Source organism: Emcibacter sp. SYSU 3D8 (assembly GCF_039655875.1).
Lineage (GTDB): Bacteria > Pseudomonadota > Alphaproteobacteria > SMXS01 > SMXS01 > RI-34.
In genome coordinates this window covers 110,296-164,614 of the sequence record NZ_JBBYXK010000002.1, presented here as the reverse complement: position 1 = coordinate 164,614, position 54,319 = coordinate 110,296, and the positions used below count along the sequence as shown (strand labels likewise).

Here is a 54,319-nt window from a genome sequence, read left to right as displayed (position 1 = left end):
CTGCGCCATGTGGGATGGACACCCTTCTTGCTGTCTGACGTACTACTTCTTCTGTCGTGCCAGCAGGTCTTGGAGCGTGACCTGCGGCGGAAAAATCCGTCTTGCGATGAACACTCCGACAATCGAGACGCTGGGGAAGCGGTTGCTGAGGACGGTGTGCATGGCGCGGTAATGCGTGCCAGCGGTGAGCACGTCATCGACGATTCCGATTGCCTTTGGCTCAGGGTTCACCAGGCTCTCATCGATCGAGTAGACCGCAAGCAGGTCCTGGATAGTATGCCGCTGGAAACCGGCTTCATGGGAGGCAATCATCGACGCATCTTGAACGACCAATTCCCGCACATCGATGTTACCCGGCCGGATGCCCCTGCAAATCCGCGTCACCCTGTCGTCGAAATCGGGATGGGATCGCGCCTTGGAGCTGGGGACCGGCACCAGCGTCGCATTGTCGAGCCACTCGGGGTTCAACGCCGAGGCCAGATCGCGGGTACATTCGGCGACTGCGCGGGCCTTGTAATGGAATCCTGGTCTGTGGCTCTCGCTGGGCTTCTTCTTCAGGTTGGAGATCAGGTTGTTTGTCGCGCCTGCCGCGAAGCCGGCGTGGCTCGTGTATTCGCGGAGGTAGTAACAGGTATCCTGCGCGGTCAGGTGCGAGTGGTCGCCCCGGTTGCCGTCGTCGATCAGGCTGAGGCGAAGCGGATCAGCCAAGGGCAGCCCAGATGTCGTCTGGGGTCCGAACGCGTATAGCACCTTCCTTCTCGAAACGCGCCGGCCAGGTGATATCCGTCCGCTCGAAGCAGGAATCGAGGATGAATAGTTTCCGGCCCTGGTGAAGCGCCGCCCGCGCCTGGGTCAACGTCCCGGAGGTGTTGCCGGCCTCGACGATGATCGTGGCCTCGGTTAGCGCGCTCATCGTGACGTTACGCTCAGGGAAGAACAGCCTGTTCTGGGGCACCGCCTGGGCCTTATACCGCAGAACCGGCACCTGTGAGATCAGGAGGAAGTCATTCGCTATCCGGTCTTGGAGTTCGCGGTTTTGCCGCGGATAGTAGGTGCCCAACGGCGTACCGATTACCGCGATGGTGCGGCCACCCTGCTCAAGCGCGGCCTGGTGGGCGGCGGTATCAATCCCGGTCGCAAGGCCAGAGACCACTGTGAAGTCTTTCCTGACCAATTCCGCTGCCAGGCGCGCTGCCCGGCGCTTACCCTCGTCTGTTGCCTCCCGGCTCCCTACCACCGCGACACAACGGGTCTCCGAGAGTTCCCAGGTGCCTTGAAAGTACAGCATCTCGACAGGATATTTCGCGTCGCGGAGCTTGGCCGGGTAGTCGCCAGCGTGATGTATCCTGACGCCGAACTGATGCACACCAGCCGTCTTCAGGATATCCAGCACCTCGCCAGCGCGGGCATCTGCCTCTTGGTGGCTGACGAAGTCGCCGGGAAGCGCAGAGGGATCGCGCTGGAAGCGCTCAGCAATGGTCTTGAAACTTGCGCCGTCCTCAAGCCACAGCGCCTCGTATGCCCCGAGTTCCCGCCGCGGCGAAATAGGGGCCACAGCTGGCCCGCCGTCTCTCTCTGCAAACAGGCTTCTCGTCATGCCTCACACCCCTTTCAACCGATGATAACGAACCGTCGCGGCCGGTCCATGTGAATCGTTCGCGGGAGCTCTTGGTTCCATCTGGACACACACCACTGGACCGACGCGGGCGCGCGCGCGAAATTTGGCGTCGGGCTCAGTGTACGGTCGACGAGACCCGCTCAGCGGCGTCGTGCTTCCGTTGGGCCAGATAGGCATCAGGGGCGCTTGTGAAGCCGTGCAAAGCCTCGACGTAACCAGCACCGGTTGCCCATTGCCAGGCCGCCATCCTCAAATGTTGGTCCTCGACGAGCCCGTATAGCGCGGCGGCGTCGAAGCAGTCGATTCGCGGCCAACCCAGCGCCTCCAGCACGTCCTCGAGCACGACGCCGAATGGTGGGAAGCCTTCCAGGCCCTCTGTGGTGCCGAAGCATAGTCTGAAGTTTTCGTAGGTGTTTCGGCGCCAGGCGATGAACGCGAGTCGGTCTGCCCAGCCCAATGGACGCATTGTAGCAACCATTCCGAACACGACAGGGGCAAGGTGTGCCGGAAGGCTCATGTCGGCTCCCCTGCTCTCGGCAACCCCACGGCCAGCGTGAGGGCGTCCACGGCGAGCCGCAACGCTTCCTCCCGGGTGAGCGGCAGGACGAGAGTTCGGCCCTCATCGCCGTCGAGGTCGTGATGCACGATCTCGACATGATTGCCGTCGGCGCCGCGGCGGGCGAATATCAGATGCCTCTCCATGGCCGTCAGCTCGCCAGCACGGGCCGGTATTGGCCGGCCTCGAGGTCCACGAGCGCTTGCCGGATACCCGGATCCCCAGCGTCCAGGCGGTCCAGCAGCCAGCCGTAGCCGTGCAATGAGGCCCAGTCCTGCGCCGCAGCACGCCATTCCGGCCGGGCGCTGGCATCACACATGCCGTAGATCAACGCCGCGCTGGGCGTCTCGATCCACGGCGCGTTCCAGACTTCCAGAATGACGGCAACGACTGTTGCTCGCGACGGCCGCGCGGTGGCGTGTCTCGCCTCGGCCTTGACCAAGTAGGCGTCGATGCTGAGCAAGATGATGAACCTGTTCAGCCAAGATGCCGGCCAGATCCGTCGCGCCAGGTAGACGGCTTCCTGTCGCCATTCCAGGGGGAGCGCGCCCAGGACCGGTGGGGCTTCGGCGATGGCGGCGACGTCTGCGGGAACATCATCCAGCAGCATGTCGGCCTCCGTCGCGCGCCTCGATCGCCAGGTCGACCAAGTCGCGCAGTTCCTCGAGCTTGTCGGGATCGAGCGCGATGCCCTTCCGCGTCGGCACCCGCTCGCCGGTGGCATTGCTGGTGGCGAAGGCTCGGATGTCCAGATAGCGCCTGCCGTGGTAGGTGCAGAAGCGCGCCCGGACGTCCTCGACCCGGTTCTTTTCGAAGTGGCCTATCAGGATCTCGTCGTTTGTTTGGTCGTCGCTCATGTGAGGGTGATCCTCAAAAAAGGGGTTTGCGTTGGGGGAAGGCCGGGAGGCCCGCATCCGGCATCCCGCAAGAGATTTGGTGATAGATTTCTCGCACTCTGCCCTCGTCATAGCTTCGATACGCTTGGGCGAGGATCTGACGTTGCAGCAGCGTCGCTCTATCCAGAACCATCTCGGCGAGGTCCACAGTGAGTTGTGCCCAGGCCGTAAGTGCCTCACGCGCGTCTGGTCGACTGGCCAGGTCGAGTTCCCGCTTAATATCGTCCCCGGCGTCTTCGCTGTTTCGGTGCAGCAGAACTACATTGTCCGCTGCTCGGGCAATACCGCTCTCAGCGGAGGGAGGCTTCGGTCTTGGCCTGCGTTCTTCTTCCTGAAAATCCCCTGTAAATGCCGCGTCAGCGGCCTGCTCTTTTAAACAGGTAGCTTCAACAGGTCTTTCTACAGGTTGGGTGACGAATTGGTCACCCCTGCCGGACGAATTGGTCACCCCTGAAATGACGAATTGGTCACCCCTGCCGGACGAATTGGTCACCCCTGCCGCCGGCCCATCAGAGGTGACGAATTGGTCACTGCTGGCTGCGCCTGGGTTCTCTTCCTCCTCCGCCGTCTGCCTAAGGTTCTCTCGGTCCAGGCAAGGCCAGTAATTGTTGGTCGAGTATCGACCATCGTCCGGCCGCTCTACCTCGAACCATCGATGCCTGACGAGCAACTCGATGGCCCTTATTACAGACCGCCGAGCGAGACCGGTTCGCTCTGCGAGGAGTTCCAGGCTGGGCCAAGCGTAGCCGCGCGACCAATTTACAAAAGACGTAAGGGCAATCCCAACCCGCAAGGCGGCGGCGTTCAGTTCGTGGTCTCTCGCCATCCGTTCGACAAATTCCAGCTTGCGCCGGTAATAGCCTTTGCGTTCCTCGGCCTCGTCGAGCATCAACAACTCCCGGCCCAGATGGCGGCAAGCTTCCGGCGCCGCTCGGCATCGACCTTGCGCTTCGGCCGGCAACATCTGCTCGACGTCTTGATCGACTTCCGCGTCCGGCGCTTCGGAGTTGTGGGATACTTCCAGGCTGGCGGTTTGCCCATTTGCTGGTCAGTGTGCTTCGTCATGCCTGGCCTCCGCACTCGATCCGCCAGACCGCATCAATCAGTCGGTCATGGCCGGTTGGGGAGAGCCGCGCGCCGTTCGCGACCTTGTGGAGAAAGCACGCGTCAGGGCCGGATATCGGGCAGAACGCGAGAAGCCGGCGGGCAATTTCGGCGCTGAAGTCCGGGGCCGCCGCGTGTGCGTTCTTGCCCCTTGATGCGCTTCGGGTTAGTTTCATGGTCGCCTCGTCGTGGAGGTATTCGAAGAAATTCAAGCCCCGTCGCGGTTCGCCCCCGCGGCGGGGTTTTCTATTTAGGCGGCCTTGCTGCCGGGGTTCTGTTCGTCAAGTAGCGACTGGATGAACTCGTCGACGGAACCCTCCTCGACCAGCCGACGGTCGCCGATTTTCACGGACCTGATCCGGCCGGCATTGAGGAGCTCGTAGACCTTCGTGCGCCCCAGCCCGGTCCTGCCGCACACGGCGTTTACGTGAATGAGTTTCATGGCGGTGTTCCTCATGTTGTGACTCGCCGAGCAAGGGAGAAACTCGGCGAATGCAAACACTTAAACACGGCCGCGTGGGGACTCTCTTGGTCCTAATCCTCGATGAAATCCGCTTGGATGTTTCCCGACTTTAAATTCTGAATATGCAGCCTTAATCTCTTACTAAGAGTAGCATGACTAAGGTGTCCGAGCCCGATGTGGCTCAATATAGATTTCACGAACCAGTAATATGAACCCTCTCGAGAATCGGCGGTTTCTTCATTTGATAGTGTCGGTATTTTGTCCAGATATACCTTGTAAATGAGCGTCAGGAGGGCGGATGCGAAATCCCGCTCGGCAAGAAATATTTTTTCCAGCCGATAGGAGAGCATCCTTTCCGCTTCTGCTTCCGCCGCACGCTTCGCGATCAGTGATAGGGAATGACCTTGACGCCGCATCACGTCCAGACTGGTGGTGATCGCTTCGATTTCCTGTATGGGGTCATGGTCAGGCGCCGCAGCAATTTCCGCCCCGAGTTCGCGCCAAAGTGCACTCTGTGCGCTGGGGGATTCGATGATGGCGCGAGCAGCATCCGCCGCAGAGGCAGACGCTGCGGCCAAGGTGTCCAGCAGAATTCTGGTTGCCTTTGGACTTTCAATCGGCGCTCGCTCGTCGTCTCGCAGAGCAAGGAGAACGCCGGCGACCACGAAGCGAATTCGGTCTAGCAGCCATTGAAGGGAGCGCGCTGGCTCAACGCCCGCGCGACGCGCGATCGCAGCGGATATGCGTTCGACATAGTCGGTTGTCACCAAGCCTTTCGCGTCTTGACCGCTAACCGTGTCGACCAGTTCCTCCCACTGAAAGGCCCCCCTGAGGTTGACAACGTTGTCCTGGCGTCCGTCTCTCACGCTGACGTTCTCCCGCTGCCTAGGGTCACGACCGCAGGCCGCTTGAGCCCCAACTCGCCAAAGTTGGCGCGCACCGTGTCTGTGACGTAGTTCGGGGCGAGGTGCCCATAATGCTTCTCGACCATCCGCGTGTCGGCGTGGCCTAGCTGCTGCGCGACGACCATCAAGGGCACTCCGCGTGAAACCAGCCTCGAGGCGTAGGTGTGACGAAGAGCATGGACGCCTATTGCCGGGGCGATCTTGGCCCTGGCGCAAAGCTCGGTGATCGGCCGCGCCTGCTGGGACTTGCCCCAGGCATTGCCACTCGCATCACGAAACAGCAATGCATCCCCCGGACGACCCGCAACGAGCGCGGTGAAGAACTCTCGACCTTCGTCGGTCAGCACGACATGCCGCGCCTTGCCGGACTTCGATTCCGGAATGAACACCGTGCCGGCAGCAGGGTCGAAGTCGGCCACCCGGCCCTTGACCAACTCGCCATACCTGGCGCCAAGGAGAAGCGCGCCCGTCGCGAGCTTCGCGAACTCGAATAGGCCCGGATCCTCGTTGTGACCGACCTTCGCCGCCGCCGACAGGAAGCGGGACAACTCGTCGTCGGCGAGCCACCGAACACGGGCGCGCTCAACATCTTTGTACGGCTTCACCTTTCGCCAGGCGTCATCGCTCGAGACGCCGGTTTCTCTGGCATCATCGAAGGCGCGGTTCAGGATGGCTTTCAGGACCGTCAACTGTCGGTTCGCGGTGCTTTTCCGGCGCCGCTCGGCTTCCGGATCGTCCTTGGATTTGAACTGGAGCGGCTCCCCGCGGCGGCTTCGGACCCTGGCCTTATCCTTGGTCCGCTGCCTCTGCCATTCCTCGATCCGCTTCTTGGTGAGCTTGTTGACCTCAATATCGCCCAGCTCCGGTTGGATAAACTGGTCGATGACGCTCTTCGTCTGAATGTGCGACTTCCGGTGGGTTTCAAACCAGTTGAGGTAGTCGTCACAAGCCCGGCCGACGGTGTAGACCTGATCCTTGGCGATGCCGTGAGTCAGCCGCCGCTCCAGGTCCTTGAACCAGTCGCGCGCTCGCTCCTGCGCCTGAGCATATGACAGGATGTCTTCGCCGTTCGCGTCGAGCGCATCGTCGGCGACACCGAGCGACTTGTGATAGCGCTCCCCCTGCTCGGTGCGGTAGCGGCCGACCCAGGTGCCCACCTTGCCCTTCCGGTAGCCGAGCGCCCGGCCACCCGTCAGCACAGTCCAGTAGGGCTCGTGCCGGACCTTGAGCCCGGCGCGTCCGGAGCGGCTGTCGATCTTGGCGTTTCGGACCGTTCTGGCCATGGATTGGCGTCGTCCTGTAATTTTCCTGTAAATCCCTGTGCGAACATCGACGAACGCACGCGACTGTAAATCTAAGGCTTTCTGCGGTGTTCAGGAAGGATGAAATGTTCGCATATGTTCGTGAAAGTGCGCTTTGCCGCCCTCTCACGGCGAAAACAGGGGTTCGAGTCCCCTAGGGAGCGCCAGCCGCGGACCAATCCCAATGAATCCAGTGTGATATGGCCTGCCGCTGATGGCAGCGCCGTGTGCCGGTGAAACCTGCCGGCGTCGCGGGTAGGCCTGCAAAAACTCCTCTTTGCCACAACTTTGAACCACAGCGGCCGCAACTTTGCACCACCGCCGGCGTTATCACCGGTTATGGAGCAGGCGCCGCGCGCGCCAATCCGCCATATAGGAGTTAACGTCATGAAAAAAGCCATTCTGGCCACGGTCCTGGCCTTGTGTGTCGCCGGTCCGGCCGTGGCGGGCGACCGTCATCACCGCGACTATCGCCATGACGGCTACCATGACCGCCATCACGGCCGCGACTATGACCGCCACTGCAAACGCGACAAGGGCACTGGCGGCGCCATAGCTGGTGCGGTCGGCGGCGCCATCGTCGGCAACGCGGTCGCCGGTCATCGGGACAAGGTGCTGGGCACAGTGGTCGGCGCCGGCGCCGGCGCATTGGTCGGCCGCGAGATCGACCGCGGTGACGTGAAGTGCCGCTAGGAAATCGGCCGGCACCGTCGCCGAACCGGTTTACCTGAAAGCCCCGCCAACCCCTATTCACGCAAACAGGGCCGCCGCATTTGCGGCGGCCCTTCGGCGTCCTGGCTGGATAATGGATGACCGGCGTTGCCTGAGCCGTCATTCTGCCCATTCTCCACAGGAGGGATCGGCATGGGGCGGGCGTGAGCAAGAAATATGCGTTTTTCGGGCCGGCGCATCTGAGCGGTGTGACCACATTCTATAATGTGCTGGCCGCCGGGCTGGCGCCCCGCGGCATCGAGTTGAAGCGCATCGGGGTTCGCGACCGCAAACCGGTTCATGATTCCGGCGCCGGCACACTGATCGACCGTGCCGGCCTGACTGACCGCCAGCTTGCCGGGGCGCTCTACCGGGCCGTCATGGACGGCGGCTACGACGGGGTGTTCTTCAACATCCTGGTCGAGCCTCATACGGCAAATCTTGCCCGTTATCTGCCCGAGAGCATGACGAAGGTGCTGATCCTCCATGGCATCGGCAACGGCATGTATACATGGGCGCGGGCGATCCGCGACTGGCTCCACCACACCATCGCCATCGCGCCCCGGATGCACGAGGACCTGCCAGCGGATTGGGGCTTCGATGCGGCAAGGGTGTCGCTGATCCCGCACGGCGTCGGCGCGCCGTTCGCTGCAGAAGGCCGGGAACGTCCCGATGACGGCGTGCTGCGCGTCCTGGTGGCCGGCCGGCTGGCCGATGCGGATAAGGGCTGCCTCTGGATCCCCGACATCCTGGCGCCGTTGGGCGACGTCACTCTGGAGCTGACCGTGGCGGGTGACGGCGCCGATCGCGCTGCGCTGGAGCGCCGCCTCGCCAGAATTCCTCACAAGGTGTCGTTCACCGGCCCCGTGAGCCAGGACGTCCTGGCCGGCCTGTATCGCCGTAGCGACGTGCTGCTGTTTCCCAGCCGCACCGAAGGCTTCGCGCTGGTGCTGCTGGAGGCGATGGCCAGCGGCTGTGTTCCCGTGGCGTCCCAGATCAGGGGCGTGACCGACGCCGCCGTTACCGACGGTCACGACGGGCTGCTGTTTCCCATTGGCCAGACCGCGTCGGCCACGGCGGCGCTGCGCCGGCTGGCGCAGGACCGGCCATTGCTTCACCGCCTGTCGGCGGCCGCGGCGGCGACAGCCGCGACGCGGTTCACCCTCGAGCGTCAGATGGACGCCTACGCCGCGCTGCTGGACCGGCTGGATGCAGCGCGTCCGCCGGTTGCGCCGGCCCTGGACATGGCGCGCTGGAACATGGCGGCGGGCCTTAGGCCCCGGCTGCGGTCCAGGCTGCCCCAACCGGTGAAGGTGTGGCTGCGCACGGCGGCAGAAAAATGGCGCTAGAATTCGATTGAAGCGCCCTGGCGGCGGTCGTCGTTGATGCTCGCCGGGCACGATATCTGGCCCTTAAATTCGCCATGTTGGCGCGCAATCCTCGCGCATGGCTCTCAAGCAGGTCGTCCGCTGGATGCGCTCCATGACCCGGTCCATGCCCGAGGCCGCGGGTGTTGAAGCCGGCTTGACCGGCGTTCCGCCGCGGCCGGTCGCGGCAGCGGAAACCGGCATTTGCGCTTTCGTCGGCGCCTTTTCGCACGGGCCGACCGGCAAGGCGGTCGCTGTTTCCAGCCAGTTCGAGTTCGAGCGGGATTTTGGCGGGGGCCGGGGCCTGGGCGAAGCGCCGATGGCGGTCTCCCAGTTCTTCCTGAATGGCGGCGGCGGGGCGCTGCTGGTGCGCACGCCCAGCAATTCCGGGGCGTCGCTGGAAGAGGGCCTCAATGTGCTGGCCGCGTCCCGCACCGACTTGTTTGACCTGCTGTGCATGCCCGATGCGGTCCATGTGGCGGACCGCGCCGTCGCGCTGTACGAAAAGGCGCTTGCCGTCTGCCGGCTTCACCGCGCCACCCTGCTGGTCGATCCGCCGCCCGGCCTGTCGGGCGACGCCGACATGACGGCCTGGCTGCTCGGGGCCGCGCCGCTTCGTTCGCCCGATACGGCGCTCTATTACCCTCGCCTCAGGCTGTCCAATCACGCCGATGCCGGGCCCAGCGGCAGCGTTGCTGGCATCATCTCGCGCTTTGGACGGGAGCGCGGCGTGTGGAAGGCGCCGGCCGGACCAGGCGCCACCATTTCCGGCGCGGGTCTCGACACCGTCGTTACCGCCCAGCGGCAGGAACTCCTCAATCCCCAGGGCATCAATGTGATTCGCGCCATGGGTTCGGCCGGCCCGCTGGTCTGGGGCTCGCGCACCCTGTCGGCCGAGCCGGAATGGCGCTACCTGGCCGTACGGCGCACGGTGCTGTTCATCGAACGCTCGTTGCGCCGGGGCCTGGACTGGGCGGTGTTCGAGCCGAACGACGAGCCGCTGTGGCAGGGCCTGCGCGCCAGCGCCGACGGGTTCCTGGAAGACTTGTGGCGGGCAGGCGCATTAATCGGTTCCAGGCCCCGCGACGCCTGGTTCGTCCAGTGCGGGCGCCAGACCACGACCGACGCCGACATCAGGCAGGGAAACGTCAACATGGTGGTGGGATTCGCGCCGCTCCGGCCGGCCGAGTTCCTGACCTTCCGGCTCGACCTGAAGGCTGCGTCGGCCGCCGCCTCGCCTTGATGCCCGGTCCATCGGGGCTTTTCCCGGGGGCCGATCCGGTCTAGCGTGCCGGCCGGTCCAGTGCGGAGGCAGCGATGAAGAATCTGTTCGATCTGAAGGGCAAGGTGGCGCTGGTCACCGGCGGCAATGGCGGCATCGGCATCGGCATGGCCGAGGGCCTGGCCATGCATGGTGCGTCCGTGGTGATCTGGGGCACCAACGAGGAAAAGAACGCCCGGGCTGCCGAGCGCCTCAGGCAGCATGGCGGCGACGTGCGTGCCGCGGTGATCGATGTATCCGACGAGGATGCGGTGAAGGCGGGTGTGGCCGATATCCTGAAGGAGTTCGGCCGGCTCGATCAGGCCATCGCCAATGCGGGAATCTCGATCAGGCGCAAGGATCTGTTCGACATCTCCATCGAGGACTTCCGGAAAATGGAAGGGGTAAATCTGCATGGCGTGCTGTTCACCCTGCGCGAGGCGGCTCGCCACATGGTCGAGCGTGCCAAGAACGGCGATGGCGGCGGCTCCCTCGTGGGTATCGCATCGACCGCCGCCATACACGGCGCCGCACGCAACGAGCACTATGCCGCCACCAAGGGGGCGGTCGTCACCATGTGCCGCGCCATGGCGGTCGAGCTGGCGCGATACAAGATCACGGTCAACAGCATCTGCCCCGGCTGGGTGCGTTCGGAAATGACTGCGGGCGCCCAGGGCTGGGACAAGTTCAACGAGAACGTCATCAGCCGCGTGCCCATGGGCGGCTGGGCCGACGGCGAGGATTTCTCTGCCATCGCCGTCTATCTGGCCAGTCCCGCGTCGCGATTCCACACCGGCGATACGCTGGTGATCGACGGCGCGTACACGATCTATTGAGCCGTCCATGAGCAACACCGACTGGGATGCGCTGGCGCGCCGGGCCAGCTACGCCGTATTCACGCCGATCCTGGTGCGCATCCGCGACCTGGATCAGCAGGCGCATGTCAACAACAGCGTGATCGCCGCCTATCTGGAGGAAGGCCGTTACCGGCTGCTGAACCTCACCATCCGCCAGCAATTGCCCGCCGATGCGATCGGCGGGTTCGTCGTGGCCGAACAGACCATCCGCTATCTGCAGGAAATCCGTGAGACCGGCGAATTGACGGTCGGCACCCGCGTCGATCGCATCGGCAACAGCTCGTTCGCGATGGGGCAGGGTATCTTTCTGGGCGAGACCTGCATGGCCACGGCGCTGCTCACCATGGTTCATATCAGCCGCGAAACCCGCAAGGGCGAGCGGCTGTCGGATGCCTTCCGGACCAATCTCGAGACATACCTGACGCGCGCTTGAGCACGCGGTCTGACATTGTGGCGCCGCCGGGGCATTCACATATATGATCGGGAGCCGCCACCAAAGGCCATGTTGGGAGAAGTCATGAAGTCGATGCTCGGCATCGTCGTACTCGCGCTGGCCCTGGTCACAGGGATGCGGACGGCGTCCGCCGATCAGCCGCCGGCGCCGGAAATCCAGCGCTTCGCCGACCTGATCCTTTACCGGCTCGATCTGGGCGAACACGTCGCGGCGTGGAAGTGGCGTCACGGCAGGCCGATCGAGGATCTCGAACAGGAGGCCCGGGTGCTTGATGCCGCGGCCGCCCAGGCCGAGACGTCAGGGCTGGACTTTCCGACGGCGCGTCCGTTCCTGTCGGCCCAGATGGAAGCGTCGAAGGCGGTTCAGCGCCGCTGGTTCGCGGTCTGGAAGACCAATGGTCTTCCCGCCGCCCAGCCCGACCTTGATCTGAACAGCGTGCTGCGGCCCTCGATCGCGCGGGCGGGTGACGCGATCCTCGCCCAGCTGGTGCTGGTGCGGCCGTTGCTCGACGTGCCGGACCAGCGCGACCATCTGCTGTCCATCCTCAATACCGCCGCCCATCAGCGAGGCCTGGCGCCCGGCGCCCTGTCCGGGATTGCCGAAACGGCCCGCAAGGTCGCCTATGCGGCGCAGGGCTCGCTGCTCGACCGTATCATGGCGCGCAAGCAATTGCGTGTCGGCACCACCGGCGATTATGCGCCGTTCACCATCAGGACCGCCGACGGCTGGTCGGGCATCGATGTGGACCTGGCCCGCAACCTTGCCGCCAGCATGGATGTCGAACTGGTATTCGTGCAGACCACATGGCCGACATTGATGCAGGACCTCAAGTCCAGCAAGTTCGACATCGGCATGGGCGGGATCAGCAGGACCCAGGAGCGTCAGCGCGAAGCCTTCCAGAGCCGCAGCTACCTGAATGACGGCAAGACGCCTATCGTCCGCTGCGGCGACGAACAGAAATACGACACGCTGGAGGAGATCAACCGCAAGGGCGTGAAGGTCATCGTCAATCCGGGCGGCACCAACGAGCGCTTTGCCCAGGCCAAGCTGCTCAACGCCGACGTCACCGTTTTCCCCGACAACACCCGCATCTTCGACGAGGTCGCCGCCGGCCGGGCCGACGTCATGGTCACCGACAAGATCGAGGTCCAGTGGCAGGCGGCGCGCAACCCCAAGCTTTGCGCCGCCATGAAAGGGGCCTTCAACCTGACCGAGAAAGCCTATGTCATGCCGCAGGACGAGGCGCTGCTGCGCGCGGTGGATGCGTGGCTGGACAAGATCACGGCCGACGGCACGCTCAAGGCGACGTTCGACAAATATCTCAAGAAGGCGCCGGCGCCTGCCGCCAACAATCACGATCCGTCTTCGAGAACCGGCGCCGCGGCGGCGAAATAACTGTAACCGCCGGCGCCGGGCAGCCCGGCCTAGGGTGCCGCGGGGTCGATCGCCGGATAGGTGTCGGCAACCCGCCTGTTGTCGTCGGCAAGCAGCAGCACATCGCCATCCACGAGACCGAAGCCGTATCCTTCGGGTGCCGCCATCGCACTGGCCAAAGGCTTCGGCAGCGGTGCGGCCTCCATGCCCGATGGCAACGGCTTGCCGACGCTGTAGCGCGGTGCCGTCGACGGATCGCGGCGTGGGATGCAGCCGGCCACAGGCTCGGCCATGCCGCGAGCACATCCCTTGCCCTTGTAATAGGCGCGGATCGTGTCCTTCATGGCCGGAGAGAATCCTACGGTCGCAGTGGGCCTGACTGTGGCGGGGTCTGCCAGCGGCGCCGGCTCCGCGGGGTCGCCTTCAGGCTCGGCGGGCGCGGCGCCCGCCGGCAGGGACAGCCCCAGCGCCAGGATCGCTGGCAAAATCAGACTCGATAGCTTCGCCATTTCCTTCCTCCGATTCGGTTTCACTCCCACAACAGAATATGTGAACGCGGGAGCCGTTTTCCCAATGGGGCCGCCTTTTCGCCTGTGCGTCCGGTGCGGTGTGCTAAACTTCAACGAGCATTAACGGGGAGAGTTGCATGGGAGTTCTGGAGCAGTATCGGCTCGACGGGCAGGTCGCGGTTATCACCGGTGGTGGACGCGGCCTGGGCGAGGGCATTGCACACGCATTGTCCGACGCGGGCGCCGCCGTGGTGGTAGCCGCCCGCCGCGCCGCCGAGGTGGAAAAGGTTGCCGCCGACATCAACGCCAAGGGGGGGCGCGCGATCGCCGTGCCGACCGATGTCACCAATTCCCAGGCGCTCGAGGCACTGGCACAGGCTGCCGTCGACAATTTCGGCAAGCTGACCATCCTGGTGAACAACGCCGGCGGCTCGCGGGCCATGGGACCGCTGACCGAACTGTCTGCCAAGGACTGGCAGGATTGTGTCGACCTCAACATCACCGCCGTCTGGGCGGCGACGGTCGCTGCGGTCAAGCGGATGACCGAGGGCGGCGCCATCGTCAACATCTCGTCGCTGGTGGCGCGCGGTCCGATCCCGGGCAGCGGCCATTACGGCGCGGCCAAGGCCGCCGTCAACAGCCTGACCGAGACCTTTGCCCGCGAACTGGCGCCCAATATCCGGGTCAACGCCATCATGCCGGGCTACATCCCCACCGAGGTGATGATGGCCGCGCTGGGCGTCGCCGACGAAAGCGGACTGCCGGCGCTCGCCAAGCAGCTTGCCATTCCCATGGGCACCTTCGGCAAGCCGCAGGATATCGGCGCCGCCGTGGTCTATCTGTGCTCGCCTGCCTCCGGCTGGGTGACCGGCCAGATGCTGCCCGTGACCGGAGGTCACTGATGGGCATTCTCGACCAGTACAGGCTCGACGGTCAGGTGGCGGTGGTCACCGGCGGCGGCCGCGGCATCGGCGAGGGCATCGCCCATGCGCTGTCCGAGGCGGGTGCGGCGGTGGTGCTTGCGGCGCGGCGCAAGGACGATGTCGAACGGGTCGCCGCCGATATCGTCGCCAGTGGCGGCAAGGCGCTTGCCGTGCCCACCGACGTCACCAATGCCCAGTCGCTGGACGCGCTGGCGCAGGCCGCTGTCGACAATTTCGGCAAGCTCAGCATCTGGGTGAACAATGCCGGCGGCTCGACCTATATGGGGCCGCTGACCGGCGCCTCGCCCGACTCATGGCACCACTGCATGGACACCAATCTCACTTCTGTCTGGGCAGGCACGGTCGCGGCGGTGAAGCAAATGGCGGACGGCGGCGCGGTCATCAACATCTCGTCGCGGGCGGCGCGTGGCCCGGTGCCGGGCAGCGGCCATTACGGCGCGGCCAAGGCGGCGGTGAACAGCCTGACCGAGACCTTCGCCCGCGAGCTGGCGCCGCGCGTGCGGGTCAACGCCATCGAGCCGGCCTGGATTCCGACCGAGGTGGTGATGAACGCGCTCGGTATCGACGAATCCGGCCTGCCGGACCTGCTGAAGAAGGCGAACATACCGGCGGGCCGCTTCGGCACGCCCATGGATATCGGTGCGGCCGTCGTCTATCTCGCCGCGCCCGCATCCGGCTGGATTACCGGTCAGATCTGGCCGGTGACCGGCGGTCTCTAGAGCAGCCCCAGGCTGCTCCGGCAACTCAGGATCGATCATCTCCCTTTCGGGCTGTCCCGATAGGGAGATGATCCAACCGAACAGGAGCGAGTCATGCAGAAGAAGATGATCGTACCCGACCGGCTGAAGAGCCTGCACGACAACTGGCATTACTCGCCCGGGCTGCTGGTTGGCGACACGCTCTACATTTCGGGCGCCATCGGCATCATGCCCGAAGGCTCGATCCCCCGGAACCACGAGGCCCAGTTCGAACTCTGCTTCGAGAACATGAAGGCGATCCTCGACGAGGTCGGCGCGACCTTCGACAATTTGGTCGACATGAAGAGCTACCACATCGAGCTGCAGCACAGCATTGCCCTGTTCGCCGAGGTGAAGGACCGTTACGTCAACGATCCCTATCCCACCTGGACCGCCATCGGCGTCCGCGAACTGGCCCACCGGGACCTGATCGTCGAGATCGACGGCGTGGCCAAGCTTTAGGGCGGGGGCGAGCCGGCGTCGCCGGATTACCGGCCCCACCAGACCGGCTTTGGAATTTTTGGCAGAATGGCCAGCAGCCGCCGCTCGAGCGGCAGCCACAACACGGATCGCATCCAGATCAGCCAGGGGTCGAAGCGCCTGATCGAGCCTTCCATGGGCTCCAGTTCGATGGCGACGCGGGTGACGCGGTCCTTGCGGGTCTCGGCCACGATCAATTCGATGGCGCCCAGCCGCAGGCGCTTGCCCGCACTGGGCCGGGTCAGCAGATGGGTCTCCATGAACTGCCCCAGCGGCACGTCGCGCTGGTTCGCCGGCACCACGGCATCGTAAATCTCGGTCACCGCGCCCACCGGCGTATCGGCGGCGAAGGTGAACTCGCCCAGCAGGTCCACGGCCGTGTCGCGGGCGCCGCCCTTGGTGCCGAACACCCGGTCGAGCAGCGCCACATGCTCGGACGGCGTCAGCAGCAGGACGTCGTCGCCGGGAGCCAGATGTTCCACCTCGCTCGCACCCCTGATCGTCCCGTCACGGATGATCGAGACTACCGAGACCTCGTCGGGCAGTGGCAGGCGCGCCATGCTGCGCCGCATGGCCAGGCTGTCGGGCTGGACCGTATAGGCCATCATGCCCTTGCCGATGTCGTGCGGCAGGTCGATGTCGATCCGTGGCGGCGCGGCGGGGCGCGGCGGCAGCACCACGTTCAGCCAGCGGCCCGACAGCCCGATGGTCCATCCCTGCACCACCAGCGAGGTGATCACCACCATGTAGACCACGCTGAACCATTCCTGCGAGCCGGGGACACCGGCCAGGATCGGGATGGTGCCCAGATAGATCGGCACCGCGCCCCGCAAGCCGACCCACGACACGAAGCCGATCTCGCGCGGGCTGAACTTGTACGGCCACAGGCACACGAAGCCCGCCACCGGGCGGGCGATGAAGATCAGCACGGCGGCAATGCCGATGGACGCCGCCAGCATGGGCAGCAGCTTCGAGGGTGTGATCAGCAGTCCCAGGATCAGGAACATGGCGATCTGGCTGAGCCATGCCATGCCGTCGGTGAACCGCTCGATCAGCTGGGTTGCCTTGTGCCGGCGCCGGCCGAACACATAGCCCGCCAGATAGACGGCGAGGAAGCCGCTGGCGCCGAAGGACTGGGCCGCGGCGAACACGAGCAGGCCGCCTGCGACCGCCAGAACCGGATAGAGACCGGCGGACAGGTTCAGGCGGTTGACCATGGTCAGCAGCAGGCTGCCGCCCAGCACCCCGAACACGACGCCGCCCAGCAACTGGACGATGGCGTGGGTCATCAGCGTCTGCGCCGTGTCCATCGGGCTGGCATTGCTCGCCTGCAGGATGGTCAGAAAGGTAATGGTCAGGAACACGGCCATGGGATCGTTCAGGCCGGCTTCCACCTCCAACGTGGCGCGCAGCCGGTCCCTCAGCCGCACGCCGCGGACATTGAGCAGGAAGAACACCGCCGCGGCGTCGGTTGAGGCCACGATGGAGCCGACCAGCAGCCCCTCGATCCAGCCGACGCCCATGAACCATTTCGCTGCCAGCCCGGCGATGGCGGCGGTGATCACCACGCCCACGCTTGCCAGTGTCGCGGCGGGTGCGAGCACGTCGCGGAAATCCTTGCGCTCGGTACGCAGGCCGCCGTCGAACAGGATGATGGCCAGCGCCAGGCTGCCGACCGCGTAGGCCACATGGAAGTTGTCGAAATAAATGCCGCCGGGTCCATCTTCACCCGCCAGCATGCCCAGGATCAGGAACACCAGCAGCAGCGGCGCCCCGAAACGGGTCGAGACCAACCCGACCAGAATGCTCAGCACAATCAGGCCGGACGAGAGCATTATGATGTGGTCGATCCACTCCATCGAAGGGCGTTCCTCAGCTTACCCGGAATGGTAACATCGGCGGGGAAGGGCGGGCGAAATTATTGCGGGACAAGCGGAAAACCGCATTGCACGGGGGGAGTTATAAAAATGGGCGTGGTAACGCGATATGCAATACCGGCCTGGCGGAAAACAGGCTGAAAAGCGTTATCCCACCTCCATGGGGGCGGCCGGATCAGCCGACCATTCGGACATGGAGCCGTCATAGACAGCGACATCCTCGTAGCCCAGCCGGGCGAGGGCGAAGGCGGTCAGCGTCGCGGCGATGCCGCCGCCGCAATAGGTAATGATCCTGCCGTCACTTCCGGCAACGCCGCCCAGCCGCTCGCGCAGCACGGCGTCGTCCAGCAGGCGCAGGTCCTCCCCCAGCAGATCCATGGCGGGCAGGTTGACGCTGCCGGCGATGCGGCCGGGGCGCGGGCCCGTCGCCACCTTGCCGGCGTGCATCTCGCGCGACAGGCTGTTGAGCACGCAGGTCTGGCCGTCGGCGATGGCGGCGGCCACGTCGTCCTTGCCGACGAACAGCCCGGGGCGCGGCTTTGGCGTGAATATCGCGGGCGGATAGCGGGGCGGATCGACCGACAGCGCGCGGCCTTCGCCCTTCCAGCGGCTCCACCCGCCATTCAGCACGGCGGCGTTGTCGAAGCCGAAGGCGCGCAGCATCCACCACACTCTGGTCGCCCACATGGGTGGCCCGGCGCAATAGAGGACGGCGTGGCTGTCGTCGCCCAGGCCCGCCTTGCCGATCGCGCTGGCAAACTTTTCTGCCGACGGCATCATGAAGCGCAGTGCCTGCCCGGTATCGGACAGATCGGAGATCAGGTCGAGGAAGCCGGCGCCGGGAATGTGACCCTGCTCCCAGTGCGCCCTGCCGCTCTCGATCTTCACCGTGCCGTCGCCGCCCGGCGTCAGGAACACGGTGCAGTCATAGATGCGCAGGGTCGGATCGTCGAGGTGCGCGGCAAGCCACTCGGCTTCCACCAGGCCGCCTTTGGCGAATGTCATGGTCGTTCTCCCGTTTCCCGCCCCAGCATAGCGAAGGTGCCGGCACGAATCCCAGCCTCGGTGCTTGGTGCGGCCGAACCGGCTGTGCTATGAACCGCCCCACCTTACCAAGCAGTGAACAACGGGGGAACTCGTGACCAAGCAGAACGAAATCGTCGGCGTCCTGGGTGCCGGCGCCATGGGCCGCGGCATCGTCCAGATCGCCCTCCAGGCCGGTTGCCCGGTGCGCCTGTTCGACATGAACCGGGCCGCCATGGAAGAAGCCGCCGGTTTCATCGGCAAGATGCTGGACCGGTCCGCCGAGAAGGGCCAGATGGATCAGGCCGCCGCCGACGCCGCCAAGGCCAATCTGACCCTGGCCGACAGTCTCGAGGGCTTCGCCGACTGCACCGTGGTGGTCGAGGCGATCCTGGAAAATCTCGACGTGAAGAAGCAGGTGTTTGCCGACCTGGAGGCCATCGTTTCGGACGACTGCATCCTCACCACCAACACCTCCTCGCTCAGCGTCACCGCCATTGCCGCCGCCTGCAAGAAGCCGGGCCGCGTCGCCGGCTTCCACTTCTTCAACCCGGTGCCGCTGATGAAGGTGGTCGAGGTGGTGAAGGCGCTGATGACCGAGGACTGGGCCATCGACCGCCTGAACGCGCTGGCGAACGCCATGGGCCACCGCCCGGTCGGCGCCAAGGACACGCCCGGCTTCCTGGTCAACCATGCCGGCCGCGCCTATTACACCGAGGGCTTCCGCATCCTGTCGGAAGGCGTCGCCGAATATCCGGTGATCGACGACGTGCTGCGCGATGCCTGCGGCTTCCGCATGGGCTGCTTCGAACTCCTCGACCTGACCGGCCTCGACGTGTCGTTCCCGGTGATGGTCAGCATCTGGCAGCAGTTCTTCAACGAGCCGCGTTACGTGCCGAACCCGCTGGCGCCGCAGCGCGTCGCCGCCGGCCTCTACGGCCGCAAGACCGGCCGCGGCTTCTATGAATATGCGGACGGCAAGCGCAGCACCTTCCCGCGCGCTCCCGCGCCCACCGCGCTGCCGAAAGCCGTCTGGGCCGCGAAAGCCTCCACTGAAGTACAGGACATCGTCACCGCGCTCGCCAAGGCGAACGGCGTCTCCGTCGTGTCCGAGCCGGGCGACGGCGTGGTCAGCATCGTCTCGCCCATCGGCAAGGACGCTACAACCACCGCGCTGGAGCTGGGCATCGACCCGGCCAACACCGTTGCCATCGACCCGCTGTTCGGCCTCGCCACCCACCGCACGCTTATGACCACGCCGGTGACCAGGCCGGAAATCCGCGACGGCGCCCATGCGCTGTTCGCGACGGCCGCCGAGGCGGTGACGGTGATCCATGACAGCCCGGGCTTCATCGCCCAGCGGGTGATCGCCTGCATCGTCAATGTGGGCTGCGAGATCGCCCAGCAGCGCATCGCCACGCCCGACGACATCAACGCAGCCGTGCGGCTCGGTCTCGGCTATCCCAAGGGGCCGCTGGAGTTCGGCGACGCGCTCGGCGCCAGCACGGTTCTGGGCATCCTCGACGCCATGTACGCGTTCTACGGCGACCCGCGCTACCGGGCCAGCGCCTGGCTGAAGCGCCGCGCCCTGCTCGGCGTGTCGCTGACGACGCCGGAAGGTTGAGCTAGCGGGGCTGGACGAGGTTCAGGGTGTCCGGGGCCAGCGCGAGGCGTGCCGGGCCGGGACCGTGGAAGTCGCCGTCGATCTCGATCAGCGCGCCTGGTGCTTTCGGCACCAGCACCTCCTGTGCCTCGATGAACTGCACGTCCTTCTCCCGGTCCAGCCGGTCGCGGCCGATGGCGGCCAGGTAACGGAGCATGTCGCGGCGCCCGGCACCCGGCATCAGGCAGACGGTGAGCGACGGCGCGTCGAGCCGGGCCATGGGCGCGACGATGTAGCGGCCCGCATAGCGCCGGCCGTTGGCGGCGATCATCCAGGCGGTCTCGTATGACCGGCCGTCGACGACCACCTCGAACGGCGCGGCCGGCGGCTCCAGCCATTCAAGCAGGCCGGCGAGGCCATAGGCGGCCTTGCCCCAGCGATACTTGATGACGGGATCGATCCGCGCCGTCACCCGCGCGTCATAGCCGGCGCCGGCCATCATCAGGAAGCGGCGGCCGTCGATGTCGCCCATGTGGATCGGCTTGGCCACACCGTCGATCAGCGTCCGCGACACCGGTCCGGACCACGCGCCGATGCCCAGCTCGCTGGCCAGCACATTCGCCGTGCCCATCGGGATGATGCCCATGATCATGCCGGTGCCGGCGAGGCCGTTCGCCACCTCGTTGATGGTGCCGTCGCCGCCTGCCGCGACGACCGCGTCGGGCCGGTCGTCGCCCGTCGCGGCGCTTCGGGCCATGGCTTCGGCATCGCCCCGCTGCGTCGTCGCCGCGATGGTGACAATGAAACCTGCCCGCTCCAAGGTCTCGATGGTCTTGCGCAAGAATACCTGTCGCCGCCGCCCGGCGATGGGGTTCAAAATCACAAGAAATCGTCGCGGCTGACCGGCTTGTTCTGCGTTGGACATAAAAATGTAACTGACTGGAGGTATTTTGAAGACATGGAATTAAGCGACCATCGGGATCATAGCAAGAAAGATTACGGTTTTATGATCCAGGCAGAAACGTCGAGACGGGACATCTCGTCGGAAGACTGGCAGGGCCGATCCTCGTCAGGCACCGTCCGCGGCAGCGCGCGCCGCACTGTTGCCGCGCTTCCCAAGCCGCCGCTGGAGGAGGGCGACCTCCGCTACCGCAGCATCTGGATCTCCGACATCCATCTCGGCACCAGGGGATCGCAGGCCGATGCCCTGCTCGATTTCCTGAAATACACCGAATCCGACAGGCTCTATCTGGTCGGCGACATCGTCGACGGCTGGCGCCTCAAGAAAAGCTGGTATTGGCCCCAGGCCCACAACGACGTGGTCCAGAAGGTGCTGCGCAAGGCGCGCAAAGGCACCGAGGTGATCTATATCACCGGCAACCACGACGAGGGCCTGCGCGATTTCGCCGGGCACTTTTTCGGCGGCGTGCTGGTCACCAACGAGGCCGTTCACCAGATGGCCGATGGCCGCCGCTTCCTGGTGGTGCACGGCGACGCCTTCGACGCGGTCGTCAAGCATGCCCGCTGGCTCGCCTTCCTGGGCGACCACGCCTACAACGCGGCCCTGGCGGTGAACCGGTTGGTCAACGTCGCCCGCCGCCGCCTGGGCTACTCCTACTGGTCGCTGTCGGCCTATCTGAAGCACAAGGTCAAGAACGCGGTGGAATTCATCAGCCGCTTCGAGGATGCCGTGGCGCACGAATGCGCCGAGCGCGGGCTCGATGGCGTCATCTGCGGCCATATCCACCATGCCGAGATGCGCACGATGAACGGCGTCCTCTACTGCAACGACGGCGACTGGGTGGAAAGCTGCACCGCGCTGGTCGAGCATATCGATGGCCGGCTGGAGATCATCCACTGGCTCGAGATGACCGAACGCTACGAACTGGTCGGCAAGACCGCGCCCGCGCCGGCAGACCCCGTCACCGCCTGATGGCGCGACCTCCCTTTCCCGGACATGTTCCAGACGAGGACCGTTCATGAAGATCTGCATCGTCAGCGATGCCTGGTTCCCCCAGGTCAACGGCGTGGTGCGTACGCTGGACACCACCCGGACCGAATTGCTGAAGCTCGGACACGAGGTGTTGATGATCACGCCCGACCTGTTCCGCACCATGGCCATGCCGACCTATCCGGAGATCCGGCTGGCGGTGCTGCCGCGCCGGCGGCTACGGGCGATGATCGCCGATTTCGCGCCCGACGCGGTCCACATCGCCACCGAGGGCCCGCTGGGCTGGACGGCGCGGCGCATCTGCCTCAAGGCCGATCTCAGCTTCACCACCGCGTTCCATACCAGGTTTGCCGAATACATCGCCGCCCGGTTCCACATCCCGCTGTCGTGGGGATATGCCATGCTGCGCCGGTTCCACAAGCCGTCGGACCGGGTGATGGCCGCCACCGAATCCCTGCGCCGGGAACTGGAGGAGCGGGGCTTTGGCCGCACCGCCCTGTTCTCGCGCGGCGTCGACATGACGGTGTTCCATCCCCGCGAGAAGACCGACCTCGATCTGCTGCGGCCGGTCTATACCTATGTGGGGCGGGTCGCGGTCGAGAAGAACCTGGAGGCCTTCGTCAGTCTTGACCTGCCGGGCACCAAGGTCGTCGTCGGCGACGGTCCCCAGCTCGACGAACTCCGCGCCGAATATCCCGACGTCATCTTTACCGGCGTCAAACAGGGCGCGGAACTGGCCGATTATTACGCCCAGAGCGACGTGTTCGTGTTTCCCAGCAGGACCGACACGTTCGGTCTCGTAATCCTTGAGGCGCTGGCCTGCGGCGTGCCCGTGGCCGCCTATCCGGTGCCGGGGCCGCTCGACGTGCTGGGCGAGAAGGCCTGCCGCGAGGATCATGCGGCACGCGATGCCGTCGGCTGCCTGTCCGACGATCTGGGCACCGCCATCGCCGGCGCCCTCAGGCTCGACCCGCAGGCTTGCCTCGCCTTCGCCCAGACCTTCAGCTGGGAGGCCTGCACCCGTCAATTCGTGGAGAACCTCGCCCCTTTGGAGGTCGCGGCCTGAAGCCATAGCGCGGCAGGCCGCTTTCCCGTTTCCCCGCACCCGAAAGCCCATTACAAATTGGCCCCGGACCTGAACGGGGAAATTGATGAAGATTTACGGGCCGTCGTTTTCGCCCTTCGTATCCCGCGTGCGCGCGGCACTGCATCACAAGGGCGTTGCCTATGAGCAGGAGCTGCCGCCGGGCGGGTCGACCCGGTCCGAGGACTATCTGCGGATCAATCCCATCGGCAAGGTGCCAGCCATGGTCGATGGCGGCGTCACCCTGCCGGAATCCGAAGTGATCTGCGAATATATCGAGGAAAAATTTCCGCAGAAGCCGTTGTTGCCGGCGGATCTGGCCGCCCGCGGCAGGGTCCGGCTGATCAACCGTGTCGGCGATATCTACATCGTCGTTCCCATGTTCAGCCTGTTTCCCCAGCTCAATCCGGTGACGCGGCAAAAGGCGCTTTCAGACACTGGCCTTGCCGGCACCCGCAGCGGCCTGGCGTTGCTGGAAGGATTCATGGAGGGCGAGGAATTCGCCGTCGGCGGCGAGTTGACGCTGGCCGACTGCGCCATCCCGCCGATCCTGTTCTTCGTCCACTACATCATGTCGCATTTTGGCGACAGCGAGCCGCTGGCCGGCTATCCCAAGCTCGATGCCTATTGGTGGAACATGAGCAAGCATCAGATTTGCGGCCGCATCCTCGACGACATGGATACCACCTTCAAGGCCATGCTGGCCGCACGCGCATCCTAGACAAGGGAGAGATCATCATGGCGGATTCCAACGGCAAGGTAGCCATCGTCACCGGCGCGGGCCGCAAGCGCGGCCTGGGACGCGCCATCGCGCTCAGGCTGGCGCAGGACGGTTTCGACGTGGCGGTGTCCGCGTTCCCGCGCGACCCGTCGACCTATCCGGATCACGAAAAGGCGGAAGGCTGGAAAGCCGCCGAAAGTGTCGCCGAGGAAATTCGCGCCATGGGCCGCAAGGCGGCCGCCATCCTGTGCGACGTCACCAAGCGCGACCAGGTCGAGAATCTGATGGCCGAAACCGAGAAGCAGCTCGGCCCGGTCTATGCGGTCGTGAACAATGCCGGCGTGCCCAGCGACGCGGGCGCGGCGTCGATCATCGAGATGTCGGACGAGCTCTGGTACTCGACCGTCGACGTCAATTTGAACGGCGTCTACCTGGTGTCGAAGCTGGGCGCGAAAGCCATGCTGAAGTCCGGCAATGGCGGCGCCATCGTCAACATCTCGTCCATGGCCGGCCGGGTCGGCCTGCCTCTCTACGGCGCCTATTGCGCGTCCAAATTCGCGGTGATCGGCCTGACCCAGCAGATGGCCATCGAACTGGCCAAGCAGGGCATCCGCGTCAACTGCGTCTGCCCCGGCTCCACCGACACCGACATGATGGACAGCACCTTCAAGCGCTCGGCCGAGTTGTACCAGCGCGACTTCACCGAGGTGAAGAAGGGCGTGCGCGTCGCCATTCCCATGGGCCGCCAGGGCCAGCCGTCGGAACAGGCGGCGGCGGTGGCGTTCCTGTGCAGTCCCGATGCCTCCTATGTCACCGGCCAGACCCTGAACGTGGACGGCGGCCTCAGGATGGATTGAGGCTCGGCAAGACCGTAGTTTCCTGCCGCCGCCATCTGCTATCTTACCGCTGAAATGACCAGCGAGGGGTTGAACATGGTCGGTCACGGAATTCGCAATCGGGGCATGGCCATTGCGGCCGGCATCATGCTGGCGCTGATCGCGTCCAGCGCACAGGCGCAGTACATCAACGATCCGTCCATGGTCGAGGCCAGGGGCAAGAAGGAAAGGGCGGCGCAGGAGGCCTGGGTGATGCTGCCGCCGAAGATGAAGATCTGCATGGATCAAGCCCTGGCCATGAGCCAGATGAGCTTCGCGACGGCGATCAAGCAGAAGCTGCCGCCCTACGACCCCAGATTCGCCACCCAGATGAGCCGCTGCCAGCGCCTTGCCGGCCGTGACCTGCAGGTCAACTTCCCCTGCACCATCGAAGAGAACGGCCGCCCGGTCGATACGATGTGCGACGAGGTCTATGCCCAGCTCGGCGGACGCCAGCCGGTGCCGCTCACCTACCAGCAATATGTGGGCGCCGATCTGCACGCCCGGAAGGTCGACATCATCGAGATGGAAAGTCCGCCGGCCCGCGACGCGCGCCTGGGCGGGCAGCGGCCTTACCGGTAAGGCTCAGCCCGCCGCGTCCGCGTCCCTGAGCAACTGGTCGATGGCCGGCGTCACGTCCGGCTCGTCGAGCAGCGGTACGTGGCCGCGGTCCGGGACCAGCACCAGCCGGGCATCGGAGATCCTCCGGCCCATGTCCTCGAACACGTCCTGCTCCAGGATGTCGGAAAGCGCGCCGCGCAGCACCACGGTCGGCACGTCCTTCAGGCGCTCGAACAACGGCCAGGGATCGGCATCCGGCGCGGGCGGCGGCGCTTCTCGGATGGCGTCGCCGATCCTGGGGTCGTAATCCAGGCGGATGATGCCGCCGTCCTCGCGGTACCCGCGCCGGGCGAAGGCAGCCCAATCCGCGTCGGAAAGTCCTGTCAGCGACGGGCCATAGACGAATTTCGCCTGCTCCACGGCGTCGTCCCAGGTCGCCACCGGATCGGCCTTGCCCGTATAGGACTGGATACGGGCGATGCCCGGGCCAAGCACCGGCCCCACATCGTTCAGCACCGCGCCCGCCAAAGTGACCGACTTGACGCCCGCCAGCACCATGGTGATCACGCCGCCCAGCGACGTGCCGATCGCCACGAACCGGTCGATGCCCAGTTCGGCCAGCAGGGTCAGGGCGTCCTTCACATAGACGCCGGGCGCATAGTTCTGGTAGGCCGGATCATAGGCCGAGAAGCCGCGCCCGCGCAGGTCCGGACAGATCACCCGGCGGTCCGCCGAAAGCCGCGTCGCCAGCGTGACGAAATCCCGCGAGTTGCGGGTCAGGCCGGGCAGGCAGAGCACCGGCGTGCCCTTGGCCGCGGCGTCGCCGAAATCCCGGTAGAACAGTTCCAGGCCGTCGGCCGAGCGGTAGGTGGCGGTACGTTCGGGGGCGGCGGTGCCGGACATGCTGGTTCCCTTCCTGGAGTTGTGCGAGTATGCCGGGACCGCCACCCAAGTGCGAGTATTGCTTGATAGACTCTGCCGTCGACCCCGCTCTGGGCCGCTGGGCCACCCTCAAGGACGCTGCCGGCGTGCTGGATACACAGCCGCGGGACCTGCTCAAACAGGTCAAGAAGGGCAAGCTGCGGGCGACGAAAATAGGCAACAACTGGTTCGTTTACCTGGACCCCGAGGTCCAGGCGGCTGCTGCCGCCCGGGCCCATGCGGCACAGGAAAAGCAGGATCTGCGCCGCAAGGCCAGGGAGCGCCTGGAGCGCGAGAATGCGGCGCTGCGCGCCAAGGCCACGAAGGCAAGCCCCCACGAATCCGAGCAGCCCGCGCCTCCCGAAGCGCTGGGGCGCCAGCTCACGCCCCTGCTCGAGGGGATCGAGCGCCATCACCGCAGCATGACCGCCGAAATCGAGTTTCTGCGGTCCGAACTGGTCGCAACCCGCCAGCAGCATGCCGACGAAATGCGCCGCAAGGACATTCTGCTGCAGCAGGCGCACAAGACGTTGCAGGACGTGGTCAAGCTGGGGTTGCCGGGCCCCCAGGCCGCGGCCGCCGAGCCCGCGCCGCCGCGGGAGGTGGACCAGCTCCGCCAGGATCAGGCGCGGATGTCGCGGGTGATGGGCGAAATGTCGGAATTGCTGACGCTGATGTACCGCCGGCTGCGTCGCCCCTGACGCCCGCGCAACAGCCAGCGTTACCGGCGGGGCCGGTCAGGCTCAGGTATGAAAGCCGAAGTGCCAGGCGATGTGGCTCAGACCCATCAGGATCATGTAGCCGGTCAGGCCGAAGGCGGCGGCGATGCCGGCCACCTTCAGGTGACGCTTGATACGCGTCCACAAGGTCATGGAACCTTGGGCGCCAGATCGGGGCGTGACACGCCGTTCAGCACCACCTTGCCGTCGCGGAACAATGCCTCGAGCACATAGGCGTCGCCGTCCTTGCGCACCACGGACTGGCGCTCCAGCTTGGCGAGATCGGTCCGCGCCGTGGTGGCGGCCAGGCTCGTGATCATGTCTTCGGACAGATCCCGGCCCTGCTCGCGCAGCCGGGCGCGCAGCGTCCGGGCGCTGCTGCGGGTCAACGCCCAGACCAGGGCGTCATTGGAGACGCGGGCCTTGAGCGAGCCTTCCAGCCGCCGGACCACGTTTTCAACCGAGGAATAATCCAGCGGCGCATCGCCCTTGAAGCCAAGTTCGCCGCTCGCGGTCGCTGTGCCCACGGGCATGGTGATCGCCACGTTCTCCAGATGGAGCCGGGTATGGGGGCGGATGATGGCAGGGCCCTTCTGGCTCATCATGCGGGCCATTTCCTCTTCCTGCTGCGCCTCGGGAAGGCCCGTCGCGACGATGCGCACGAAGTCGCCATAGAGTTCGCCGAGCATGTTGCCGTCGAGCCGGGCCAGGCGCAGCCGGCCGGTGCCCTCGGTCATCCTGATCTCGTCATAGTCGAGCGCGTCGATCTGCTGATCGATCGCGATGGTCACGTCGCCGTCCTTGCCGTCGACGCTCAGCGCCGTCGTGCCCTTGTAGATGGCGAATGGCCCGTCGATATTGATGGCGACAGCGGTACGCAGTTCCACCGGCGACGACAACAGTCCGGTCAGCGACGTGTTGAGGAACTGGTTCAGGACGTCCCGTTGCACCTGCGGCCGGTCGCCGGAATCCAGGAACTTGTTGTACAGGTCGTAGGCATCGTCGAGCGCACTGACCGACAGGTTGTTGACTTCGAGGGTCCAGGCGCTTGGGCCCAGGGTGCCCCCCTCGAACTCGGCCGCGCCGATGCCGAAAACGGCGCTGGCATCCAGGCGCTCGGCGCCGTCCGCAGCCGCCCTGACCTTGTAGTCCAGGTCGTCGATCCGGACGGATTCGCCGGATTCCGGATTCATCAGCCGTACTTCGTTGACGTGCGCGTCGGTATCGCCGAGCCAGATATGGCGCCCGCGCTTCTTCTGCGCGCTCCGGACCGCCATGCCGCGGAGCAACAACAGCCGTTCGCCGGCCTCCCATTTGAACAACGGCATGTCGAGCCGCACATTGAAGGCCCGCCGCTCGGCGCCGATCCGGCCCGAGGCGCCGTCCCATTGCACCGATGTGTGCGGCCCCATCGCGCCCGTGTAATCCGGGTTGCTGACCATCGTGGTGGAGCGGCCGAACAGGCCGAATGTAGTGCGGAAGGTCAGGAAGGGCTTGCCCTGCAGATACTGCGACAGAAGCTGCTCGATCATCTGGGGCAGGCGTAACTCGGTCTCGGCATAGGCATAGCCGATATAGGGGAACGCCCCGCGCAGCAGGATCGGGCCATGGCTGATGGTGTGAGCGAACCTCACCTCCAGCGCCGTGCCGGGATCCAGGCCCAGTGTCTGTTCCAGGGTGTCGGCGTACTGGCCTTCCAGCACGAGCTTGCTGCGGGCATGGGAGCTGAACCAGCCGCGCCGGAAATCGACCAGCTCGATCCGGTAGGCGCCCTGCTGCGAAATGGTCTTCAGCGTGGCGCGCAGCGATTCCTCGGCCGAATATCCGATGAGTGCAGGCAGCGCGAGCAGGATCGCCGCGGCGATACCGACGGCGGCAATGGCGCCCATGACGCCACGCTTCATCGAATTCCTCCCGAGAACAGGCTTGTTCCCCTTTTTACCCGGGCAGACCGGTTGTTTTCCAGCGGTATGAGCGATGCGGGCACGGCTGGTGCATCAATCGTCGGAGAGTGTGACAAGTTTGCCCGGATTCAGGATGTTGTCCGGGTCCATGGCCCGCTTGATACGCCGCATGAGTTCCATCTCCACCGGGCTCTTGTAGCGGACGATCTCGTCGACCTTGAGCTGGCCCACGCCATGCTCGGCGCTGATGCTGCCCTCCAGCGCCGCGACAATGTCGTGCACCACCACGTTGATTTGCTCCCAGCGATCCAGAAAAACCTGTCTGTCTATCCCGAGCGGCTGCGACAGGTTGAAGTGGATGTTGCCGTCGCCCATATGGCCGAACGGGACGGCGCGAATGCCCGGGATCAGCAACTCGACGGCACGGGTGGCCTTGCGGATGAACTCGGGGATGCGTGCGATGGGCACCGAGACATCGTGCTTGATGCTGCCGCCCTCGTATTTCTGCGATTCCGACAGGCTTTCGCGCAACCGCCACAGGTCGGCGCGCTGCGCCACCGACCGGGCGACGGCGGCATCGGCGACCAGGCCGCGCTCCAGCGCCCGCTCCAGCAGGGATTGCATGGCGCCTTGCAGATCCGTGCCGGGCGCGGCGGTGGTCAGGTCGATCAGCACATACCAGGGCGACGGCGAAGTCAGCGGATCGCGGTTCCCCGGCATGTGGTTCACCACGAATTCCAGGCCCAGGCGCGGGATCAGTTCGAAGCTGCTGACCCGGTCGCCTGACGCTTCCCTCGCCAGTGACAGCAGCCGGATCGCCGCTTCGACGTCCGGCACTGCGACCAGGGCCGTTTCCTGCTGCCGCGGCGCCGGGAAAAGCTTCAGCACGGCCGCCGTGATGATCCCAAGGGTTCCCTCGGCGCCGAGAAACAATTGCTTCAGGTCATAGCCGGTGTTGTCCTTGCGCAGGCCGCGCAGGCCATTCCAGACCCGGCCGTCGGCCAGCACGACTTCAAGCCCCAGCACCAGATCGCGGGCATTGCCATAGCGCAACACCGCATTGCCGCCCGCATTGGTCGACAACACGCCGCCGATCTGGGCCGAACCTTCGGAGGACAGGCTGAGTGGAAACAGCCGGTCGGCTTCCACCGCCGCCTGCTGCGCCGCCGCGAGCACCACGCCGGCCTCGAGCGTCATGGTAAAGCCTTCCGGATCAACGGCGCGGACCCGGTTCATCCGCCCCAGCGACACGACTACCTCGCCGGCGCCGGCATGGGGCATGGCGCCGCCGCACAGACCGGTATGTCCGCCCTGCGGCACCAGCTTGATGCCCGCTGCCGCGCAATGGGCAACGATCGCGGCCACCTGCGGCGTGTCGCGGGGCCGCGCGACCAGCGGCGTGTCGCCATGCCAGCGGTCGCGCCATTCGGTCAGGTAGGGCGCCATGTCGGCGGGATCGTCGATGTAGCCGCCCGGTCCCAGCAGCCGCTTCAGCGCGTCGATGCTCATGGCCGGCCCTCCCGCGGTGCGGCGGCGCGGCGCAACCGGTCATTGACGGCAAGGCCGAGGCCGGTCTCCGGGATCGGCATGACGGCAATGGCTGTAACGCCGGGATGGTCAAGTGCCCGCAGCATGGCGAACAGGTTGGCTGCCGCCTCGGCCGGGTCGCCTGACGGGCTGAGGTTGAGCGTGACCTGTGCACCCGGAAGCGGTGCCCCGAACGCCAGCAGCGCCTCGCCGCTCCGGACATCCCGTGCATCCAGCCGCAGGGCGGCATCGGGCGCGTAATGACTGCTTAATTGTCCCGGCGCCGTGACCCCCTGTTCCGGCGCATGGCGCAGCAACGCCACGCCGGCCAGTTCCTTGATGTCCTCGGCGGCGATTCCGCCGGGGCGTAGCAGCACCGGCCGCTCGCCATCGAAGCCGACGATGGTTGATTCCAGGCCGACCGTGCACGGGCCGCCGTCAACCACCATGGCGACGGGCAATTCCTCGATCACGTGCCGGGCCGTCGTCGGGCTGACATGGCCCGACCGGTTCGCGCTGGGCGCGGCAAGCGGTCCGCCGAAGGCGCGCAGGATATCGCGCGCCGCCGGATGGGCCGGCATCCGGATCGCCAGGGTGTCGAGGCCGGCCGAAGCGAGCAGCGAAACCGGGCATCCGGTCCGGCGCGGCAGCACCAGGGTCAGGGGACCGGGCCAGAACCGCGCGGCGATGCGCCGGGCCAGCGGCGTCAGCTCGACCAGCGCCTCGGCCTGCGCCATGTCCGCCACATGGATGATCAGCGGGTTGAAGGTGGGCCGGCCCTTCATTTCGAAGATACGCGCCACCGCCCGGTCATCGCAGGCGTCGGCGGCAAGGCCATAGACTGTCTCTGTCGGCAGGCCAAGGGGCTGTCCGGCGCGCAGCAGCGCCACGGCGCGGGCGGTGGTCGCCGGGCCGGCCTTGAAGATCGCATGTTCCGATGGCGCTGGTCTGTTCATCTCCACCATATCTAAATCGCTTTCAGCCAAAGCGGAACGGTTTGCCGCCGCCGGGCGATTGGCGGTTGGTTTCACCAGGCTTCCTCTCTACGATGCCCGCTCTTGATTACCGCATGGTAAAGACGTGGATAAGCCCAGCCTCACCTACCCGTTCGACGATCTGCCGGCTCCCGGCACAACGCGCGTCATCGCGCCCGGCATCAAGTGGTTGCAGATGCCGCTGCCTTTCGCGCTGGATCATATCAATCTCTACCTGCTCGAGGACGGCGACGGCTGGGTGCTGGTCGATACCGGTATTCGCGGCGACAAGACCCGCGACTTCTGGCTGCGGATTTTCGACAAGGAACTGGACGGCAAGCCCATCACACGGGTGATCGCCACCCACATGCATCCGGATCATCTGGGGCAGGCAGGCTGGCTGTGCCGCCATTTCAACGCACCGCTGCTGATGAGCCGCACCGAATATTTCTACGCCCGCACCTTCTCCAACGAGAACGCGCGGGTGCTGCCGCCCGAGGCGATCCTGTTCTATGAACGCGGCGGCATTCCCGAGCCCATTCTGGCCGAGATCAAGGCCCGGGGCTGGGGCGGTTTCAGCAACAATGTCGAGCCCATGCCGGTCGGCTATCATCGGCTGATCGACGATCAGGTGCTGACCATTGGCGGCCGCCAGTGGCGCGTTGTCACCGGCAGCGGCCATTCGCCCGAGCATGTCTGCCTCTATTGCGACGAACTCGACGTGCTGATCTCGGGCGACCAGGTACTGCCGCGAATCACCTCGAATGTCAGCGTCAACGCCAACGAGCCCGAGGAGGACCCGCTGTCCTACTGGCTGGACTCGCATCACAAGTTCCTGGCGCTGCTGCCGGACACCGCCTTCGTCCTGCCCTCGCACAACCGGCCGTTCTACGGCCTGCATGCGAGGCTGCTTTACCTGATCGACCACCACGAGGACCGGATGCTGGCGTGCGAGGAGAAGTGCGTCACGCCGCAAACCGCGCACGATTTGCTGCCGGTGATGTTCTCTCGTGCGCTGGATTCATTCCAGATCATGCTGGCGCTGGGCGAATGCATCGCCCACCTGCATTGCCTCATGGGGCGCGGCCGGCTCGAGCGATTCCTCGATGAGGAGGGCCGCTATCGCTACCGCAGCATCGATCCGAGCCTGGCCCAGCGGGCCCATCCGGAACAGCATGAAGGACCGGACGTCGCGCCGCTGATGGTCTGAGCGTCAGCCCGGCTCCACCGCCAATACCTCCAGCTCTCGTGGTGTATCGGCCCAGCTTCTCCATGCGATGCGTTGGCCGACCCGCAGTCCCAGCAACGCGGCGCCCACCGGCGTCAGGATCGAGACCAGACCGCGCGAGATGTCCTCCTCGTGCGGATAGGACAGCGTCACCGTGCGCTGCAGGTCCGCGACCAGATCGCGGTAGGTGACCCGCGAATGCAGACGCACCGCATCGGCCGGCAGGTAGGGATCGGGCACCACGTCGGCGCGCTCCAGTTCCTGCTCCAGAAAGCTCATTACCTCGGACAGCGCGCCGCCGCGCGTCGCCGTGAGGTTGCAGAGAAAATCGAAATCGGTCTCGGTGACGATAATGGGCGGAAGGGTCGGATTCATGGCCATGCTCCATACGCGCGCAGACAGGCCGCGCTGCCGGCGTTGTTGACGCTCTGATTCGGATCGATGCTGGGTTTGGCCCCGGAAGCGGAGAGCGCCTTAGGCGCGGCTAGCCGGGGCAGGCGCGCCGAATCTGGTATGACCGGCGCGGATGCAAAAACGAATATGGAGATCGGACCTCATGGATGGAACATGGGGCGGCGCGCGGACCTTTGCAAGCGATCGGCGCGGCGGGAAAACCTGGCAACGCGGTATTTGCAGCGACATGTCCTGGAATGCGGCAGAATGGCGCAACCAGAACGGCGAGGAGGCCTCGACATGTGGCAGATGGTGAAGCTTGGCCGCGCAGGCAGGGGCTGACGCATGGAACGTCCCTGGCTTGCGCACTATCCGCCCAACGTGGATTGGCACCAGGCCTTCGAGGCCCGGCCAGTCTATGCCGCACTCGATGCTGCGGCGGCGCAATGGCCCGAGAACGTGCATCTCGATTTCTTCGGCCGCGAATTCACCTATACCCAGACCCTCGAAATGGTCGCCCGCGCAGCAAAGGGCTTCCAGGCGCTGGGCGTTCGCAAGGGCGTCAAGGTAGGTCTGTTCCTGCCCAATTGTCCGCAACAGGTGGTCAGCTACTTCGCCGTGCTGAAGGCGGGCGGCACCGTCGTCAACTACAGCCCGCTCTATTCCGAGCATGAACTGCTTGGCCAGATCGAGGATTCGGATACCGACATTATGGTGACGCTCGACCTGGAGCTGCTCTATCCGAAGGCGCGGGACATGATCGACCAGAGCCGGCTGACCAGGCTGGTCGTGTCGCGGCTGTCGGATGCCATGCCGCTGCTGAAGGGAACCGCCTTCCGGTTGTTCAAGCGGGGCGCCATCGCCACCCGGCGGTGGGATGACCGTCACGTGGCGTGGCAGGATCTGCTCGACAATGACGGCGCCTTCGATCCGGTCCGCATCGACCCGGCCGAGGACGTGGCGGTGCTGCAATATACCGGCGGCACGACCGGCGTGCCCAAGGGCGCCATGCTCACCCACGCCAATGTCTACATCAATGGCTGCCAGAACCGGGTGTGGTTCCCCGACTTCGAGTCGGGGCACGAGACCACTCTGGGCGCCCTGCCGTTCTTCCACGCCTTCGCCATGACCACGATCCTGGTGATGGGCACCATGACCGGCTGCCGGATCGTGCTGCACCCCAAATTCGAACTGGACGCGGTGGTCGATGATGTCATCGCCAAGCGGCCCAGTTCGCTGCCTGGCGTGCCCACCATGTTCACCGCACTTGCCAACCATCCCCGGGTAAACCGGGAGTCCTTTGCGTCGGTGCGATGGGCCATGTCCGGCGGCGCGCCGCTGCCGAACGAGGTGCGCCACCATTTCGAGGGCGTCACGGGCGTGAAGATCCTCGAAGGCTATGGCCTCACCGAATGTTCGCCGACCGCCACCTGCGGACCCGAAACGGGCGTCAACAAGGAAGGCTCCATCGGCCTGCCGCTGCCGCAGACCGATATCGTCATCGTCGACCGCGAAAATCCGCACAGGGTGCTGCCGGTCGGCGAGACGGGCGAGATCTGCATCGCCGGTCCACAGGTGATGAAAGGGTACTGGAACAACCACGACGCCACCACCACAGCGATCGTCGACGGCAGGCTGCGCTCGGGCGACGTCGGCTACATGGATGCCGACGGCTACACCTTCATCATCGACCGGATGAAGGACCTGATCCTGGTGGGTGGTTTCAACGTGTTTCCGCGCGTGGTCGAGGAGGCGATCCACCGGCATCCTGCGGTCAAGGAAGTCACCGTGATCGGCATTCCCGACGACTATCTCGGCGAGGCGCCCAAGGCCTTCGTGGTGCTCAAGGACATCAACAATACCCTCGATGCCGAAAAGCTCACCGAGTTCCTGCACGGCGAAATCGGCAAGCATGAAATACCCCGCGAGATCGAGTTCCGCGCGGAACTGCCGAAAACCGCTGTCGGCAAGCTGTCGAAGAAGGAACTGGTGGCGGAAGAGGCGGCGAAGCGCGAAACGGCGGGCAAGGCTACCCAGTAGGGAGACGGACCGCCCGGCAGCCTCGGTCCTTGAAGGGTGGCTCTTCCTCACTCATCATCGGCGCCATGACCACGTTGCTGATCTCCCATCCCGACTGCCTTGGCCACGACACGTCTGCCGGCCATCCCGAATCCGCCGACCGGCTGCGCGCCGTGCTGCGGGCGCTCGAGGATGAGGGATTTCGCGATCTGAAACGCGACGCGGCGCCTGCCGCGACCGACGCCCAGATTCTCCGTGCCCATCCGGCCGAGGTGCTGGCGCTGGTCGCGTCGGCTGCGGCCCAGGCGGGCGAGGGCTATGTGCGGATAGATGCCGACACCATCGTCTCGCGCGGCTCGGAACTGGCCGCGCGCCGGGCCGCGGGGGCGGTCTGCCGCGCTGTCGCAGCGGTAACCCGCGGCGAGGCGGGCAATGCCTTCTGCGCCGTGCGGCCGCCGGGCCATCACGCGGAGTCGACCCGTCCCATGGGATTTTGTCTCTATAACAACGTCGCCATCGGCGCGCTGGAGGCGCGGGCCATGCACGGCATGAAGCGTGTCGCCGTGGTCGATTTCGACGTTCATCACGGCAACGGCACGCAGGAATTGTTCGAATCCGATCCGGACCTGTTCTACGCATCCTGCCACCAATGGCCGTTCTATCCGGGGACCGGCGGAAGCGGGGAGACCGGTCTTGGCAACATCGTCAACGTGCCGCTGGCCGAAGGCAGCGGCGGCGCGGCGTTCCTGGAGGCGCTGGGCGGCAGGATCATTCCCGCGCTCGCGCATTTCCGGCCCGATCTGCTGATGATTTCGGCCGGCTTCGATGCCCATGAAGGCGACCCGCTGGCCGGTCTGAACGTGGCGACGGAGGATTTCGAGGCCGCTACCGATATGCTGTGCGCTGCAGCGGAAAGCTTGTGTGGCGGGCGAGTCGTCTCTACTTTGGAAGGAGGCTATAACCTGAAAGACCTCGCGGCCAGCGCCGCGGGGCATGTCCGTTCTCTCATGCGGCACGGTTGAAGGCTGCAAGTGGCGGATACACAAGGAAACGTGATGGCGGATACGCAGACGACACAACCCGATGACATCGCCAGCATGACATTCGAACAGGCCCTTTCGGAGCTCGAGGCGGTGGTCCAGAAGCTCGAAGGCGGCCGCGTCGGGCTGGAGGAGTCGATCGAGATGTACACACGCGGCGCGCAGCTGAAGCAGCATTGCGCGGCCAAGCTGGCCGACGCCCAGGCGCGGATCGAAAAGGTTGTGGTCGCCGGCGACGGCAGCCTGTCGACGCAACCAGCGGACATCGGGTAAGCCGGTGAGCCAGCATTTGAACGCAACACCCGATATCGCCGTGCTGCAGGCCGAGATGGGCAAGGTGGCCGAGGCCATCGATCAGGCGCTCGAGCGCATCCTGCCGCCGGCAGAGGGCAAGGAAGCCCGGTTGATGGAGGCCATGCGCTACGCCACTCTCGCGGGCGGCAAGCGGCTGCGCCCCTTCCTCGTGCTGGCCAGCGCAACATTGTTCGAGGTGCCGACAGAACGGTCTACCCGCGTGGCTTGCGCGCTGGAGTGCATCCACACCTATTCACTGGTGCACGACGATCTGCCCTGCATGGACGATGACGACCTGCGCCGCGGCATGCCGACGACTCACAAGAAATATGACGAGGCGACCGCGGTTCTGGCAGGCGATGCGCTGCTGACCTATGCCTTCGAGATCGTCTCGGATCCGCGCACCCATCACGATCCGCTGGTCCGCGCCGAACTGGTCCACGCCATGGCGCGCGAGGCGGGCGCCCACGGCATGGTCGGCGGTCAGATGATCGACTTGCTGGCCGAGAGCGAGGAACTGGACATCGGCGCGGTCACCCGGCTGCAGCAGATGAAAACCGGTGCGCTGATCCGTTTCGCCGTCGAGGCGGGCGCCATCATGGGCCGCGCCACCAAGGATCAGCGCCAGGCGCTGCAGAACTACGCCCACGATCTGGGGCTCGCCTTCCAGATCGTCGACGACCTGCTCGACGTGGAAGGCACCGAGGAAGAAGTGGGCAAGAAGGTTGGCAAGGACGGCGACGCCGGCAAGGCCACCTTTGTGTCGCTGCTCGGCGTCGAGCGCGCCCGCACCCAGGCGCAGATGCTGGCCGATCAGGCCGGCCTCCACCTGGAGATGTTCGACGAAAAGGCCGAGCTGCTTCGCCTGCTGCCCCATTTCGTCATCAACCGCCGGCATTGAAGGTTGCCCGCCCGATGAGTCAGACTCCTCTTCTCGATACCATCCAGACGCCGGCGGATCTCCGCAGGCTACCGTCCAAGCAGCTGCGCCAGGTAGCGGACGAGTTGCGCACCGCCACCATCGATACGGTGTCGCGCACCGGCGGCCATCTCGGCGCGGGCCTTGGCGTCGTGGAACTCACCACCGTGCTGCACTACGTGTTCGACACGCCGAGCGACAGACTGATCTGGGACGTGGGCCATCAGTGCTATCCGCACAAGATCCTGACCGGCCGGCGCAACGAGATGCATACGCTGCGCTCGGGCGGCGGCCTGTCCGGCTTCACCAAGCGCGCCGAGAGCGAATACGACCCGTTCGGCGCCGCGCACAGTTCCACGTCGATTTCGGCGGGTCTGGGCATGGCGGTAGCGCGCGACCTGTCCGGCGACAGCAACAACGTCATCGCGGTGATCGGCGACGGCGCCATGAGTGCGGGCATGGCCTATGAAGCCATGAACAACGCCGGCTCCATGGACAAGCGGCTGATCGTCATCCTCAACGACAACGACATGTCGATCGCGCCGCCCGTCGGCGCCATGAGCGCCTATCTGGCGCGGCTGCTGTCGTCACGGCAATATCTGGGTCTGCGCGAGATCGCCAAGCAGATCGCCAGCAAGTTTCCCAAGTCCATCGAACGCCGCGCCAAGCAGGTCGAAGAATATGCCCGCGGCATGGCGACCGGCGGGACCCTGTTCGAGGAACTGGGCTTTTATTACATCGGCCCCATCGACGGTCACAATGTCGACCATCTGCTGCCGGTGCTGAAGAATGTCCGCGACGAGATCGACGGCCCGGTGCTGGTCCATGTGGTGACCCAGAAGGGCAAGGGCTATCCGCCGGCCGAAGCCGCCGCCGACAAGTATCATGGCGTCTCCAAGTTCGACGTGGTGACCGGCGCCCAGGTGAAGGCCAAGGCCAACGCGCCCAGCTACACCCGCGTATTCGCCGACGCGCTGATCAAGGAGGCCGAGGCGGACGACAAGATCGTCGCCATCAGCGCCGCCATGCCATCGGGCACCGGCCTCGACCTGTTCGCCGAGCGATTCCCGGAACGCTGCTTCGACGTCGGCATCGCCGAGCAGCACGGCGTCACGTTCGCCGCGGGTCTCGCTTCGGAAGGCTACCGGCCGTTCGCCGCGATCTATTCCACCTTCCTGCAGCGCGCCTACGACCAGGTCGTCCACGACGTGGCGATCCAGTCGCTGCCGGTGCGCTTTGCCATCGACCGCGCCGGACTGGTGGGCGCCGACGGGCCGACCCATGCCGGCTCGTTCGACGTGACCTACCTGGCGACGTTGCCGGGCTTCGTGGTCATGGCCGCTGCCGATGAGGCAGAGCTTGTGCATATGGTGGCCACAGCGGCCGCCATCGATGACCGGCCCTCCGCGTTCCGCTATCCGCGCGGCGAGGGTGTCGGCATCGAGATGCCGGAGAGGGGCATTCCGCTCGAGATCGGCAAGGGCCGCGTGATTCGCGAAGGCTCGTCAGTGGCCATCCTGTCGCTCGGCACGCGCCTGCAGGAATCCCTGCTGGCGGCCGACATGCTGGCGGCGCGCGGCTTCTCGACCACCGTCGCGGATGCCCGCTTCGCCAAGCCGCTCGATCACGACCTGATCCGGCGGCTGGCCAAGGAACACGAGGTGCTGTTGACCATCGAGGAAGGCGCCATCGGCGGCTTCGGCGCCCATGTGCTGCATTTCCTCGCCGAGGATGGTCGGCTGGACAAGGGCCTGAAGGTGCGGACGATGACCCTGCCCGACATCTTCATCGATCACGACAAGCCCGAAGTGATGTACGCCGTTGCCGGCCTCAACGCCCAGCAGATCGTCGAGAAGGCGCTGGTTGCCATGGGCCTGGACGCCGCGGCGATTCGCCAGGAAAGCGCATAAGCCGCCGCCCGTTTAACCTCTCCCGGGCGGAGAGGGGACTGGAAGGCCTCGATGGCGAAAATTCGTGTAGATGTCCTGCTGGTTGACCGCGGCCTGGTGGAAAGCCGCAGCCGCGCCCAGGCCCTGATCATGGCGGGTGCGGTCTATACCGGCACCGAGCGCATCGCCAAGGCGGGGCAGACTCTCGCCGAGGACGCGCCGCTCGCGGTCAAGGGCCGCGACCATCCCTGGGTCAGCCGCGGCGGCCTCAAGCTGGATCACGCCCTGAAGCATTTCGACCTGGATATCACCGGCATGGTGGTGCTCGACGTGGGCGCCAGCACCGGCGGCTTCACCGATGTGGCGCTGCATCACGGTGCGTTGCGTGTCTATGCCGTCGATGTCGGCCACGGCCAGCTGGCCTGGTCGCTGCGCCAGGATCCGCGCGTGGTGGTGCTGGAGAAGACCAACGCCCGCCACCTGACCGCGCTGGAAATTCCCGAGCCGGTTGGCGCGGTGGTGTGCGACGCCAGCTTCATCGGTCTGCGGACCGTGCTGCCCGCGCCCATGGCCCTGGCCGCCCCCGGCGCTCTCCTGATCGCGCTCATCAAGCCCCAGTTCGAGGTGGGCAAGGGGCAGGTGGGCAAGGGCGGCGTGGTGCGCGACCCGGCGCTGCACGAGGAAGTCTGCGACATGATCCGCGACTGGCTCGGCGCCCAACCCGGCTGGAGCGTGCTGGGCATCGCCGAAAGCCCGATTACCGGACCGGAGGGGAACAAGGAGTTCCTCATCGCCGCCCGCCGCGCACCCTGATATTGTGGGCGCGCACCAGGGCAGCGCGCGGTCTCTCGAACGCGGGCAGGCTGCCTTGGCCCTTCAGACCGGAACCTCCATGATTGTCGCCAACGCCGTCACCTATGAATACCCGAACCTGCGCGCGCTTTCGGATGTCAGCTTCACCATCGGCCAGGGCGCCATCGCCGCCCTGATCGGTCCCAATGGCGCCGGCAAGACCACGTTGATGCGCTGCCTGGCGGCGCTGGAGCTGCCCTATTCCGGCAGTATCGAGATCGACGGTATCGACACCGCAGAGCATCCGCGCGAGGTGCACAAGCGCATCGGCTACCTGTCCGACTTCTTCGGCGTCTACCGCGACCTGACGGTGGAACGCTGCCTGCGCTATGCGGCCATGGCCGGCGGCGTGCCGCCCGAGAATGTGGGCGCGTCGGTGGCGCGCGCGGCGGCCCGCGTCGAGCTGTCCGATCGCATGGGCGCGCTGTCCGGTACCCTCTCGCGCGGCCTGCGCCAGCGTCTGGGCATCGCCCAGGCCATGATTCACGATCCCACCGTGCTGATCCTGGACGAGCCGGCCTCCGGCCTCGATCCGGAGGCCCGGCACGATCTGTCCGAACTGCTCAAGACACTGCGCGACCAGGGCATGACCCTGCTGGTGTCGTCGCACATTCTGTCCGAGCTCGAGGACTACGCCACCGAAATATTGTTCATCCGCGAGGGAAGGCTGGTGCAGCACGCGCCGCTGGGTGCCTCGGCCGCATCGCTCACCATGCGGATCCGGGTGGAAATGGCACGGCCGGTCGAGAACCTGTCCGGCGCGCTGTCGGCGGTCGCCGGCCTGTCGGTCGAGAGCGCGGACGCGAACTCGGCGATCATTGTCTGCGGAGCTGAAGGCGAGGATCGCCAATCCGTGCTCGCTGCGCTGGTCGCCGCTGGGCTGCCGGTCAGCGCGTTCGCCCAGCACCGGGAACGGTTGCAGGAATCCTACCTGTCATTCGTCGACGGACTGGAGGCGGGCCAATGAATCCGGAACTGCTGCGCAACGTCTGGCACGAGCTGACTCTTCGCCGGCTGATTGCCATGCCGCTGGTGCTGGGCGCGCTGCTCATGCTCTGGGGCTCGAATTCGTTCATTGCCGATCTGGCCGGCGGATTCTTCGGCATCATCACGATCCTGTGGGGCACCCGCCAGGCCGCGGACGCCGTCGCGGCCGAAGTCACCGAGAGCACCTGGGACTGGCAACGGCTGTCCACCCTCACGGCGTGGCAACTCACCTGGGGCAAGGTCATCGGTGCCACCCTGTTCACCTGGTACGGCGCGCTGATCTGCCTGGCCGTGCGGTTCGTTGCCCTGATGAAGGACCACGACATCGTGCCGCTGATGCATGGCACGCTCTATCTGATCTGCGCCGCCCTGATGGCGCAGACCGTGTCGTTCCTGCTGGGGCTGCAGTCGGTCCGCCTGCGGGGCCATCGCACCAGGGTGGGAACGCTGGTCAGCCAGGGCATCGGCATCATGGTCGGCTACACCGCGCTCCGATATGCGGGCATGGTGCCGGGCGCCGAAATCGGCTGGTTCGGATCCGCCGGCGGCGACAGGCTGCTGGAATGGTACGGCATTGCCGTGGCCGCCAGCGCCATGGCGACCGTCGGCGTCGTGGCCTTTCTCGGCTGGACGCTGCTGGGCGCGCACCGGCTCATGATGCGCGAACTGGCCTACCGGACCCGCCCCTGGGCATGGCCGGCCTTTGTCCTGTTCACCTGCGCGTTCATGGCGGGCTTTCCGCCATCCGTGGCGCCGCCATCGGGCGACTTCGTCAGCCTGGAGATCACCGAGCGTCTTGCCATCGCCGCCGTTACCGCCGCCGGACTGACCTATGCGGCGCTGTTCTGGGACGACAAGGATCCGGTGATGTTCCGGCGGCTGATCCGGCTATACGACGCCAAGCGCTGGCGCGAGTTCGCGTCCTACACACCCGCATGGCTGGTGTCGCTGGCGATCACGGCCGTCCTGGCAATATTGCTGTTGGCTTTTGGCGGCGGCGGCAAGGTGGGCGGCGTCACCCTGTGGGCGGCGATCATTGCCGGCTTGCTGTTCATGGCCCGCGACATCGCCCTCAATCTTTTCTTCTGGCTGTCGCCCAACCCGGTCCGCGCCAATCTGGTCACCCTGATCTTGCTGGGCCTGCTCTATCTGGTGCTGCCGGGCGTTACCGGGTTCGACGACGACGTGCTGTTCGTGTTCTATCCCTTTGCCCCGGCGGCGCCGGTGTTCACCTTGTGCGCGGCGCTGGCCCAGTTCGGGTTCATGACGCTTTTGCTGGTGCGGCGTTGGCGCAAGCGATTTGTGCTGGCGGCCGCCTGACCCCATGACCGATCCCATTGACGTCCACATCACGGCGCTCGGCGCCCAGGGAGACGGTGTCGCCGAGGTGAACGGCGAGCGCGTCTACGTGCCGTTCACTGTCCCCGGCGACCTGGCGCGTATCTTGGCAGGCGAAAAGCGGGGCGACGGCAGGTCTGCCGAACTGCTTGAGATCATCGAGGCCGGTCCCGGCCGGGTGACGCCGGCCTGCGTCCATTTCGGCATCTGCGGCGGCTGCGCCCTGCAGCATCTGGACGACGCCCCCTATGCGGCGTTCAAGCGCGACCAGGTGGTGCGCGCGCTGGCCCATCAGGGTTTCCGCGATGTCGAGGTTGCCGCGCCATTGATTGTCCCGCCCCGCACCCGGCGCCGCACCCGCCTGACGGCCCGCCGGTCGGGAGACAGGGTGCTGCTGGGATATCTGGAGCGCGGCAGCCATCGCATGGTCGGGGTCACCGAGTGTCCCGTGATCCTGCCGCGCCTCGAGGCCCTCATGCGACCGTTGCGCGGCCTGCTGGCCAGCGTGCTGGGCGCCAAGGATACGCTCCACCTCACCCTCACGGCCACCGACACGGGCGTCGATCTGCTGATCGCCGGCGAGCGGCGCCCCAATATGCGTGCGCTGCAGAGCCTGGCCGCCTTTGCCGAAGCGCAGGATCTGGCCCGAATATCCTGGGAGTCCAAGGAGGGCGTGGAATCGATCGCCGTCCGCCGTCCGCCCACCGTGCTGCTCGGCAAGGCCGGCATGCCGGTGCCCCCGGGTGCGTTCCTGCAGGCGACGAAGGATAGCGAGGACTGGATGATCGATCGGGCCCGCGGCGCGGTGGCGGGCGCGAAGCATGTGGCCGACCTGTTCGCCGGCTGCGGCACCTTCACCGCCGCAATCGCCGAAAAGTCGGCCGTGTCGGCATTCGAATCCTCGGCCGAGATGGTCGATGCCTGCCGCCGCGGCCTCAACCATGCCCACGGTCTGCATCCGGTGACGCTGTCGCGCCGCGACCTGTTCCGCGAGCCGTTGACCGCCAAGGAACTGTCCCGGTTCGATGCCGTGGTCATCGATCCGCCCCGCGCCGGCGCGAAGGCTCAGACCGAGATGCTGGCTATCTCGAAGGTGCCTGTGGTCGCGGCGTTTTCGTGCAACCCGTCGACCTTCGCCCGCGATGCGCGAGCCATGGCCGACGGCGGCTACACGCTGGAAGCGGTTACGCCCATCGACCAGTTCCGCTGGTCGGCCCATGTGGAACTGGCGGCACTATTCAGGAAAAGCTGAACGATCAGCGGCGCCGGCCGTAATTGGTGGCCAGGTACTCGACAACGGAGGCCTTCTCGTCGGCTTCGAGCGGCTCCTGGTTGCAATCCTTGAGCATCTGGTCGACCGTAAGGTCCCATTCGGTGCGGGTCAGCTTCTGGCGCTTGATCCAGCCGATCTTGAAACAGTTCTGGAAGGCATAGAAGGTGCTCTCGCGGCCTTCGCCCGGCGCCAGCCCCTCATATTTGTCGTCGTTGCGCAGGAAGGTGCGCTGGTCCGGAATGGGGCTCTGATATTGCGTTTCAGGCTGGGCCATCGCCGTGCCGGCCATCACACCAAGCAGCGCTGCGCCCATCAGCAAGGTCTTCATCGGATCATCCCCTTGGAAAAGCTGATTCTAGCGGAAAACTCTGCGCTGGGCCATGTGGTTCACGGCACGTTTGGGCCATATTGCTTGGCGAGGTAGTCCAGTATGACGTCGCGTTCTTGCGCCTCGAGCGGTTCGTACGGATATTTGTCCAGGATGCGGTCGATGGTGGCCGACCATTCGTCGCGCGTCTTGCGCGTGGCGCGGATGCGCGCGTCCGAATGACAGGGACTGCAGAAATAATAGGTTTCCTCGCGGCCGTAATCAGGCCGCAGGCCGCCCCAATCCGAAACGGTCGGCCGCTCGGTCTCGGCCGGGATCGGATTCCGGAAGGTTTCGTCGATCGGTTTGGTGGCCGGATTCATCTGGCCCGGCGTGGAAGGGTTGACCGCATCCCGATTTGAATCCTGGGCCACGGCCGACAGTGCCACGCCCATCAGCCCCAGGCCCAACGCGGCCGCCCAACCCTTGTTCATGCGAATTCCTTCCGAAGCGAAACCACGACCCTACGTGAAGTAGGAGCCCTGTCGAGCAATGCTAGCCGTTCTGACCGCGGTGACGCAGCATGTGGTCGGCCAGCACGCAGGCCATCATGGCCTCGCCCACCGGCACGGCGCGTATGCCCACGCACGGATCGTGCCGCCCCTTGGTGACGATCTCGGTTTCCTCGCCGTCCACCGTCACGGTCTGGCGCGGCGACAGGATCGACGACGTCGGCTTGACCGCGAAGCGCACCACCACATCCTGGCCGGTCGAAATTCCGCCCAGGACGCCGCCCGCCTTGTTCGACAGGAAGCGCGGCGTGCCGTCGTTGCCGGCGCGCATTTCATCGGCGTTGGCCTCGCCGGTCAGGGACGCCGCCTCGAAGCCGCTGCCGATCTCGACGCCCTTGACCGCGTTGATGCTCATCATGGCGCCGGCCAGGTCGGCGTCCAGCTTGGCATAGAGCGGCGCGCCCCAGCCTGCGGGCACGCCCGAAGCATGCACCTCGATCACCGCGCCCACCGAACTGCCGGCCTTGCGGATGCCGTCCAGATAGCCTTCCCACAGCGCGGCGGCCCTGGCGTCTGGCGACCAGAACGGGTTGTCGCCGGTGATGCTCCAGTCCCAGTTGGCCGGGTCGATGGCATGTTCGCCGATCCGTACCAGCGCGCCGCGGATCACGATGCCGTCACCCAGCACCTTGCGGGCGATGGCGCCCGCCGCCACCCGCGAGGCGGTCTCGCGCGCCGACGAGCGGCCGCCGCCGCGGTAGTCGCGGATGCCGTATTTGGCCAAGTAGGTGTAGTCGGCATGTCCCGGCCTGTACTTGGCGGCAATGTCGCCATAGTCCTTCGACCGCTGGTCCACATTCTCGATCATCAACTGGATCGGCGTGCCCGTGGTCTTGCCCTCGAACACGCCGGACAGGATCTTGACCGCGTCGGGTTCGCGCCGCTGGGTGGTGAAGCGCGACTGGCCCGGCCGGCGCTGGTCGAGATAGTGCTGGATGAACGCCTCGTCGACGGCAAGGCCCGGCGGCGTGCCGTCGACCACGCAACCGATCGCCGGGCCGTGGCTTTCGCCCCAGGTTGTCACCCGGAACATGTGGCCGAAACTATTGTGCGACATGGTCTATTCCTGAACCGCGCCGCCGATCACGATGTCGGGGGCGGATTCGTCCTTCATGCCGATGATGTTGTAGCCGCTGTCCACATAATGGATCTCGCCGGTGACACCGGTCGACAGGTCGGACAGCAGGTAAAGGCCCGAGCCGCCCACCTCCTCGATGGTCACGTTCCGGCGCAGCGGCGAATGGTATTCATTCCACTTCAGGATGTAGCGGAAGTCGCCGATGCCGGATGCGGCCAGCGTCTTGATCGGGCCGGCCGAGATGGCGTTGACCCGGATGGCCTTCTCGCCCAGGTCCTTGGCCAGATAGCGCACGCTGGCTTCCAGCGCCGCCTTGGCCACGCCCATCACGTTGTAATGGGGCAGCACCTTCTCGGCGCCGTAATAGGTCAGGGTGAGCAGGCTGCCGCCATTGGGCATCAGTTTCTCGGCCCGCTGGCAGACGGCGGTGAACGAATAGCACGAGATGTTCATGGTCATGGCGAAGTTGTCGGCCGTCGTGTCGACGTACCGGCCCTTCAGCTGGTCCTTGTCCGAATAGGCGATGGCATGCACCACGAAGTCGATGGTGCCCCAGGCGCTCTCCAGCGCCGCGAAGGTGGCGTCGAGCTGCTCGTCTTTCGTGACGTCGCATTCGAGGACCAGCGAGCTGCCCAGCGAGTCCGCCAGCGGCCGCACGCGCCGCTCCAGCGCTTCGCCCTGAAAGGTGAAGGCCAGTTCTGCGCCGTGTTCCCGCAATCTCTGGGCGATGCCCCAGGCGATGGAGCGATTGTTCGCCACACCCATGATGAGGCCGCGCTTGCCGGTCATCAGGCCGTTCGGTGGGGTCATCTGTTCTTACTTGTTGTTTTCAGGAGAAAAGTGAGCCGCATCGTACACCAACCGGGCCGGTCGTCAAACCGGCGGGTCCGGCCCCGCTCCAGTTCGCTCCGGGATATTTCCCCGTGCCGGGCGGCACGCGTCCGGTGCGGCGATTGACACCAAATTGTTGAGGCGATACCTGTTTATGCCAAGGGCGCCGGCAATGTTAATCCGGTGGTAATCTGGTTCAACGTCGAGGGGGTTTATACAAGATGCGCACGATTGCATACGCCGTGGCGGCGGCCGTCATTCTGGCCGGCAGTCCCGCCTTCGCCAAGAAGAAGACGCCTGAGGAGAATCTTGAAATTCCGATGTGCCCGCAGGTGCTGGGCACGGTCGCCATCAAGGACTCCCAGAACGAGTGGTGGCGCCAGTACAATCTGGGCAACCCGGCGGCGGTGATCAAGCTGATCGTCATGAAGTCGGGCTGCTTCCAGCTGGTCGATCGCGGCCAGGGCATGCAGATGATGCGGGAAGAGCGCGATCTCATGGGCGAGGACGAACTGCAGCGCGGTTCGGACATCGGCAAGGGCCAGATGGTCGCAGCCGACTACTTCGTCCTGCCCGACCTGGTGACCCAGGACAGCAATTCCGGCGGCAGCGCCATCGGCGCGGGCATCGGCGGCGCCATCGGCGGCGGCTGGGGCGCGGCGCTGGGCGGCATCAAGACCAAGAAGCTGGAAGCCCAGGCACTGCTCACCCTGACCAATGCCCGCACCGGTGTGCAGGAGCTGATCGCCGAGGGCACCTACAAGAAAACCGATGTGTCGTTCGGCTTCGGCGGCGGCGGCTGGGGCGGCTTCGGCCTGGCGCTGGCGGCGGCGGGCGGCGGCTACGCCGACACCGACATCGGCAAGGTGATCACGCTCGCCTACGTCAAGGCCTACCGCAATATGGTCACCCAGATGGGCGGCCTGTCGGGCAATGCCAGGATGGCGGCGCCTCTCCCGGCCCAGCGCCTGCTGGAGCGTACCGCGCTGTTGTCCGAGCCGCGCGACGACGCGGCGCCGGTCCGCGGCCTGCGCGAGGGCATGGTCCTGCATCCGACCGGCAACAAGTCCGGCCTGTTCTGGGAAGTCGAGGAGCCCAACGGCGACCGCGGCTGGGTCCCGTCCGAATTGCTCGAGCTGGCGAAATAATCTTCGGGGCTGTCCCGATGGAAAAAGGGGGCCTCGGCCCCCTTTTTTTGCGTCCGGCGGATGGGCTGAACGGGCTCAGCCGTTCTCGTCGATCAGCCAGGTGCCGTCCGGCGCCGCGCAGGCGGTGCCGTAGCCGGTCGAGCGCTTGCCGCCGGCGGTGACCACCTGCTGGAACTCCCGGCAGTTCTTGCCAGCCATGGAAAATTGCGGCTGGGGCGTGATCGAGCCGCCGGCGCCGGTCTTGGGATTGGACCACTTGATGGCCTTGCCGGCGGTTCCGGTGGCCAGCGCCTTCTGGGTCGCCTTCTCCATGATCGCCTGATCCTCGGCCTGCAGGAACCTGGCGGCGGCGCCGCCGACCTCCCGTCCGGCGACCTTGCCGGTCTCGCGCGGCACCACAGTGGGCGGCGGCGGTGGCGGTGGCGGCGGGGGAAGCTGGGGCGCGGGCGCGGGCGGCGGCGGCGGCGCTTCGCTCACCGGTTCGCGGTAGTCGCTGGCGCAGGCCGCCAGCACCACGGACAAGGCTGTGAGACAGAGAAGCCGTTGAATACGCATGGGTCTATCCTCGGATTGCGAACCCGCAGTATAGGACACGGACGCGGCGCGGCCAGCCCCAATGGACCGGTTTCCTGCCCTGCAGCGCCACATGCTTGGACCCGGCGCGCGGAACCGCTACAACACAGCATCGCTGTCAACGTTCCGGTGCGGCCGCCATGAGTTCCGATACCGATCCCTACGACCGTTTCGAGGAGTGGTTCGCCGATGCGCGCCGCACCGAGCCCGACGTTCCCGAGGCCATGGCGCTGGCCACCGCAGACGCCGATGGTCAACCCGATGTGCGCATGGTGCTGCTGAAGGCGCGCGGCCCGTCGGAGGGCTTCGTGTTCTACACCAACACCGAAAGCGCGAAGGGCGAGGAACTGGCCGCCAACCCGCGCGCTGCGCTGTGCTTCCACTGGAAAAGCCTGGGCCGCCAGGTGCGGGTGCGCGGCGTCGTCGAGCGGGTCTCGGACGAACAGGCCGATGCCTATTTCGACAGCCGCGACCGCGGCAGCCGCATCGGCGCCTGGGCCTCGAAGCAGTCCCGGCCGCTGGAAAGCCGGTTCGCGCTGGAGAAGGCGGTCGCGTCCTATGCCGCGCGCCATGCCGTGGGCAGGATTCCGCGCCCGGATTACTGGACCGGATTCCGCATCGTGCCGCAGGCCGTCGAATTCTGGCAGCACCGCGACCACCGCCTGCACGAGCGCCAGCTGTTCACCCGCGCGGGCGACGGCTGGACGGTGCAATGGCTTTACCCCTGAGCCGGAGATGAGCGCGCCGAACCACAGCGAGCTGGACCGGGCCGCCATCGACATCAGGCGCGCGGCGCCGTTGATGAAGCGCGCGGCCCGGGCTTCGCTCACCGTCGCCGCGCTGCTCATCGGGATCAAGTTTGCCGCCGGGCTCTATACCGGCTCGGTGGCGATCCTGTCCTCACTGGTCGATTCACTGCTCGACATGATCGCCTCGGCCGTCAACCTGTTCGCCATCGCGCAGGCCGTGACGCCCGCCGATCGACAGCACCGGTTCGGCCACGGCAAGGCCGAATCCATCGGCAGCCTGGTGCAGGCGGCGGTCATGGCGGGATCGGCGGCCTTCGTGATCTTCGAGGCGGCGTCCCGGTTGCTGGCGCCGCCGCAGGTCCGCAACCCCGAGGCGGGCATCGCCGTGATGGTGGTCTCGATCGGGGCCACCCTGGCGCTGGTGCTGTACCAGCAGCATGTGGTCCGGAAGACCGGCTCGACCGCCGTCCTCGCGGATTCCCGGCACTATATCAGCGACCTTCTGACCAATCTCAGCGTCATCGCGGCGCTGATCATCGCCGGCTATACCGGGTTCGCCTACGCCGATCCGCTGTTCGCCATTGGCATTGCCCTTTACCTGGCCTGGAGCGCCTACAGCATCGTCCGGGTGTCGTTCGATGTGCTGATGGACAAGGAACTGCCCGACATCGACCGGGACACCATCAAGGATATGGTCCGCGGCCATCCCGGCGTCATCAGCCTCCACGACCTGCGCACCCGTTCGTCGGGGCCGAATGTATTCATCCAGTTTCACGTGGAGGTCGACCGGACCCTGTCGCTGCTCGATGCGCACGAGATTGTCGATGACATCGAGGGCGAGTTGCTGGAACGCTATCCGGGCGCCGAGGTGATCATCCATGCCGACCCGCAAGGTGTGATCGAACGGCGCGACCATTTCGAAAGATAGGCTCATGATCGACGTCTACGGCATCAGGAACTGCGACACCGTCAAGAAGGCCCGCGACTGGCTGGACGGCAAGGGCATCGAATACCGCTTCCACGACTTCAAGCTGGAAGGCATCGATGCAAAGACCGCCGCGCGCTGGATGAAAGCGCTTGGCCGTGACACCGTCATCAACCGCCGGGGCACCACCTGGCGCAAGCTGTCGCCGGCCCAGCAGGCCATGGACAGCGACGCGGCGGCGGTGTCGCTGGTGATGGCCCAGCCGTCGCTGGTCAAGCGCCCGGTGATCGACACCGGCAAGACGCTCACCGTCGGCTTCGGCGACGAACAAAGGCAGGCCCTCGACGCTCTGTAGTGCTACCCTGCCGGCTTTCGGGGCGGTATCGTCGGCGTCTGCTGCCCGGGGATATCGAATTGGTGCAACCCGATTATTATGATATCCGCATTGGCAAGAATCGTTCGCACTACTGACTGGATTCGAATTGTCGTCCAACGAAGAACGCAAGACGCTGATCCTCACCGGTGCAAGCCGGGGCATCGGCCACGCCACGGTCAAGCGCTTCTCCAGCGCCGGCTGGCGCGTGATCACCTGTTCGCGCATGGCATTCTCCGAGGACTGTCCCTGGCTCGGCGGCCGTGACAATCATGTGCAGATCGATCTCGCCGATCCCGAAAACCGGTCGCGGGGCATCGAGCAGATGCGCGAGCGGCTGCATGGCAGCCCGCTCAACGCGCTGGTCAACAATGCCGGCGTCTCGCCCAAGGGGCCGGGCGGCGCGCGGCTCAGTTCCATCGACACGCCGCTCGATCTCTGGCACCGGGTGTACGAGGTCAATCTGGTCTCTCCCCTTCTGCTGGCCCGCGGCCTGATGGACGAGTTGAAGGCGGCGCGCGGCGCGGTCGTCAATGTCACCTCCATCGCCGACAGCCGGGTGCATCCCTTCGCCGGCACCGCCTATGCCACGTCGAAGGCGGCGCTGGCGGCGCTGACCCGTGAGATGGCGTCCGACTTCGGGCCGCACGGCATCCGCGTCAACGCCATCGCGCCGGGCGAGATCGACACCTCGATCCTGTCGCCGGGCACCGAGAAAATCGTCGAGCAATTGCCGCTGCGCCGTCTCGGCACCCCTGAAGAAGTCGCCAAGGCGATCTATTTCCTGTGTTCGGAGCAATCGAGCTACGTCACCGGTGCCGAGTTGCACGTCAATGGCGGGCAGCACGTCTAGGAAAGCTTGCCCATCTCCCCGCCCGGCGCCGTACAGGCGCGGGAGCCGCGGCGCAGCGGGTGAGGGCGCGTCCGCAAGGCGGACATACCAGTGAACAGCCTGCAAGGGTGAGAGAGACAGGAAGACGATATGGCCAAGGACAAGATCAAGCTGAACCCGCTGCAGAACAAGACGCTGGCCCTGATGCAGGAGCTGGCGCGCCACCGGGAAACCTCCATGGTCGACGAGAAGACCGGCGAGGTCGTCGTCACCCAGATGCCCCATCCGCACGGCGATCACGTCCATGTGGGCGAATTCGTGGTCTCGACCCGCGACATCACCGGCTTCGCCAACGAGGCGGTCTGGATCGCGCTTGAGCGCAAGGGCCTCGCCAAGTCCCATTTCCCGGTCGCCATCACCCTGACCAAGGCGGGACTGGAATACGACACCGGGCTGCTCAACGCGGCCCGTTCAGATCATTAGACCGTTGCGCTTTCTGGCAGCGATCGCCTTCGCCATTGCGGCGGCCATCGCGGCGCCGGCGGTGGCCGCGCCTGATTCGCCGTGCGCGAAGGCGGCGCGCGGCACGCCCATGCTCGCCTGCCTGCTCGACCGGACCGCGCAAACGCTCGATAGCGACGCCGGCGCCAAATTCCCTGACGAAACCGCCATCCAGTGGGTCAAGTTCAACGAGGTCGCGGCCGATGCGGGCGACGTTGCCCGGACGCGGCTCAGCGCCGACAGGATACCCGGCGGCCTGCAGCGTCGCCTGGCCGAGGCGCGTTTCGCGGCGCTGCTCGCCAGGAACGGCGACCGCAAGCGGTCGGTCGCCATCCTCGACGCCATGCTGGCGCAGCCGCTGGCCGCCGGTCAGGTGGACTGGGCGATCGCGAACGTGCTGGTTGCCCTGAACGACCCGAAGCGGATCAGTGCCTGGCTTGAGGGTGAGCCACCCGACCGCCGGGTGAATTCGCTGCTGGCGCTGGTCCGGGCCCAGCAAGAGGCCGGTCATCTCGACCGGGCCGACAGGCTGCTGCGCGACTTTGGCGGCAAGGGTTCCGCCGAGCATACGGCGATCATCGTCCATTCGGACACCGCGCTCGATTTCGTGGCGGCGGGCCGGCTGGACGCGGCGCAGCGCATGCTGGCCCTGCTGCCGGATCTGGACCGCCCGCGGATCGCCGCCCGCATCGCGCTCAAGCAGGACGAGCTGGGCAAACGTGCGGTGGCCGAAAAGGCCCTTGACGCCCTGCTGGTGGCCTCGCCCCGATCGTCCGATGCCAAGCTGGCGCGGGCGCTGGTCTATGCGCGGCACGGCGACTTCGCGGCGGCGCAGAAGCGGTTCCCCTCGGCCCTGAGCTACGATCAGGCGCTGCTCGATGAATTGCTGGCCCTGCTGGTGAAAAGCGGACAGGCCAACCGCGCCCTCGCGATGATCGGCACCATGAACAACAGCAAGGACAAGGCCCTGGCCTTTGCACGGCTGTCGCTGGTGTCGTCGGAACGGGGCAACAAGGCCGAGGCCGCCAGGTTCCTTGCGGGGGCGCGCGGCATTCTCGATCCGCTGGTCAACCTGAAACACGGCGCCGCGCCGCTGCTGATCGATTACAGCACCGCGCTGGGCGACACGGTCAAGGCCATGGTCGCGCTGGACGAGGCCGTCGAGGGACGCGCCTTCACCAATCAGCTGGAGATTGCGGTACAGGCCGACCGGTTCGGCCTCGCGCGGCCCGGCGTGATGACGGGCCTGATCGCCACCAACAAGGCGCTGTTCGAGCGCATGGTCGCCGACGGCGATCCGGGCAGCGTGCGCCGGGTGGTCACGCGCCCCTGGCGGCTGGCCGCGGCGATCGCCGCCTATCTCGATGGCGGTCTGGTCGCCGAGGCGGTGCTCATCGCCGATGTGGAGAACCAGCAGCCTCTGGGCAAAACGGGTGACTTTCTCGCCATTGCCCAATACATAGCAAATCACTGAACAATCACGCGTAACCGAATCGGGGAAGATGCCATGACCACCTACAAGTCGCTCAAGACCGATGTGAAGGAGAACATCCTGACCGTCACGCTGAACCGTCCCGAACGGCTCAACGCCTTCAATTTCGACATGCAGGCCGAGATGGTCGACGTGTTCAGGAAGGTCAATGACGACGACGAGGTGCGCTCGGTGATCGTCACCGGCGAAGGCCGCGGCTTCTGCGCCGGCGCCGATCTGGGCGCGGGCGGCAGCACTTTCGACACCGACAAGCGCCCGGCCATCGACAAGGTCGGCCCCGGCGGGCTGTGGCGCGACGGCGGCGGCCGCGTGACCCTGCAGATCTTCGAGTGCCTCAAGCCGGTGATCGCCGCCTGCAACGGCCCGGCGGTGGGCGTCGGCGTCACCATGCAGCTGCCCATGGATATCCGCCTTGCCTCGACCGAGGCCAAGTACGGCTTCGTGTTCGCCCGGCGCGGCCTGGTGATGGAGGCCTGCTCCAGCTGGTTCCTGCCGCGCCTCGTCGGCATCGAGCAGGCCGCCAAGTGGTGCTATTCGGGCCGCGTCTTCCCGGCCCAGGAAGCCAAGGACGGCGGCCTCGTCTCCGAGCTGCTGGCGCCCGAGGACCTGATCCCCCGCGCCCGCGAGATCGGCCGCGAGATCGCCGAAAACACCTCGGCCGTGTCCGTCGCGCTGATGCGCCAGATGATGTGGCGGATGATGGGCGCCTCGCACCCCATGGAAGCCCACAACATCGACAGCCGCGGCATCGCCACCCTGGGCAAGATGGCCGACGCCGCCGAAGGCGTCACCTCGTTCCTCGAAAAGCGCCCGGCCGAATACAAGCTGAAGGTGTCCGAGGACATGCCCGGCTGGTTCCCCTGGTGGGACGAACCCCGCTTCGGCTGATACCGGTTACGAAAGGGACCTTCGGGTCCCTTTTTGTTGGTGGCATCACCGGAACGCATAGCAAGGAGCACATGATGTCGAACGAGCAAGTCACCATCCGGACGCGCGATGGCGAGTGCCCTTGCCATGTCATGACCCCGGCGGTGGACGGGCTTTGGCCCGGGGTGATCTTCTACATGGACGCGGGCGGGATACGGCCGGCAGAGCTCGACATGGCGCAGCGGCTTGCGAATCACGGCTACATCGTGCTGCTGCCGGACCTGTTCTACCGCTACGGTCCCTACGGCCCGTTCGTGCCCAGGGAGGTCTTCGCGGGCGATGTGGGCGCAATCCTGGGCCCGTTGATCGCCACGACCGGCAATGACAAGGCAGCCGAAGACACGGAAGCCTTGCTGGCCTTTCTCGACACGCGGGATGACGTAACGGACCGGAAAGTCGGCGCGGTCGGCTTCTGCATGGGCGGCGGCATGGCGCTTGCCGCTGCGGGAACCTACCCTGACCGCTTCGGCGCGGTCGCCAGCTTTCATGGCGGCAACCTGGC

The 54,319-nt window shown here is 65.9% G+C and carries 61 protein-coding genes and 1 tRNA gene (1 of these 62 cut by a window edge); 36 read left to right on the top strand and 26 right to left on the bottom strand.

The genetic code is table 11. The features are described from left to right. Positions 1–42: 42 nt before the first annotated feature. The 11 genes from WJU21_RS06690 to WJU21_RS06640 form a co-directional block, all read right to left on the bottom strand. Positions 43–708, bottom strand: a complete 666-nt coding sequence (locus WJU21_RS06690; protein WP_346322628.1) for a hypothetical protein — start codon at positions 706–708, stop codon at positions 43–45. Next, complete coding sequence (locus WJU21_RS06685; RefSeq protein WP_346322627.1) at positions 701–1,597, bottom strand: DNA-processing protein DprA; 897 nt, start codon at positions 1,595–1,597, stop codon at positions 701–703. The genes WJU21_RS06690 and WJU21_RS06685 overlap by 8 nt, the downstream gene beginning before the upstream one ends. Before the next feature lie 136 nt (positions 1,598–1,733). Then, positions 1,734–2,135, bottom strand: coding sequence for a hypothetical protein (locus tag WJU21_RS06680; RefSeq protein ID WP_346322626.1), 402 nt, complete (start codon positions 2,133–2,135; stop codon positions 1,734–1,736). Next, on the bottom strand, positions 2,132–2,320 hold the full coding sequence (locus WJU21_RS06675) for a hypothetical protein (protein ID WP_346322625.1): 189 nt from the start codon (positions 2,318–2,320) through the stop codon (positions 2,132–2,134). Before WJU21_RS06675 ends, WJU21_RS06680 begins: the two co-directional genes overlap by 4 nt. Positions 2,321–2,325: 5 nt before the next feature. Then, positions 2,326–2,784 (bottom strand): hypothetical protein, encoded by a 459-nt coding sequence (locus WJU21_RS06670; protein WP_346322624.1) that lies wholly within the window; start codon positions 2,782–2,784, stop codon positions 2,326–2,328. Continuing rightward, entirely contained in the window at positions 2,771–3,031 is a 261-nt protein-coding gene (locus WJU21_RS06665) for a transcriptional coactivator p15/PC4 family protein (RefSeq protein WP_346322623.1), read from the bottom strand. Before WJU21_RS06665 ends, WJU21_RS06670 begins: the two co-directional genes overlap by 14 nt. Positions 3,032–3,044: 13 nt before the next feature. Then, positions 3,045–3,959, bottom strand: coding sequence for a helix-turn-helix domain-containing protein (locus WJU21_RS06660; RefSeq protein WP_346322622.1), 915 nt, complete (start codon positions 3,957–3,959; stop codon positions 3,045–3,047). A gap of 172 nt (positions 3,960–4,131) precedes the next feature. Continuing rightward, positions 4,132–4,386, bottom strand: coding sequence for a hypothetical protein (locus WJU21_RS06655; protein ID WP_346322621.1), 255 nt, complete (start codon positions 4,384–4,386; stop codon positions 4,132–4,134). Positions 4,387–4,424: 38 nt separating this feature from the next. Further along, entirely contained in the window at positions 4,425–4,616 is a 192-nt protein-coding gene (locus WJU21_RS06650; RefSeq protein ID WP_346322620.1) for a helix-turn-helix domain-containing protein, read from the bottom strand. A gap of 92 nt (positions 4,617–4,708) precedes the next feature. Then, complete coding sequence (locus WJU21_RS06645; RefSeq protein WP_346322619.1) at positions 4,709–5,503, bottom strand: hypothetical protein; 795 nt, start codon at positions 5,501–5,503, stop codon at positions 4,709–4,711. Then, positions 5,500–6,825: a tyrosine-type recombinase/integrase gene (locus tag WJU21_RS06640; protein ID WP_346322618.1), complete on the bottom strand. Its 1,326-nt coding sequence runs from the start codon at positions 6,823–6,825 to the stop codon at positions 5,500–5,502. Before WJU21_RS06640 ends, WJU21_RS06645 begins: the two co-directional genes overlap by 4 nt. 76 nt (positions 6,826–6,901) lie before the next feature. Here WJU21_RS06640 and WJU21_RS06635 point away from each other — a divergent pair. The 7 genes from WJU21_RS06635 to aroQ all read left to right on the top strand — a co-directional run bounded on the left by WJU21_RS06635 (position 6,902) and on the right by aroQ (position 12,888). After that, positions 6,902–7,010: transfer RNA gene (locus WJU21_RS06635), tRNA-Ser, on the top strand. 220 nt (positions 7,011–7,230) lie between these two features. After that, a complete protein-coding gene (locus tag WJU21_RS06630) occupies positions 7,231–7,536 on the top strand; it encodes a glycine zipper 2TM domain-containing protein (protein ID WP_346322617.1) in 306 nt (101 codons plus the stop codon). A gap of 182 nt (positions 7,537–7,718) precedes the next feature. Beyond that, complete coding sequence (locus WJU21_RS06625) at positions 7,719–8,903, top strand: glycosyltransferase family 4 protein (protein ID WP_346322616.1); 1,185 nt, start codon at positions 7,719–7,721, stop codon at positions 8,901–8,903. A gap of 97 nt (positions 8,904–9,000) precedes the next feature. Continuing rightward, complete coding sequence (locus tag WJU21_RS06620) at positions 9,001–10,164, top strand: phage tail sheath C-terminal domain-containing protein (RefSeq protein WP_346322615.1); 1,164 nt, start codon at positions 9,001–9,003, stop codon at positions 10,162–10,164. 74 nt (positions 10,165–10,238) lie between these two features. Beyond that, positions 10,239–11,018: an SDR family oxidoreductase gene (locus WJU21_RS06615; RefSeq protein WP_346322614.1), complete on the top strand. Its 780-nt coding sequence runs from the start codon at positions 10,239–10,241 to the stop codon at positions 11,016–11,018. Between the two features lie 7 nt (positions 11,019–11,025). Next, positions 11,026–11,472 carry a thioesterase family protein gene (locus WJU21_RS06610; RefSeq protein ID WP_346322613.1) on the top strand — a complete coding sequence of 149 codons (447 nt, stop codon included), beginning with the start codon at positions 11,026–11,028 and terminating at the stop codon, positions 11,470–11,472. Positions 11,473–11,556: 84 nt separating this feature from the next. Next, on the top strand, positions 11,557–12,888 hold the full coding sequence (aroQ, locus tag WJU21_RS06605; protein ID WP_346322612.1) for a gamma subclass chorismate mutase AroQ: 1,332 nt from the start codon (positions 11,557–11,559) through the stop codon (positions 12,886–12,888). A gap of 29 nt (positions 12,889–12,917) precedes the next feature. Here the strand turns inward: aroQ and WJU21_RS06600 are convergent, their stop codons facing one another. After that, positions 12,918–13,376 (bottom strand): hypothetical protein, encoded by a 459-nt coding sequence (locus tag WJU21_RS06600; RefSeq protein WP_346322611.1) that lies wholly within the window; start codon positions 13,374–13,376, stop codon positions 12,918–12,920. Positions 13,377–13,513: 137 nt separating this feature from the next. Between WJU21_RS06600 and WJU21_RS06595 the strand changes: the two genes are divergently transcribed. From WJU21_RS06595 to WJU21_RS06585, 3 genes are all read left to right on the top strand, one after another. Beyond that, entirely contained in the window at positions 13,514–14,278 is a 765-nt protein-coding gene (locus WJU21_RS06595; protein WP_346322610.1) for a glucose 1-dehydrogenase, read from the top strand. Next, positions 14,278–15,039: a glucose 1-dehydrogenase gene (locus WJU21_RS06590; protein WP_346322609.1), complete on the top strand. Its 762-nt coding sequence runs from the start codon at positions 14,278–14,280 to the stop codon at positions 15,037–15,039. Before WJU21_RS06595 ends, WJU21_RS06590 begins: the two co-directional genes overlap by 1 nt. Positions 15,040–15,132: 93 nt before the next feature. Beyond that, positions 15,133–15,519, top strand: coding sequence for a RidA family protein (locus WJU21_RS06585; RefSeq protein ID WP_346322608.1), 387 nt, complete (start codon positions 15,133–15,135; stop codon positions 15,517–15,519). Between the two features lie 26 nt (positions 15,520–15,545). On the opposite strand, the gene WJU21_RS06580 is transcribed toward WJU21_RS06585, so the two are convergent. Next, complete coding sequence (locus WJU21_RS06580; RefSeq protein WP_346322607.1) at positions 15,546–17,396, bottom strand: potassium/proton antiporter; 1,851 nt, start codon at positions 17,394–17,396, stop codon at positions 15,546–15,548. Positions 17,397–17,561: 165 nt separating this feature from the next. Further along, complete coding sequence (locus WJU21_RS06575; RefSeq protein ID WP_346322606.1) at positions 17,562–18,419, bottom strand: sulfurtransferase; 858 nt, start codon at positions 18,417–18,419, stop codon at positions 17,562–17,564. A 133-nt stretch (positions 18,420–18,552) separates the two neighbouring features. On the opposite strand from WJU21_RS06575, the gene WJU21_RS06570 reads away from it, so the two are divergent. Further along, positions 18,553–20,061: a 3-hydroxyacyl-CoA dehydrogenase gene (locus WJU21_RS06570; RefSeq protein ID WP_346322605.1), complete on the top strand. Its 1,509-nt coding sequence runs from the start codon at positions 18,553–18,555 to the stop codon at positions 20,059–20,061. A gap of 1 nt (position 20,062) precedes the next feature. Here WJU21_RS06570 and WJU21_RS06565 read toward each other — a convergent pair whose 3' ends face one another. Further along, positions 20,063–20,965: a diacylglycerol kinase family protein gene (locus WJU21_RS06565; RefSeq protein WP_346322604.1), complete on the bottom strand. Its 903-nt coding sequence runs from the start codon at positions 20,963–20,965 to the stop codon at positions 20,063–20,065. An 81-nt stretch (positions 20,966–21,046) separates the two neighbouring features. On the opposite strand from WJU21_RS06565, the gene WJU21_RS06560 reads away from it, so the two are divergent. From WJU21_RS06560 to WJU21_RS06540, 5 genes are all read left to right on the top strand, one after another. Continuing rightward, on the top strand, positions 21,047–21,973 hold the full coding sequence (locus WJU21_RS06560; protein WP_346322603.1) for a UDP-2,3-diacylglucosamine diphosphatase: 927 nt from the start codon (positions 21,047–21,049) through the stop codon (positions 21,971–21,973). Between the two features lie 46 nt (positions 21,974–22,019). Next, positions 22,020–23,057: a glycosyltransferase family 1 protein gene (locus WJU21_RS06555; protein WP_346322602.1), complete on the top strand. Its 1,038-nt coding sequence runs from the start codon at positions 22,020–22,022 to the stop codon at positions 23,055–23,057. Positions 23,058–23,142: 85 nt separating this feature from the next. Then, a complete protein-coding gene (locus WJU21_RS06550) occupies positions 23,143–23,796 on the top strand; it encodes a glutathione S-transferase family protein (RefSeq protein WP_346322601.1) in 654 nt (217 codons plus the stop codon). A gap of 17 nt (positions 23,797–23,813) precedes the next feature. Beyond that, entirely contained in the window at positions 23,814–24,653 is an 840-nt protein-coding gene (locus WJU21_RS06545; RefSeq protein WP_346322600.1) for an SDR family NAD(P)-dependent oxidoreductase, read from the top strand. A 75-nt stretch (positions 24,654–24,728) separates the two neighbouring features. Then, positions 24,729–25,253 carry a hypothetical protein gene (locus WJU21_RS06540; RefSeq protein ID WP_346322599.1) on the top strand — a complete coding sequence of 175 codons (525 nt, stop codon included), beginning with the start codon at positions 24,729–24,731 and terminating at the stop codon, positions 25,251–25,253. 3 nt (positions 25,254–25,256) lie between these two features. Here the strand turns inward: WJU21_RS06540 and WJU21_RS06535 are convergent, their stop codons facing one another. After that, entirely contained in the window at positions 25,257–26,135 is an 879-nt protein-coding gene (locus WJU21_RS06535; protein ID WP_346322598.1) for an alpha/beta hydrolase, read from the bottom strand. Between the two features lie 62 nt (positions 26,136–26,197). On the opposite strand from WJU21_RS06535, the gene WJU21_RS06530 reads away from it, so the two are divergent. After that, on the top strand, positions 26,198–26,854 hold the full coding sequence (locus tag WJU21_RS06530; protein ID WP_346322597.1) for a hypothetical protein: 657 nt from the start codon (positions 26,198–26,200) through the stop codon (positions 26,852–26,854). Positions 26,855–26,896: 42 nt separating this feature from the next. Here the strand turns inward: WJU21_RS06530 and WJU21_RS06525 are convergent, their stop codons facing one another. The 4 genes from WJU21_RS06525 to WJU21_RS06510 all read right to left on the bottom strand — a co-directional run bounded on the left by WJU21_RS06525 (position 26,897) and on the right by WJU21_RS06510 (position 31,259). Continuing rightward, positions 26,897–27,019, bottom strand: coding sequence for a hypothetical protein (locus tag WJU21_RS06525; protein ID WP_346322596.1), 123 nt, complete (start codon positions 27,017–27,019; stop codon positions 26,897–26,899). A 2-nt stretch (positions 27,020–27,021) separates the two neighbouring features. Further along, positions 27,022–28,776, bottom strand: a complete 1,755-nt coding sequence (locus tag WJU21_RS06520; protein ID WP_346322595.1) for a DUF945 family protein — start codon at positions 28,774–28,776, stop codon at positions 27,022–27,024. 93 nt (positions 28,777–28,869) lie between these two features. Continuing rightward, a complete protein-coding gene (locus WJU21_RS06515; RefSeq protein WP_346322594.1) occupies positions 28,870–30,285 on the bottom strand; it encodes an FAD-binding oxidoreductase in 1,416 nt (471 codons plus the stop codon). Next, on the bottom strand, positions 30,282–31,259 hold the full coding sequence (locus tag WJU21_RS06510; protein ID WP_346322593.1) for an L-threonylcarbamoyladenylate synthase: 978 nt from the start codon (positions 31,257–31,259) through the stop codon (positions 30,282–30,284). Before WJU21_RS06510 ends, WJU21_RS06515 begins: the two co-directional genes overlap by 4 nt. 124 nt (positions 31,260–31,383) lie before the next feature. On the opposite strand from WJU21_RS06510, the gene WJU21_RS06505 reads away from it, so the two are divergent. Beyond that, positions 31,384–32,487: an MBL fold metallo-hydrolase gene (locus WJU21_RS06505; protein WP_346322592.1), complete on the top strand. Its 1,104-nt coding sequence runs from the start codon at positions 31,384–31,386 to the stop codon at positions 32,485–32,487. 3 nt (positions 32,488–32,490) lie between these two features. Here the strand turns inward: WJU21_RS06505 and rnk are convergent, their stop codons facing one another. After that, a complete protein-coding gene (gene rnk / locus WJU21_RS06500) occupies positions 32,491–32,880 on the bottom strand; it encodes a nucleoside diphosphate kinase regulator (protein WP_346322591.1) in 390 nt (129 codons plus the stop codon). Positions 32,881–33,243: 363 nt separating this feature from the next. Between rnk and WJU21_RS06495 the strand changes: the two genes are divergently transcribed. From WJU21_RS06495 to WJU21_RS06455, 9 genes are all read left to right on the top strand, one after another. Further along, the gene (locus WJU21_RS06495; protein WP_346322590.1) at positions 33,244–34,938 is read left to right on the top strand and encodes a long-chain fatty acid--CoA ligase; all 1,695 of its coding nucleotides are present in this window, start codon (positions 33,244–33,246) and stop codon (positions 34,936–34,938) included. Positions 34,939–35,003: 65 nt separating this feature from the next. After that, positions 35,004–35,939, top strand: coding sequence for a histone deacetylase family protein (locus WJU21_RS06490; RefSeq protein ID WP_346322589.1), 936 nt, complete (start codon positions 35,004–35,006; stop codon positions 35,937–35,939). A 33-nt stretch (positions 35,940–35,972) separates the two neighbouring features. Next, positions 35,973–36,230: an exodeoxyribonuclease VII small subunit gene (locus tag WJU21_RS06485; protein ID WP_346322588.1), complete on the top strand. Its 258-nt coding sequence runs from the start codon at positions 35,973–35,975 to the stop codon at positions 36,228–36,230. A gap of 55 nt (positions 36,231–36,285) precedes the next feature. After that, on the top strand, positions 36,286–37,152 hold the full coding sequence (locus WJU21_RS06480) for a polyprenyl synthetase family protein (RefSeq protein WP_346323474.1): 867 nt from the start codon (positions 36,286–36,288) through the stop codon (positions 37,150–37,152). Between the two features lie 14 nt (positions 37,153–37,166). Continuing rightward, entirely contained in the window at positions 37,167–39,080 is a 1,914-nt protein-coding gene (dxs, locus tag WJU21_RS06475; protein WP_346322587.1) for a 1-deoxy-D-xylulose-5-phosphate synthase, read from the top strand. A 51-nt stretch (positions 39,081–39,131) separates the two neighbouring features. After that, complete coding sequence (locus tag WJU21_RS06470; protein WP_346322586.1) at positions 39,132–39,872, top strand: TlyA family RNA methyltransferase; 741 nt, start codon at positions 39,132–39,134, stop codon at positions 39,870–39,872. 55 nt (positions 39,873–39,927) lie between these two features. Beyond that, the gene (locus tag WJU21_RS06465; RefSeq protein ID WP_346322585.1) at positions 39,928–40,878 is read left to right on the top strand and encodes an ABC transporter ATP-binding protein; all 951 of its coding nucleotides are present in this window, start codon (positions 39,928–39,930) and stop codon (positions 40,876–40,878) included. After that, positions 40,875–42,218, top strand: a complete 1,344-nt coding sequence (locus WJU21_RS06460) for a hypothetical protein (RefSeq protein ID WP_346322584.1) — start codon at positions 40,875–40,877, stop codon at positions 42,216–42,218. Before WJU21_RS06465 ends, WJU21_RS06460 begins: the two co-directional genes overlap by 4 nt. A gap of 4 nt (positions 42,219–42,222) precedes the next feature. Beyond that, positions 42,223–43,488: a class I SAM-dependent RNA methyltransferase gene (locus tag WJU21_RS06455; RefSeq protein WP_346322583.1), complete on the top strand. Its 1,266-nt coding sequence runs from the start codon at positions 42,223–42,225 to the stop codon at positions 43,486–43,488. A gap of 4 nt (positions 43,489–43,492) precedes the next feature. On the opposite strand, the gene WJU21_RS06450 is transcribed toward WJU21_RS06455, so the two are convergent. From WJU21_RS06450 to fabI, 4 genes are all read right to left on the bottom strand, one after another. Further along, on the bottom strand, positions 43,493–43,837 hold the full coding sequence (locus WJU21_RS06450; RefSeq protein WP_346322582.1) for a hypothetical protein: 345 nt from the start codon (positions 43,835–43,837) through the stop codon (positions 43,493–43,495). A gap of 59 nt (positions 43,838–43,896) precedes the next feature. Next, positions 43,897–44,310, bottom strand: a complete 414-nt coding sequence (locus tag WJU21_RS06445) for a hypothetical protein (protein WP_346322581.1) — start codon at positions 44,308–44,310, stop codon at positions 43,897–43,899. Positions 44,311–44,371: 61 nt separating this feature from the next. After that, complete coding sequence (gene aroC, locus WJU21_RS06440; RefSeq protein WP_346322580.1) at positions 44,372–45,445, bottom strand: chorismate synthase; 1,074 nt, start codon at positions 45,443–45,445, stop codon at positions 44,372–44,374. Between the two features lie 3 nt (positions 45,446–45,448). Next, a complete protein-coding gene (gene fabI, locus WJU21_RS06435; protein ID WP_346322579.1) occupies positions 45,449–46,276 on the bottom strand; it encodes an enoyl-ACP reductase FabI in 828 nt (275 codons plus the stop codon). 242 nt (positions 46,277–46,518) lie between these two features. Between fabI and WJU21_RS06430 the strand changes: the two genes are divergently transcribed. Further along, entirely contained in the window at positions 46,519–47,445 is a 927-nt protein-coding gene (locus WJU21_RS06430; RefSeq protein ID WP_346322578.1) for a peptidoglycan-binding protein, read from the top strand. Between the two features lie 75 nt (positions 47,446–47,520). Here the strand turns inward: WJU21_RS06430 and WJU21_RS06425 are convergent, their stop codons facing one another. After that, positions 47,521–48,000, bottom strand: a complete 480-nt coding sequence (locus tag WJU21_RS06425; protein ID WP_346322577.1) for an RT0821/Lpp0805 family surface protein — start codon at positions 47,998–48,000, stop codon at positions 47,521–47,523. A 95-nt stretch (positions 48,001–48,095) separates the two neighbouring features. Here WJU21_RS06425 and pdxH point away from each other — a divergent pair, with 95 nt between their 5' ends. The 8 genes from pdxH to WJU21_RS06385 form a co-directional block, all read left to right on the top strand. Continuing rightward, positions 48,096–48,746 carry a pyridoxamine 5'-phosphate oxidase gene (gene pdxH / locus WJU21_RS06420; RefSeq protein ID WP_346322576.1) on the top strand — a complete coding sequence of 217 codons (651 nt, stop codon included), beginning with the start codon at positions 48,096–48,098 and terminating at the stop codon, positions 48,744–48,746. Between the two features lie 7 nt (positions 48,747–48,753). After that, on the top strand, positions 48,754–49,695 hold the full coding sequence (locus tag WJU21_RS06415) for a cation diffusion facilitator family transporter (protein WP_346322575.1): 942 nt from the start codon (positions 48,754–48,756) through the stop codon (positions 49,693–49,695). 4 nt (positions 49,696–49,699) lie between these two features. Further along, positions 49,700–50,047 (top strand): arsenate reductase, encoded by a 348-nt coding sequence (locus WJU21_RS06410; RefSeq protein ID WP_346322574.1) that lies wholly within the window; start codon positions 49,700–49,702, stop codon positions 50,045–50,047. A 127-nt stretch (positions 50,048–50,174) separates the two neighbouring features. Continuing rightward, entirely contained in the window at positions 50,175–50,918 is a 744-nt protein-coding gene (locus tag WJU21_RS06405; RefSeq protein ID WP_346322573.1) for an SDR family oxidoreductase, read from the top strand. 129 nt (positions 50,919–51,047) lie between these two features. Beyond that, positions 51,048–51,380: a hypothetical protein gene (locus WJU21_RS06400; protein WP_346322572.1), complete on the top strand. Its 333-nt coding sequence runs from the start codon at positions 51,048–51,050 to the stop codon at positions 51,378–51,380. A 4-nt stretch (positions 51,381–51,384) separates the two neighbouring features. Further along, complete coding sequence (locus WJU21_RS06395) at positions 51,385–52,872, top strand: hypothetical protein (RefSeq protein ID WP_346322571.1); 1,488 nt, start codon at positions 51,385–51,387, stop codon at positions 52,870–52,872. A 33-nt stretch (positions 52,873–52,905) separates the two neighbouring features. Continuing rightward, entirely contained in the window at positions 52,906–53,778 is an 873-nt protein-coding gene (locus WJU21_RS06390; RefSeq protein WP_346322570.1) for a crotonase/enoyl-CoA hydratase family protein, read from the top strand. 74 nt (positions 53,779–53,852) lie between these two features. Further along, positions 53,853–54,319: the 5' portion of a dienelactone hydrolase family protein gene (locus WJU21_RS06385; protein WP_346322569.1), read on the top strand. It continues 277 nt past the right edge of the window; the window shows 467 of its 744 coding nt (coding positions 1–467); it begins with the start codon at positions 53,853–53,855; the stop codon falls past the right edge of the window.

Excerpts from the sequence above, each read along its gene's own strand:
- WJU21_RS06485 (WP_346322588.1), top strand. The coding sequence starts at position 35,973 with ATGGCGGATACGCAGACGACACAACCCGATGACATCGCCAGCATGACA.
- WJU21_RS06540 (WP_346322599.1), top strand. The coding sequence starts at position 24,729 with ATGGTCGGTCACGGAATTCGCAATCGGGGCATGGCCATTGCGGCCGGC.
- WJU21_RS06425 (WP_346322577.1), bottom strand. The coding sequence starts at position 48,000 with ATGCGTATTCAACGGCTTCTCTGTCTCACAGCCTTGTCCGTGGTGCTG.
- WJU21_RS06640 (WP_346322618.1), bottom strand. The coding sequence starts at position 6,825 with ATGGCCAGAACGGTCCGAAACGCCAAGATCGACAGCCGCTCCGGACGC.
- WJU21_RS06580 (WP_346322607.1), bottom strand. The coding sequence starts at position 17,396 with ATGGAGTGGATCGACCACATCATAATGCTCTCGTCCGGCCTGATTGTG.
- WJU21_RS06685 (WP_346322627.1), bottom strand. The coding sequence starts at position 1,597 with ATGACGAGAAGCCTGTTTGCAGAGAGAGACGGCGGGCCAGCTGTGGCC.
- rnk (WP_346322591.1), bottom strand. The coding sequence starts at position 32,880 with ATGAATCCGACCCTTCCGCCCATTATCGTCACCGAGACCGATTTCGAT.
- WJU21_RS06600 (WP_346322611.1), bottom strand. The coding sequence starts at position 13,376 with ATGGCGAAGCTATCGAGTCTGATTTTGCCAGCGATCCTGGCGCTGGGG.
- aroC (WP_346322580.1), bottom strand. The coding sequence starts at position 45,445 with ATGTCGCACAATAGTTTCGGCCACATGTTCCGGGTGACAACCTGGGGC.
- WJU21_RS06400 (WP_346322572.1), top strand. The coding sequence starts at position 51,048 with ATGGCCAAGGACAAGATCAAGCTGAACCCGCTGCAGAACAAGACGCTG.
- WJU21_RS06520 (WP_346322595.1), bottom strand. The coding sequence starts at position 28,776 with ATGAAGCGTGGCGTCATGGGCGCCATTGCCGCCGTCGGTATCGCCGCG.
- WJU21_RS06410 (WP_346322574.1), top strand. The coding sequence starts at position 49,700 with ATGATCGACGTCTACGGCATCAGGAACTGCGACACCGTCAAGAAGGCC.
- WJU21_RS06610 (WP_346322613.1), top strand. The coding sequence starts at position 11,026 with ATGAGCAACACCGACTGGGATGCGCTGGCGCGCCGGGCCAGCTACGCC.
- WJU21_RS06590 (WP_346322609.1), top strand. The coding sequence starts at position 14,278 with ATGGGCATTCTCGACCAGTACAGGCTCGACGGTCAGGTGGCGGTGGTC.
- WJU21_RS06665 (WP_346322623.1), bottom strand. The coding sequence starts at position 3,031 with ATGAGCGACGACCAAACAAACGACGAGATCCTGATAGGCCACTTCGAA.
- WJU21_RS06595 (WP_346322610.1), top strand. The coding sequence starts at position 13,514 with ATGGGAGTTCTGGAGCAGTATCGGCTCGACGGGCAGGTCGCGGTTATC.
- WJU21_RS06535 (WP_346322598.1), bottom strand. The coding sequence starts at position 26,135 with ATGTCCGGCACCGCCGCCCCCGAACGTACCGCCACCTACCGCTCGGCC.
- WJU21_RS06415 (WP_346322575.1), top strand. The coding sequence starts at position 48,754 with ATGAGCGCGCCGAACCACAGCGAGCTGGACCGGGCCGCCATCGACATC.
- WJU21_RS06680 (WP_346322626.1), bottom strand. The coding sequence starts at position 2,135 with ATGAGCCTTCCGGCACACCTTGCCCCTGTCGTGTTCGGAATGGTTGCT.
- WJU21_RS06450 (WP_346322582.1), bottom strand. The coding sequence starts at position 43,837 with ATGAAGACCTTGCTGATGGGCGCAGCGCTGCTTGGTGTGATGGCCGGC.
- WJU21_RS06660 (WP_346322622.1), bottom strand. The coding sequence starts at position 3,959 with ATGCTCGACGAGGCCGAGGAACGCAAAGGCTATTACCGGCGCAAGCTG.
- WJU21_RS06515 (WP_346322594.1), bottom strand. The coding sequence starts at position 30,285 with ATGAGCATCGACGCGCTGAAGCGGCTGCTGGGACCGGGCGGCTACATC.
- WJU21_RS06445 (WP_346322581.1), bottom strand. The coding sequence starts at position 44,310 with ATGAACAAGGGTTGGGCGGCCGCGTTGGGCCTGGGGCTGATGGGCGTG.
- WJU21_RS06565 (WP_346322604.1), bottom strand. The coding sequence starts at position 20,965 with ATGTCCAACGCAGAACAAGCCGGTCAGCCGCGACGATTTCTTGTGATT.
- WJU21_RS06470 (WP_346322586.1), top strand. The coding sequence starts at position 39,132 with ATGGCGAAAATTCGTGTAGATGTCCTGCTGGTTGACCGCGGCCTGGTG.
- WJU21_RS06495 (WP_346322590.1), top strand. The coding sequence starts at position 33,244 with ATGGAACGTCCCTGGCTTGCGCACTATCCGCCCAACGTGGATTGGCAC.
- WJU21_RS06430 (WP_346322578.1), top strand. The coding sequence starts at position 46,519 with ATGCGCACGATTGCATACGCCGTGGCGGCGGCCGTCATTCTGGCCGGC.
- WJU21_RS06480 (WP_346323474.1), top strand. The coding sequence starts at position 36,286 with ATGGGCAAGGTGGCCGAGGCCATCGATCAGGCGCTCGAGCGCATCCTG.
- WJU21_RS06630 (WP_346322617.1), top strand. The coding sequence starts at position 7,231 with ATGAAAAAAGCCATTCTGGCCACGGTCCTGGCCTTGTGTGTCGCCGGT.
- WJU21_RS06585 (WP_346322608.1), top strand. The coding sequence starts at position 15,133 with ATGCAGAAGAAGATGATCGTACCCGACCGGCTGAAGAGCCTGCACGAC.
- WJU21_RS06615 (WP_346322614.1), top strand. The coding sequence starts at position 10,239 with ATGAAGAATCTGTTCGATCTGAAGGGCAAGGTGGCGCTGGTCACCGGC.
- WJU21_RS06490 (WP_346322589.1), top strand. The coding sequence starts at position 35,004 with ATGACCACGTTGCTGATCTCCCATCCCGACTGCCTTGGCCACGACACG.
- fabI (WP_346322579.1), bottom strand. The coding sequence starts at position 46,276 with ATGACCCCACCGAACGGCCTGATGACCGGCAAGCGCGGCCTCATCATG.
- WJU21_RS06460 (WP_346322584.1), top strand. The coding sequence starts at position 40,875 with ATGAATCCGGAACTGCTGCGCAACGTCTGGCACGAGCTGACTCTTCGC.
- WJU21_RS06575 (WP_346322606.1), bottom strand. The coding sequence starts at position 18,419 with ATGACATTCGCCAAAGGCGGCCTGGTGGAAGCCGAGTGGCTTGCCGCG.
- WJU21_RS06550 (WP_346322601.1), top strand. The coding sequence starts at position 23,143 with ATGAAGATTTACGGGCCGTCGTTTTCGCCCTTCGTATCCCGCGTGCGC.
- WJU21_RS06545 (WP_346322600.1), top strand. The coding sequence starts at position 23,814 with ATGGCGGATTCCAACGGCAAGGTAGCCATCGTCACCGGCGCGGGCCGC.
- dxs (WP_346322587.1), top strand. The coding sequence starts at position 37,167 with ATGAGTCAGACTCCTCTTCTCGATACCATCCAGACGCCGGCGGATCTC.
- WJU21_RS06650 (WP_346322620.1), bottom strand. The coding sequence starts at position 4,616 with ATGAAACTCATTCACGTAAACGCCGTGTGCGGCAGGACCGGGCTGGGG.
- WJU21_RS06560 (WP_346322603.1), top strand. The coding sequence starts at position 21,047 with ATGATCCAGGCAGAAACGTCGAGACGGGACATCTCGTCGGAAGACTGG.
- WJU21_RS06510 (WP_346322593.1), bottom strand. The coding sequence starts at position 31,259 with ATGAACAGACCAGCGCCATCGGAACATGCGATCTTCAAGGCCGGCCCG.
- WJU21_RS06455 (WP_346322583.1), top strand. The coding sequence starts at position 42,223 with ATGACCGATCCCATTGACGTCCACATCACGGCGCTCGGCGCCCAGGGA.
- WJU21_RS06675 (WP_346322625.1), bottom strand. The coding sequence starts at position 2,320 with ATGGAGAGGCATCTGATATTCGCCCGCCGCGGCGCCGACGGCAATCAT.
- WJU21_RS06555 (WP_346322602.1), top strand. The coding sequence starts at position 22,020 with ATGAAGATCTGCATCGTCAGCGATGCCTGGTTCCCCCAGGTCAACGGC.
- WJU21_RS06620 (WP_346322615.1), top strand. The coding sequence starts at position 9,001 with ATGGCTCTCAAGCAGGTCGTCCGCTGGATGCGCTCCATGACCCGGTCC.
- WJU21_RS06670 (WP_346322624.1), bottom strand. The coding sequence starts at position 2,784 with ATGCTGCTGGATGATGTTCCCGCAGACGTCGCCGCCATCGCCGAAGCC.
- WJU21_RS06390 (WP_346322570.1), top strand. The coding sequence starts at position 52,906 with ATGACCACCTACAAGTCGCTCAAGACCGATGTGAAGGAGAACATCCTG.
- aroQ (WP_346322612.1), top strand. The coding sequence starts at position 11,557 with ATGAAGTCGATGCTCGGCATCGTCGTACTCGCGCTGGCCCTGGTCACA.